The organism is Nonomuraea insulae (assembly GCF_042656245.1).
On sequence record NZ_JBHSPA010000043.1, the window covers coordinates 1 to 53,341 of the forward strand.

The following is a 53,341-nucleotide window of genomic DNA, read 5'->3' on the forward strand; positions in this document are numbered from 1 at the left end:
GGCGGCCGTCGAGGAGGGCATCGTGCCCGGCGGTGGCGTGGCGCTGCTGCAGGCCGGCGCGAAGGCGTTCGACAAGCTGGAGCTGACGGGCGACGAGGCCACCGGGGCCGCGATCGTCAAGAAGGCGCTGGAGGAGCCGCTCAAGCAGATCGCGGTCAACGCCGGTCTTGAGGGCGGCGTCGTGGTCGAGCGGGTGCGCAACCTCACCCCGGGTGAGGGCCTCAACGCCGCGACCGGCGAGTACGTCAACATGTTCGAGGCCGGCATTCTCGACCCGGCCAAGGTGACGCGCTCGGCGCTGCAGAACGCCGCTTCCATCGCGGCGCTCTTCCTCACCACCGAGGCCGTCATCGCCGAGAAGCCCGAGAAGACCCCCGCCATGCCAAGTGGGGGAGACCTGGACTTCTAGTTCGGGGGAGCCCCGGTGAGATCTGCCGGGGCTCATAACAACAGTGCTTGTATGAGCTCGTGAGCGATCCCACCCACCACAGCCTCTGGCGCCCGCTGCGCCTGCTCCAGTCCTCGATGGACGACGACATCGCCCAGATCTACACCGAAGGAGAGATCGACGGACTCAAGCCGAGCTTCGTGATGGAGTTGCTCCGGCTGCACGACCACGGCCCGATGACCATCACCGAGCTGGCGGAGTCGGTCAACCGCACACATTCGGCCCTCAGTCAGAAGGTCGCCGCCATGCGCACGGCCGGGTGGGTCGAGACCGTCGCGGGTGATGACGCGCGCAGCAAGATGGTGACGCTCACCGACAAGGCGCGGGGCGTCGTGTCGCGGCTGGCGGCGGAGTGGCGGGCCACCGAGGCCGCCATCGCCGACCTCGAAGCCGAGATCCCCTACCCGCTGTCGCGGGTCGTCACCGACATCGAACAGGCCCTGCAGCGCAAGAGTTTCCACGACCGCATCGCCGAGAAACTCGCCCAGGATCCGGAGTGGGGTTGAGGCGGGTCCGCACGCCGCTTCAGATCGATCATCCTTTACGCGCTGCCGTGGCCCGCCACCCACCGCACTCCGGCTGACGGCCCTCCAGGAAACGCCCTCTGACCCCTTCAGTGGCGAGCCGCCGTTACGCGAGCCCACGTTGCCGGGCTCGGTGGTTCAGTGTTCGCTGGCCCGATCTTCACTGGATCCGCGCATATAAGCAACCGTAGTTGACTAGTTTCAAATTAGTCAACTACGGTTGCTTGCTATCGGACTTCACAGTGAGGAGACGAGGATGAACGAACGGGCCGTGGTGGACGTCGAGGGGCTGCGCATGAGGTACGGCGGCACCGACGTACTGAATGAGGTGACCTTCCAGGTCGGGCAGGGTGAGGTGCTGGCGTTGCTGGGGCCGAACGGCGCCGGCAAGACGACCACCGTAGAGATCCTCGAAGGCTTCCGCCTGCGCTCGGCCGGCCGCGTACAGGTGCTCGGCGCCGACCCCGCGAACGCCGGCGAGGAGTGGCGGGCCAGGATCGGCGTCGTGCTGCAGTCCTGGCGCGACCACGGCAAGTGGCGGGTCCGTGAGCTGCTGGCGCACCAGGCGTCCTTCTACGCCTGCTCCGCGCGCCGGCCGTGGGACGCCGACGAGCTCATCGAGGCGGTCGGCCTGACCGAGCACGCCGGGAAGAAGATCAGGGCGTTGTCAGGCGGGCAGCGCCGCCGCCTGGACGTGGCGATCGGCATCGTGGGCCGGCCGGAGGTGCTGTTCCTCGACGAGCCGACCACGGGGTTCGATCCGGTGGCGCGGCGGGAGTTCCACGAGCTGGTACGCGGCCTCGGCGTCACGATCCTGCTCACCACGCACGACCTGGACGAGGCGGAACGGCTCGCCGACCGCATCGCCGTGCTCGACCGGGGGCGGATCGTCGCCGACGGCACCCCGTACGAGCTGGCCCGGCAGATCGCCGGCCAGGACCGGGTGCGCTGGAAGCAGAGCGGCCGGCGGCTCAGCGAATCGACGCAGGACTCCACGGCGTTCGTCCGCGAGCTGTTCGCCACGCACGGCGAGGCGGTCAGCGAGCTGGAGGTGCACCGGGCGTCGCTGGAGCAGACGTACCTGGCGCTGGTGCACGAGGCGGAGGCGGCGCGATGACCACCTGTGCCATCCGGGCCGGCTTCCAACGCGGCCTGATCGAGTTGCGGCAGTCGTTCACCAACGGCGCGGAGCTGTTCAGCCACGTGTTCTGGCCGCTGCTGATGCTGGGCGCGCTGTGGTTCATGCGGGACAGGGAGTTCGGCGCGACCGGGTTGATGCTGGGCGCGCTCGCCCTGCCGAGCATCCTGGGGATGAACATCTCCTTCGGCATGGTCAGCATGAGCCAGATCCTCACCGCCGAACGCGAGGACGGCACCCTCCTGCGTGCCAAGGCCACGCCGAACGGCATGCTCGGCTACCTCATCGGAAAGATCGTCTCGGTCTCCGGCGGGCTGCTGGCGGACCTGGCGATCTTCCTGATCCCGGGCCTGTTCATCATCGACGGGCTGGCGGTCGGTGGGCAGACGTGGCCGGTGCTGGTGCTCGGCATGGTGGCCACGCTGCCCATCGGCGCGATCCTGGGCTCGTTGTTCCCCAGCTCACGCAGCCAGGGACTGGTCCAGCTCCTGGCGATCGGTATGATCGGGATCTCGGGCGTCTTCTACCCGATCACGGCGCTGCCGGAGTGGCTGCAGTGGGTCGCCCAGGTGTTCCCGATCTACTGGCTCGGCCTGGGCATGCGTTCGGCCCTGCTGCCGGCCGACGCGGTGAGCGTCGAGATCGGGGAGTCGTGGCGGCATGTGGAGACGTTCGGCGTGCTGGGCGCGTGGGCCGTGCTCGGGCTGGTCGTGGCGCCGATCGTGCTGCGCGGGATGGCGCGCGGGGAGTCGGGCTCCAGCGTCGCCGCCCGCCGCGAGCGCGCCCTGCGGAGGGTCGGGTGAGGACCCGGCTAGGAGGACGACACCGAGAAGCTGTTGGTGACGAAGTCCATCCCTCCGCTGGAGGAGGTGATCTCGTAGCCGAACTGCACGTCGCCGAGCGTCACATCGCCCATCCAGCCGTTGCCGCGCAGCCAGTTGAGCACGGCCTTGACGTCCACGGTGCCGGAGTTGGTGTTGGAGGTCCTGACGAACGAGAAGACCTGGTTCGCGCCGTTGCTGCCACGGTAGATGTCCCAGCTGTGGCCGCCCACTGAGGCGGTGGTCTGGCGTGAGCCGAGCGGTCCGACGGCGCCGCGCTTGTTCATCCAGAGCATGATCTCGTACGCGTGCCCCGTGTCCCAGACGTCGTACGTCGTCGCGTACGATCCGCCGCTCGGCACGGTCACGTTGAACCTGCTGGTGACGCTGCCGAGGGCGCTGATGCGCTTTCCGACGTACTTCGTGGCGTTCGGGTACGACTTGACCCCTCCCGTGTTGGGATGGTTGGCCCATACGCCCCAGTTGCTGTAGGAGTTCGCCCAGATCGTCTGGGGTCCGGAACCGCCGCCCCAGATGTTGTTGTACAGCGTGTAACCACCGTTGGACCAGGTACCCCATTGGGCGCTGGAGGACCAGGTGGCCGCCAGCGCCGGCGGGGCGAGGCCGACGACGATCGCGAGCACGCATACGGGCACGACTGAACGCGCGGTCCTGCGCATCTTTGATCCCTTCCGCCAATAGCCCTTAGTTTGGATGACATCCAAACTAAGGGAACTTTGCGCCTTCCGACTCAGCCAGTCAAGTCGCCATGAAACTTTCGCCCGCCGTCTTCGGGATCCCCTGACGGCCTCAGGAGTGAGCGCAGGCCGCGGGGCAGAACTCGGCCTCGGGGTAGCGTGCGGACGGCTTGTCCAGGAGGGACTGCGGCTGCGACTTCAGGTGCTGGTCGAGGAAGGCCGCCACGTATGTACGGGTGAGCTTTGCGGCGCGCGCCGCGGGCAGGACGCCGGCGAGCGGCTTGATGCCGAGGGCGTCCGCCAGCAGCGGGGTGTCGGTGAAGGACTGGTGCTCGGTGCCCGACAGCACGATCCAGCGCTTCCATCCGGTGAGCAGCTTCCAGTCGCGGTCCCACGTGGGGGCGGGGCCTCCGGGAACGTGCTGGGCCGAACCCAGGAACATGAACGGCCGGGAGAATCCGCTCTTGGGGATCCGGGAGTAGGCGGTGCCGTCCATGTCGATCCCGGCCCGCACCCGAGGGTCTTCGAGCATGGTCGCGATGGCGCTGGACCCGCCGATCGACTGCCCCACCATGGCGATGCGGGAGCGGTCGATCCGGTCGGAATCGTCCCACTTCGAGGGCAGCTGGTCGAGCACGAACGAGACGTCGGCGGCCCGTCCCTGGACCAATCCCGCGCCGAAGCCGGGGTCGGAGTTGCTGTCGCAGGCGAGGCATTCGGCGACCCGCCCGTCGGGGAAGGTCGTGGCGTAGCTCTCGTAGGTGTGGTCGATCTCGGCAACGACGTATCCGCGGCTGGCCAGGTCCTCGGCCAGGGAGGTGAGTGTGCTCATCGGCTTGGTGAAGCCGGGAGACATCACCACCAGCGCAAGCTTCCGCCCCGCCGGTTCGGCGTCTTTGATGGCGTTCGTACGGGTCTTGCTCAGCGTGTCGTACGGCGCGCTCGCAATCCCGGAGCCTTTCAGCAGGAGTTCCGATTCCTTGGGTGTCATGTACGGCGCCCGCTGCCCGTCCCGCTGCCCGGTCGGATACCACAGGGTGAGCTTGAGCTCGCGCGCGTCGGCGTCGAGGTTCCAGGAATCGGGGCGGGAGGTGTCCTTCAGATACAGGACGGTGGTGCCTACAGGGTGGGCGCCGGTGGGGGCGGGCAGACTGGCAGGCACGGGCGGCACGGCGGACACGGCGTCGGAGCGGGGCGGCGCGGGTGGGGAGCAGGCGGACGCGGCCAGGACGGCCAGTCCCGCGGCGGCTGCCAGGAGCTGTCTCATGGAGAGGTCCATCCTCATTCGTGCAGCAAGGTCAGGGCCTTGGCCAGGGCGGGGTCGCGCCCGGCGGCCGCGTCCTCGGGGGTCAGGGGCACGTGGTGGTCGGACGGCACGCCGATCCCGTCGACGACCTCGCGGCCGGGCCCCAAGTGGTGTTGGGCGGGAAAGCTCAGCAGGGTGTTGTCGCCGAGCAGGTACGCCTGCGCCGGTCCGGAAATCGCACCGGCGGTTCTGCATCCTCGCGCGCGGTGCCGAGGACACCCGCGTGCTGATCCTGACCACCTACGACCTCGACCACTACGTGTACGCCGCGCTCGCCGCAGGAGCGAGCGGATTCCTGCTCAAGGACGTCTCACCCGAACACCTGGTGGCCGCGGTACGTCTGGTGCGCTCCGGCGACGCCCTGCTCGCGCCCACCATCACCCGCCGCCTGGTCGAGCGTTTCGCCCGCCGCGACGACGCGAAGCCCACCCTCCACCGCGATCTGCACCAGCTGACGCCCCGGGAACTGGATGTGCTGCGCCTGCTCGCCACCGGCCTGAGCAACGCCGAACTCGCTGACCGGCTGACCCTCAGCGTGGCCACGGTGAAAACTCACGTCGCCAGCATTCTGTCCAAGCTCGACCTGCGCGACCGTGTCCAAGCCGTGGTGGTCGCCTACGAGACCGGCCTGATCTCTCCCGGTGGCACCGGCTGAGCGCCTCTTCGCCGCCTCCGCCAACGCGTCCACGTCCAGGTGGAGGAACCTTGGCCTGGCCACCTACTTCCGCCAGGCCAGGCCATCCACGCGACTTGTTCCCGCCGTAGCACCGGGTCTGCCGGGCACCCGTCACTGATGCGGGATGTCGATGCCGGCCGCGCGCAGGTTCGCCTCGATCAGCGCGTTCAGCCGGGCGATCGACGGTTCCTGGTCTTCCCGGTGGTGGTTGACCAGCCCGTAGCGGGAAGCGGCGTCGGACCGGTTCTGAAACCCGGCCGGCATCGCCAGCAGCGCGCGGTCGGCCAGCAGCTTGTCGGCCAGCGCGGACGCCAGTTCCTCGATCCGCGGGTCGTCGGGGTCCCAGGACCGTGCCTCCCAGCCGCGTTTGGTCAGCTCGACGGACTCGGGATCGTCGAGCGAACGTTCGAGCTGGGTCAGGAAGTTGTCGAAGATCTCCGGGATCAGCGCCCGGGCCAGCACCAGACCCTCCCGTTGACCGGCCACGTAGTCGGAACTGAAGCCGAGATCGGCGAATCGGTCCAGGACCGCGCAGGCCCGGTCGGGCAGCAGGGCCCGGTCGCCATGGGTGAGCCGGTGCAGCGTGTCGCGGCGCGCGATCAGATCCTCGATCCGTTCGGTGAGCCGATGACGGACGTCGTCCAGGGCGGTGGCGAACCGCTCGGGATCGGCGTCGAGCAGGTCGCCGACCTCGGCCAGCGGCACGCCCGCTCCGGCCAGGGTCCGGGCCTGGACCAGCCGCAGCAGGTCGTCCGACCGGTAACGCCGGTAGCCGGAACTGTCACGTTCCGGCTCGGCGACCAGGCCGAGCCGGTGATAGTGCCGCACTGTCTTGACCGTGACGCCGACGAACGCCGCCGCCTGACCGATCGTGAGCCCGTCTGCCATCGGCTCAGCGCACCCCCGGATCGTGGGCGGCCGCGCTCTGGCGAACCGCGGCGGCCACAGCACCCGAGCCCGAGCCGTGGTCGCCGGCGACCTTCGCGCTCACCTTGAGGTAGGGGTCGAGGGCGATCACAGGGGTGAGGATAGCGCGCATCGCCTGTGATTCGGCCATGTGCACGGTCGAGAACCGGTGGGAGACCAGCACGGTGATCGCCCCCCGCCCCGTGGAGTCGCGGGTCTGCTCGGCGAACAGCTCGAAGAGGTCGTGTTCCGCCTGCTGGTCGAGCGCCGCGGTGGGTTCGTCCAGGACGAGCAGCAACGGCGTCTCGCGCATGAGGCCACGGGCCAGGGCGATGCGCTGCCACTGGCCGTGGGAGAGCTCGGCCCCGCCGAAGGTCCGTCCAAGCTGGGTGCGCAGGCCCTGAGGGATGCCGACCAGCCGGTCAGTCCATGGTCGCGATCGGGGTTGACCTTGACCTCAGGTCAGGGTGCACGCTCATCGCATGGCCGCCTCGAAGGGGCCGGTAACAACACTGTGGACAAGGAGATTCATGATGGGAACAAGCAACAGCGGCTTCTCCGGAGCAGGGCTGCGCAGACTGAGCGACGTGCTGGCACGCCACGTCGAGTCCAAGAAGATTCCCGGGCTGGTCGCCATGGTCAGCCGCGGCGGTGAGCCGCACGTCGAGGCGCTCGGCACGATGCGGCACGACGGTGGCGCGCCGATGCGCCGGGACACGATCTTCCGGATGGCGTCCACGTCCAAGCCGGTCACGATGGCGGCGGCGATGATCCTGCTCGATGAGTGCAGGCTGCGGCTGGATGACCCGGTAGATCCGTGGCTGCCCGAACTCGCCGACCGGCAGGTGCTGAAGCGGCCCGACGGCCCGTTGGAGGACACCGTGCCGGCGCGGCGGCCGATCACCGTACGGGACCTGCTGACCTCCACGTTCGGGCTTGGAGTGGATTTCGCGTTGATGGACGCCCCGATCAGGGCCGCGATCTTCGAGCAGACCGACTACAGCGTGGCCTCCGGGCCGGCGCCGGGGCCGGATGAGTGGATGCGCCGTCTCGGCACGCTGCCGCTGTCGTACCAGCCAGGAGAGCGGTGGCAGTACGACCTCAGCAACGAGGTGGTCGGCGTGCTCGTCGCCAGGGTCACCGGCCGGCCGTTGGAGACGTTCCTGCGCGAACGCGTCCTCGATCCGCTGGGGATGACGGACACCGGTTTCCACGTGCCCGCCGGCAAGATCGACCGGCTGCCGCCCCTCTACGGGCCCGACCCGCAGACCGGAGAGTTCGTCGTGTGGGACGAGGCGGCGGGCGGCCGTCTCAGCCGGCCGCAGGCGTTCCAGGGCGGCGGCGGTGGGCTGGTCTCCACCGTCGACGACTACCACGCCTACTTCCGGATGTTGCTGAACCACGGGATGCACGGCGGCGAACGGATCCTGTCCCGGTCCGCCGTCGAGCTGATGACCACCAACCGCCTCACGCCCGAGCAGACAGCCGCCCGCGACGCCATGTACAGGAACATCGTCCACCTGTCGTTCGGCGGGGGGTTGCACGGCGGCTGGGGCTTCGGGATGGCGGTACGCACCTACCGCGGCGACTACGCCCCCATCGGCCAGTTCGGCTGGGACGGCGGCACCGGCACCACGGCCTACGCGGACAGGACCAACCAGCTCACCGGAGTCCTGCTCACCCAGGTCGGGATGTCCACCCCGGATTCGGTGTGCCTCATCCATGACTTCTGGACCACGCTCTACCAGGCCATCGACGACTGAACCGGTCGGCGATCCCGCTCCAGGATTATTGTGAGGCGGATGCGGGGCAGAACACCGACTTGAGGGCCTGGTCGACGCGCATCCCCACACCGGCGCGTTCGGCGTCGTCCATGGCCACCGTCACGGAGACCGCGAACTGCAGCCGCCCGTCCGGGGAGGTGTAGGTCACGGCGACGAAGCCGGGCGCGCTCCCGCCGCGTGCGTCGAAGCCGGGTTTGCCCGCGCACGGACCCCCCTGCGGATGCGGCGGCTGGCCGGGCACCGGATCCGTGATCACGTCGCGCAGGGAGTCCGGCAGCAGCCTGCCTTGACTGAACGCGCGCTGGAAGACGCTGACGTCGCGCGCGGTGGAGACCACGCCACCGGCGCCCAGCAGGGTAGTGGCGTTGAGCGTGTCGACATCGAGCAGCTTGCCCGTCTCATCCTTCAGGTAGCCGTGCCCATGCGGGCCCTTGATCCCCGCGGCGGCCTTGACCGGCAGGTAGGTGTCCCGCATACCCAGCGGGGCGAAGATCCTCCGGTTGAACTCGGTCGCCAGCGAACGCCCGGCCACCTTCTCGATGATCATGCCGAGCAGGATGTAGTTGGTGTTGGAGTAGTTGAAGGTCCCGATCTCCGACGGCCTTTCCCGCTTGCGGGAGGCGGCCACCAGGTCCACGGGACGATAGGTGACCGTGGGGTCAAACCCGCGGATGTCGGGGCCGAGATAGTCGGGGATGCCGGAGGTGAGCTGGATCAGGTTGCGTACCGTGATCTCGTCGGCCCGTTCCACCAGATCCTTCTCCGCCGTCTCGGGGAGCACCTCGCCGAGTGTGTCGTCCAGCTTCAGCTTTCCGCTCCGCACGAGTTGCAGGGCCACGGTGGCGGTCATGTTCTTGGTCTGCGAGCCGATCCGGTAGCGCGCGGTGGAGGGGATCGTGCCGCCCTTGCCGTCGAGCAGCCGGGATCCGGCCGATCCTTTCCCGGCCCGCCTGCCGTTCACGTACACCTCGCCGATGGCGCCCACCACGTGGCCTGTCTTCACCAAGGCCACCATCGCCTTCTGCACGTCCCCTACCTTGACGGGGGCGTTGTCCGCCGTGGCGATGGCGGGCGCGGACACGCTCAGAGCCAATGCCGCGCATGCCGCCGAGACGACGCGTGCGACTGCCGATTGCCGCGAAACCATGAAGCGCTCTCCTGGACGTCCGAAGCTCCGATGTGAACCTCCAGTTCTAGGGAGCGAGGTGTTTCCTCACGGTTTCCACGGCACAGCCGATATCAGACAGGCGCCACGATCCGGGCCAGCTCGTCCGGATGAGTGAGCTGGGGATAGTGCCCCGCCCCGTCGATCGTGGTCACGGGCCTGTCCACGGTCAGCGGATCAGCCGACCCGACAACGATCTCCACAGGCACGCTGACCCGGTCCAGCAACTCGCGCAGCTCCTGACGCATGGCGTGAGAGGCCCGCATGGCGGCGATCATGCGGCGGGCGGCACCGGGCCGGGCGAGGCTGGCCGCGGCGGCGGTCGTGGCAGGGGTCGTGGCAGGGGTCGTGGCAGGGCCTTCCGTCAAGCCGATCGTGCGCGCCAGCCGGGCCGCCGGCATCCGGCGCAGCAGGAGAGCGGCGAGTCGTGAGCGCGACAACCGCGAGGCCGGGGCCTGCAGGAAGGCGGGGGCGACCAGCACCAGGCGGGACAGCCGGTCCGGGTGGGCGGCCGCGTACTGGAGGGCGGGCAGGCAGGCCAGCGAGTGCGCGACGAGCACCGGGCGGGTCTCCACCGGGCGCAGGAGGTCCGTGAGCCAGCCGCCGATCGGCCCGGGGCCCGACCTGCCGAGCCCCGGCAGGTCGGCGGCCAGCACGGGCGCGCCGAGCCGGTCGATGACGTGCTCCCAGGAGCCGGAGTCCAGGGGCAGGCCGTGCAGCAACACGTACGCGGGCCGTTCGCGATCTCCGGCGACCCACGTACGGACGCCCGCGACCGTCTGGTACCCGTACGGCCCGGGCGGTGTGGGCGTCGCGCCGAAGCGGGCCGCCACCAGGTCGTCGGCCCAGGTCGTCAGGGCAGCCTCGATGGGCGGCATGCGGAGCCCGAGCCGTTTCGCGAAGATGTCGGCGGAGGCGGTGTCGTACCGGTCGGTGGACAGGAACGGCAGCGTCTCCGGATCGACCCCGGTCAGCGCGCGGGGCAGCCGCCGCAGCAGGCCGACCGGCACGCTGAGCCGGGGCGCCCGCACCCCCATGTGGGCGGCGAGCAGCCGGTCGAGGTGGGACAGGACGGGGGTGCGGTCGTCGAGGATCCAGTACGCGTTCTCCCGCTCGTCATCGTGCTCGGCCAGAGCGGCCAGGAAGGCCGCGAGGTAGCCGACGTCGACCACGGGCACGAACACGTCGCGGCCTCCCGGGAGGGCGGGCAGGCGGCCGTGCCACAGGTCGGACACGGTGTCGGCCAGGCCCAGGTACTGCCCTGGCCCGATCACCGTGGCGGGGTTGGCGATGCTCAGGGGGATGCCGAGCTCGCGGGCGCGCGCCCGCACCGCCGCGTCCGCCTCCTTCTTGGACGCCTCGTACGCCCCCAGCCGCTCGTCGGACGGGCCGGAATCGCTCACGCGGTAGCCGCTGATGTGCACCACCCGCCGCAGATCGGGCAGCGTGGCGGCCCAGTCGAGCACGTTCAGCGCCCCGGTCACGTTCGCGGCGCGCGCCTCCTCCAGGCCGAGGCCGAACGCGAAGCGGGCCGCGCAGTTGTAGACGTCACGCACGGAAGGGAGCCGGAGGTCGAGCCGGGTGATGTCGGACTGGACGACGGTCAGCCCGTCCAGGGGAACGCCCTGGCCGGTGAGCCACGAGGTGAGCCGCTCCCCGTCCGAGCGGACCGTCGCCGCGACCGCGTGGCCCTGGCGCAGCAGCTCGGCGACCAGGGAACGCCCGATGAAGCCCGCGCCGCCGAAGACGATCGAGTCGGGTTGCATGCCATCTCCTAATAGATCGGTCTACATATTTTTTGGGCAGGCTGAAACGCGGAAGCACCGAACGTCAGCCGCCGAGCAGCAGCGCGACCCTGCGCGCCACGCGGTCGATCGGCTCCCGGCTGCGATGGGCCCTGGCCAGCAGCAGCGCGCCCTCGATCAGGGCGAGAACGGTCGTGGCGAGGTCGTCGGCGTCGGGATGCCCGTCGGCGATCAGCCGGTCGCGCAGCGCCTGCTCCCACGAGCCGTACACCTCGGCGCAGACCTCCTGGAGCGGGTCGCTGGTGGCCGCCATCTCCAGCGCGACCGTGGCCACCGGGCATCCCTTGCGCCAGAGCGAGCCTTCGAGCCGGTCTGCGAGCAGCGCGAGGAGGCCGGTGACCAGGGTGAGCGTGTCAGGCGCGGCGTCGGACAGGTCGCGCACGATCTGGTCGATCTCCCGGCCGCCCCGCTTCAGGGCCTCGGCGACCATGTGGTCCTTGCCGCCGGGGAAGTGAAAATAGAGCGATCCCCTGGGCATCCCGCTGGCGGCGATCACCTGGTTCAGCCCGGCGCCGTAGTAGCCTCCGGCCTCGATCAGGTCTCGCGTCGCGTCGAGCAGGCGACCGCGCGTCTCATCACCTTTCCGTCCCACGCCAGAAAAAGTAGACCGGTCTGCCTATTTTGGCAAATCCTCGTACCAGTGCGTGAAGTTGTCCTCGGCCCGCCACGTGCCGTCGGGCCGGAGCTCGAAGGTGAACGCGCCGCGCCCGCGCAGCCCGGCCAGCTCGCCGGTGCCGGACCCGGGCACCACCGTCCAGTGACCCTGCCCCGCGCCGGGCCGGTCGCCGAAGCCGTAGCTGGTCAGGACGAACGTTCCCGACCTGCCGGCCACCGAGCCGACGACGCGCTCGACCCCGGCGAGGATCTGTGATCCGTCCGGCTGGACGACACGTACGTGATCGGCGTGCCCCAGCCCCTCGATCCCGCCGCTGAATCGCTCCTCCATGAGCGTCGCGAACACCATGGGACCGCCCTCGACCCGCGGACCGATGTCGAGCCTGTCCATGGAGAGCACCTCCACGGAACTCGCGTGCGTCACGGCGCCCGCGGGCGGTCGCTCCTCCTCGTACGCCGTGCGCCCCTCGGTCAGTCCACCCCAGTTGACGTTCATGTCACACTCCTCAGAAACAGCTCCACGATGCGTTCGACACGTTCGCGGGACGGCATGGTCACCGGCTCTTCGACCGCCACGATCCCGTCGGGCAGCACGTAGGTGAGGATGCCGCCCACGAACAGCCGGGTGGCCGCCTCCACGTCCTCGACGCAGATCACCCCGCGGTCGCGGGCCCGTTCGAGCAGTTCGGCCACCACGGTCCGGATGCCGCCCGTGATCGTCCGCGCCCACAACCGCCCGATCTCGGGCACGCGGGGGGAGTCGGCGATGATGACCCGCGCCAGCGCGAGATACTCGCCGTCGGACACCGCCGCCAGCACCTCGGCCGCCAGATCGGTCAACGTCTCGCGCAGCTCGGGCGGCGAGCCCACGGGCCGCTCGCGCTCCAGCACCGCGTGGTCGCGGTTCAGCCTCGACAGCAGGGTTTCGAGCACGTCCACCATGAGCGGCTCTTTGCCGCGGTAGTAGACGTACAACGTCTGCTTGGACACCCCCGCCGCCTTGGCGATGGCGTCCGTGGTCGCGCCGGCGAACCCCTCGGCCAGGAAGACCCGCGTGGCCCCCTGCCGGATCTGCGCGCGCTTGGCCCGGCTGCGCGGCGACTCCTGCTGGTCCATCTATCAAACTGTACTGTTCAGTTTGATAGATGGTCAAGAATTCGGGCGGCCGCCGCGGCGGCCGCCCGAATGAGAGCTACTTCAGCCCGTACGCGCGCACGATCGTCTGCTCGATCGTGTTCCCCTTCCTGTCCTGCGCGCCGGCCCGCAACGTCACGTACCGCGCGCCCGAAGGCGCCCGCAGCTCGGCCCGCCAGCCGTCGCCGCGCCTGCTCAGCCGCTCCTCGCGCCAGGTGACGCCGTCGTCGTAGGACACGTCGAGCGTGACCTGCTTGATCGTGTCCGAGCGGGGCCCGCCGGGCAGGTGCGAGGCCACCAGCGTCAGCGGCGCGCGCCGCGCGGCCCGCCCGTCGCCGTCGGTCTCCACCTCGTAGTCGAGCTGCACCAGCGGGAGCTGCTCGGCCGCCTGGGAGGCCGAGCGGGCGGTGGGGGAGGCGCCGGTCAGCGTCGCCCAGAACTGGGCTTCCTGGCCGGCCTCACGGGTGACGGCGGTGCCGCCGATGCTGGTCAGCGCGCGGCCCGCGAACGGCAGGGCCTGGCGGGCGGTGAGCCCGTCCTTGTAGGTGACGATGACCGGCAGGTCGCCGGTGTAGCCGTCCTCGATCAGTTGCGTGACGTTGAACAGCTCGTCGTCGAGCAGGCCCGAGGTCACGTACGGGGTGGCGGTGTCGGGGTAGACGTAGGTGCCGTCGCCGGTGGTGATGACGCGGGCCCCGATGGGGTCTCCGCCGGGGCCCGCGACGGTGATCCGGCCGGGGGCCACGGCGACCTTGTCGCCGGTGATAAGGGTGAGGGTGGTGGGCGCCTGCTCTTGTTCCGCGGGCGCGGGGGTGTCGGCGTAAGCCGGCGGGGTGACTGCGAGTAACGCCAGGACGGCCGCGACGATCAAGGTACGCGGCCTGCGGGGAGGCATGTTCGCCAAGTGAGGTCCTTGACTTTCGAACGACAGGGGTGCTCGTCCGGGGCGGCGGCCTCATGAGCCGGGGTCCCTTTCTGAGGGCGTGCGCGGGGTGCGCTTGACGCCACCGGACAATGTGTCGATCTTTACTTGATCTTGTCAATCGATGAAATGTTACATTTCGTATTTCAGCCTTTTCCGCCCTTACTGACCGCCTCGTGCCAGCCTGGCCTCGTCGTCCTGATATGATGATCTGCACCACGTAAGCCTTCTCGGCCGGAGACGCCTCCGCCCCGAGGAGGCTTTTTTTGTGCCCGGATTCGGATGACCGCGGCTCACTTCTCCCAGCAGATCAGAGGACTGAACCATGACCATGCAGACCTGCCCCGCCGCGGCCGCGGGCGCCTGGAAGCTCGGCGACCTGACCGTCAACCGGATCGGATTCGGCGCCATGCGCCTGACGGGCAGCGCCGCCTTCGACTCCGGGGCCCCGGCCGACCCCGGGCGCGCGATCGGGGTGCTGCGGCGGGCGGTCGAACTCGGGGTGAACCACATCGACACGGCCGCGTACTACTTCTCGAAGCAGCTGTCGGCCAACGAGTTGATCCGCCGGGCGCTGGCCCCGTACACCGATGACCTGGTGATCGCCACGAAGGTCTGGCCGTCGCGCGACCCGTCAGGGGAGTGGCACTGGGCCGCGCCGGAGGAGCTGCGCGGTCAGGTCGAGGCGAACCTGCGCGAGCTGGGACGTGACCACCTTGACGTGGTGAACCTGCGTATCCCGCCGAGCCGCAGGACCGGCTCGATCGCCGAGCACTTCGGCGCGCTGGCCGAGCTGCGTGACGCCGGGCTCATCCGGCACCTGGGGATCTCCAACGCCACACCCGGGCACCTGGCCGAGGCTCGGAACATCGCGCCGGTCGTCTGCGTGCAGAACTCCTTCGGCATCGGCGCGCCCGCCGGTGAGCGGGAGCTGTTGCGGAGTTGCGGCGAGCGGGGGATCGCCTTCGTGCCGTTCTTCGCGATCGCCGGCGCCGGTCGCGAGGCGGGACGGGTCGCGGCCGAGGACGAAAGCGTGCTGGCCGTCGCCCGCGCCCACGGGGCGTCGCCCGCGCAGGTCCGGCTGGCCTGGACGTTGCGGCAGGGACCGCATGTGCTGGCCATTCCGGGCACCGGCGACCCCGCCCACCTCGCCGAGAACGTGGCGGCCGGCGCGTTGCGGTTGTCCGGCGAGGAGGTGGCTCTCCTCGGTTCGTAGTGACGGCTCGGCCGCTCCAGCCTGTTGCGGAACTCATATTGTATGATTATCGTATTAGATGTTACGGTTCTCATATGATACGCCGGTCAAGCATTCAGGGGGAGCTGTCATGATCCTGGTCACCGGGGCGGGGGGCCTCGTCGGACGTCCGCTGGTCGATCTGCTCGTCGAGCGGGGGGCCAAGGTGCGGGCGGTGAGCCGTGATCCGCGGCTCACCGGCCTGCCCGCCGGGGTGGAAGTCGTCACCGGCGACCCGTCACGGCCCGACACGATCGCCGACGCGCTCGACGGAGTCACCGGCGTGTTCCTCAACCCGCGCGCCCTCGGCCAGTCGCCCGACCCCGAGGTGGTCGGCGCCGCCGCCACCCGGCTGCTGGGCCTGGCCCGCGAGCGGGGCGTCACGCGGGTGGTCGCCATGTCCGCGCTCAACGTGGACCACGACGTCGCCGACCAGCCCTCGCGGCTGCGCGGCGAGTACAACAAGGAGGTGGAGGCCGCCGCCGTGGCCTCGGGCCTGGAGTGGGCGGCCCTGCGCTCCGGCTACTACGCCGCTAACGCCGCCACCTCGTGGGCTCCGCAGATCCGGGCGGGTGACGTCGTGCGCTCCCCCTATCCGGAGTCGTCGTGGGCGCCGCTGCACGAACGCGACCTCGCGGAGGTCGCCGCCCACGCCCTGCTCACCGGCGGCCTGGCCGGCAGCGGCCCGGTCCTGACCGGGCCGCGCTCGCTCACCCAGCAGGAGATGATCGCGATCATCGGGGAGACGATCGGCCGGCCGCTGCACTTCGAGGAGGTGACGCCGGAGGCGGCGCTGCAGGGCATGACACGGGCTGGCATGCCCGAGACGCTCGCGGCCGGTTTCGTACGGTTGCAGGCGCGGTCGTACCTGCAACACGGCCTGGTCACCGGCGAGGTCGAGCGCATTCTCGGCCGTCCTGGGCACACCTTCGCCGAGTGGGCGGCCGAGCACGCCCCGGACTTCCAGGTTCAGGGGTAGGCGACACAACCGGGTCCGAGATCTTGACGGTGGGCGGTGTCCTGCCGACCATCGGTGGATGCGCCTTCCCCGGGTCAAGCCCGAGCACGCTCCCCACCGGCTCGGCGACGGCACCGTCCGGCTCGGCGGCGCCCTGTACGGCATCGCCTCGGAGATCACCGACACCGACGGCTGGGCCTGGACCGCCCTGACGCTCATGGACGGCACCCGCCCACCCGCCACGATCGCCGCCGAGCTCCGCGCCGCCTTCGCGGCCCTGACCCAGGAGGACGCCGACGACATCGTGGCGACCCTGCTGTCCTCCGGCCATGTCGAGGAGGCCGCCCCGAGCCCGTGCGAGGAGCTGAGCGAACGGGAGAAGGAGCGCTACGGGCGCACCCGTGACTACTTCCGCTGGGTCGACCTCACCCCGCGCGAGCACGGCTGGGAACCCCAGCTCCGCCTCAAGTCCGCCCGGGTGCTGGTGCTCGGCCTGGGCGGCACCGGCAGCCACACGGCCTGGACGCTGGCCGCCGCCGGCGTCGGCCGGCTGCACCTGGTGGACCCCGACGCCGTGGAGTTGTCGAACCTCAACCGGCAGATCCTCTACACCGAGGCCGACATCGGCCGGCCGAAGACCGAGGTGGCGCTCGACCGGCTGCGCCGGGTCAACTCCGACATCGAGATCACCGCGGAGCGGACGGCGGTGGACGGGCCCGAGGAGCTGGCCCGGCTGATCGACGGCTGGCACGTGCTGGCGTTGTGCGCCGATCGGCCGCGCGAGCCGTACGGGATCCAGACCTGGGCGAACCGCGCCTGCGCGCGGGCCGGGATCCCGTGGGTGAGCGGCGGCTACCACGGGCCGCTGGTCAGCGTGGGTGTCTTCGGGCCTGGCGGGCCGTGCTTCGAGTGCGTACGCGCCGGCATCGCACCGCAGCCCGGCGGCGGCTACGCCTGGCCCGGCGTGACCGGCGCGTCGGCCGGGTTGTCCGGGCAGCTCGTCGCGCATGACGTGCTGGCGCAGGTGACCGGGATGACGGCGGCGGCGCCAGGCTATTTCCACGGGGTGACGCTGCTGGATCCGGACGGGCACGTGTACGCCCGGCACCCCTCCAGGGACGGTTGCGAAATCTGTTCTTGATCAGATGCCGCAAAGATCATAATCTCTCGATTGCCGTTCTCCGACCTCGATCGGTAAGGAGTGTCATGCGCAACACCCTCGTACGGCAAGACCAGCCAGGCCCGAAGATCACCATCCGCCGGCTGGAGAAGACGACCGGATCGGCTCCGACGCCGCCCAGCCACGGCACGTCCAACTGAGCCCGCGGGCGGTCCGGGTCATCCCTGGGTAGCGGCGATGATCCGGACCGCCTGCCGCACCACCTCGGCCTGCGCCGGAGCCAGCCCCTCCAGGAACGGCTCCATGACCTGCGGATCCCACCCCGGCTCGACCTCCGTCAGCACGTGCTGCACGCTGAAGCCCGCCAGCAGTTCGGCCAGCGGCCGCACCCGGGGGTCGCCCGGCTCGGCCTCGGCCAGGTCGTCGAGCCTGCGGTAGAACTCCTGCCCGCGCGCCCTCGTCTCGGGGTCGCCGGCCAGCGCGTCCAGCATCGCCAAGGTCCGCCGCTGGTCGGGCGGCGCGGCCATGCTGTCCATCAGCACGAGCAGGTCGCGGTCCCAGTCCGCCGCCTTCGAGGCGGGCATGTGCACCTCCCGCAGGAAGGCCAGCAGGCCGGGCGAGGCGGTGTCGTCGGGGCCGAGCCTCCCGTCCTCGGCCCGCTGGAGCACCTCGGCCAGGCGGGCGCGCCTGAGCCGGATCTCCCGCTCCTGCGCGGCCAGGTCGGCGTCGATCTCGGCGAGGATCTCGGGCAACTCCCTGGAGCGGTCCTCGGCGATGACGTCGCGCGCCTCGTCCAGGCTCAGCCCCAGCGCGACCAGGCGGCGGACGCGGGCCAGGGCGATGGCGTCGCGCATGCCGTATTCGCGGTAGCCGTTGGTCAGGCGGGGCGGCTCCGGCAGCACGCCCTGGTGGTGGTAGTAACGCACCGTCCGGGTGGAGACCCCCAGCAGCGCGGCCAGCTCTCCGATCCGCATGCCTCCCAGTAAAGACCCTGACGCCACGTCAACGTCAAACCGGCCGCAGGGCTTTGAGCGTGAGGTCCACCAGGGGCCCGCCGGGTTCGGGGCTGAGATAAATAAGTGGCACGGCCCCGGCGCCGGCCATTACCGTCTACAACATAGAAACAACCGGGCGGGTCCGCCCCCGAAGAAAGGCCAGTCATGCGTATTGAGCGGGAACGGTGTCGCTATCGCCGTCTTGCGGCGCTCGGCTGTGCCCTGATCGGGCAGGCTTCGGGATAATCCACGGGATTCATCCGGAGGCCGCCAGGTAAACACCAGGCGGCTTTTTCTTTTCCTGGGCTGATGGTGAAAAGGCATCACACCTGCCTTGCAAGCAGGGGTTCGGGTTTCGAGATCCCGTCGGTCCACCACGCGTCCGTGGCCCAATGGCAGAGGCACCGGTCTAAGGAACCGGACGGTGCGGGTTCGAATCCCGCCGGGCGTACGAACAACATGCAAGGCCCCGTTGGTCCAGCGGTCAGGACGCCCGGCTTTCACCCGGGAAATCGCCGGTTCGAGTCCGGTACGGGGTACTACGGCCCTATAGCTCAATGGAGAGAGCGCCGGTCTACGAAGCCGGGTCAGTTGCAGGTTCAAATCCTGCTGGGGCCACTGATTTCCCCTTTGCGCGAGCTGGGCACACGGGGAGCCCACCCGGCTGTAAACCGGACGCTTCGGCTGTGGCGGTTCGACTCCGTCCTCGCGCACGATCCGCCTCCCGCGAAGAGGCGGCCTGGCGCAGTTCGCTGGTGCGGAGGCCGGCCTGCAAAGCCGGCTCGAGCGAGTTCGACTCTCGCCTGCGTCTCCACGACGGTGTTCCACTGGGGAGTTGACAGTTCTGCCGGGATATGTGCGTAATAACGGTCGCGTCGCGTGTCGCCGCCGGGAGGACGGACGGTGGCATGGAGGCGCCGAATCAAGGGGGATAACGCCGTGGACACTCACCACTTCGGTCGTGCCTGAGCGCACGACGCCCGCGCGTTGTCCCATGTCTCCGGCGGTGTGACGAACCCGCCGACGCCGGCATGCCGTGCGGGTTTCGCCTGTCATCGACACCCCATCCCGCCAGGAGTTTCACCTCAGCATGCCCATGAACTTCAATCAGCAGATCATTGACGAATTCCGCGCCAACAAGGGCCAGGTCGGCGGCCCCTTCCAAGGAGCCAGGCTGCTCCTGCTGACCACCGTCGGCGCCAGGACAGGCGCGGAGCACACGACGCCGCTCGGCTACCTGCCCGATGGCGACCGGCTCCTCATCATCGCCTCGGCCGGTGGCTCGCCCCGCCACCCCGCCTGGTATCACAACCTGCTCGCCAACCCGCAGGTCACCGTGGAGAACGGGCTGTACACCCACCAGGCCGAGGCAGTCGTGCTCGAAGGCGAGGAACGCGACCGCCTGTTCGCCCGCGCTCTCGAGACCGACCCGGGCTGGGGCGCCTACGAGGAACGCTCGGGCCGCATCCTGCCCGTGGTGGCGCTGCTGCCCATCTACGAGGGGCCGGGCGGCGGTTCCCTGGCCGAGGCGCTGATCAGCCTGCACAACGCCTTCCGCCGCGAGCTGGCCCTGATCCGCGGGGAAGTGGCAGCCTCCGGGCCGCGCGTGGCCGCGCAGCTCCGGGTCAACTGCCTGACCGTGTGCCAGAACCTGCACGGGCACCACTCGAAGGAGGACGAGTACATGTTCCCGGCGCTGGAGCGCCGCTACCCGGAGCTGGCGCTGGTGATGGAGCGGCTGCGCACCGAGCACGAGAAGATCGCCCGGCTGCTCGACGAGCTCAAGACGCTGCTGGCCGACGGCGACGTCGCCCCGGCGGACCTGCTCAGCGAGGTCGAACGACTCACCCACGAGCTGGAGGCCCACCTCGACTACGAGGAGGAGCAGCTCGTGCCGCTGCTGACCTGACCCTCAGCGGTTGAACAGGCGGGCCCCGCCGAACAGGCAGACCAGGGCCAGGACCAGGGTGACGGCGGCGCCGAGAACGAGGGTGGCGCCGCCGTAGTGGCCGAGGAACGCCTCCCGTACGGCGTCGACGGTGTAGCGCATCGGCACCACCCGCGAGGCCACGTCCAGCCAGCCGGGCGCCAGGGTCATCGGCAGCAGCAGACCGGACAGCAGCATGAGCGGCATGCCGGTGGTGTTGGCGATGGCGGCGAACTCGGGCGGCGTGGCGACGTTCATGGCCAGTCCGTACGACAGCGCCGACAACGCTCCCGCCAGCACCCCGACGAACACCAGCCCGATCACCACCCCCGCCAGCGGCGCGCGCAGCCCGAGCACCAGGCCCAGCAGGACGAGCAGGACCGACTGGGCCAGGAGCTGCACGACGTCGCGCAGCGTGCGGCCCAGCAGCAGCGCCAGCGGATGCACGGGCGTGACCCGCATGCGGTCGATGACGCCGAGGTTGCGGTCCATGAGCAGGCCGAGGCCGACGAACGAGCCGCCGAGCAGGGCGAGCTGGACGAGCACGCCGGGCACGAGCGACTGCCAGGAGGAGCCGTCCACGCCCAGGTCGAGCCGGGTCAACAGGGGCCCGAACAGGGCCAGGAACAACAGCGGCTGCAACATCCCGAACAACAGGTTCGTCTTGGAGCGCAGGGTGGCGCGCAGGTAGCGGCCGAAGATGACGGCGGTGTCGCGAAGCAGGATCATAGGGGGTTCCCGGTCAGATGGCGATGGGCTCGCCGGCCGTGGTGCGGCCGGTGATGGCGAGGAAGGCGTCCTGGAGGCTGGCGGCGGGGTCGCCGGTGAAGCGGTCCTTGAGGGCGGCGGGTGTGCCCTCGGCCACGACCGTTCCGGCGTCCACGACCACGACGCGGTCGGCGAGCGCGTCGGCCTCGTCCAGGTAGTGGGTGGTCAGGAAGACGGTGGTGCCGTGCTCGGCGCGGATGCGGCGCACCAGATCCCACAGGTCGGCGCGGGCGGCGGGGTCGAGTCCGGTGGTGGGCTCGTCGAGGAAGAGCACCTCTGGCCGGTTGACCAGGCCGAGCGCGATCTCCAGGCGGCGGCGCTGGCCGCCGGACAACGCCGCGGTCGGCCGGTCCATGAGGTCGCTCAGCGTCAGGTCGCGGGCCAGCTCCTCGGCGCGCTCGCGGGCCTCGGTCTTGGACAGCCGGTGCAGCCTGCCCTGCGTGACGAGCTCCTCCCGTACACCGCAGGCGGAGTCCAGGCCGCCGCGCCCCGTTGGGGCCGAGGAAGCCGAGGATCTCGCCGCGTTCGACGGTCAGGTCGATGCCGCGTACGGCATGCACGGGGCCGGTCTTCAAGGTGAACGTCAGGGTCAGGCCCCGGGCGCGGATGACGGGTTCAGACATGCCGGAGAGAAAACCACACTCCATGGCAAAAGTGCAATCGACTTAAAGTTTGCACTAGACTCCAATACATGATCGAAGGACTGCGGGAGCGCAAGAAGCGGCAGACCCGGGAGCGCATCTCCGAGGTGGCCCTCGGCCTGTTCGTGGAGCGCGGCTTCGACAACGTCACGATCGCCGAGGTCGCCGAGGCGGCCGAGGTGTCGGTGAACACCGTCTACAACTACTTCCAGGCCAAGGAGGACCTGGTGCTGCCACCCGACGAGGCCTCACCGCAGCGACTGGCCGACATCGTGCGCGAGCGGGCCCCGGGCGAGTCGGCGGCCGGGGCGGTGCTGGCGCGGCTGCGCAGGGAGGTGCGCGGGCGCGAGCGCCGGGTGGGCCTGACCTCGGGGTTCGGGCGTTTCCTTGAGATGATGCGGGCCGCCCCGACGCTGAGCGCCCGGCTGGAGGACCTCAGTTACCAAATGACCGGGGCGCTGGCCGTCCTGCTGGCCGAGGAGACCGGCGCGGCGGCCGGCGACCCGCTGCCGCGGGCGGTGGCCTGGCACATCGGGTCGCTGCACGCGCTGGTGCTGGCCGAGATCGGGCGGCGCGCGGCGGCCGGGGAGCGGCCCGACGCGATCGCCGAGGCCGTGCTGGAGTTGCTGGACGTCGTGGAGAGCCTGCTCAGCGAGAAAGTGCTCGCCTATGCGGTGCGGAAGGGGTGAGGCGCCCATGTTCAGGGTGACGATCAGAGGCAAGTTCAAGGGGCTCGACGACGCGGGCCGGGCCGCCGTGGTGGCGGTGGGAGGAGCCGCGTTCACCGAGGCGGGGACGTTCACGCACGATCAGAGCGTGTCGGTGTTCACGTTCCGGTGCCAGGTGCCGGCCGGGGAGGACGACGGGGAGGACGAGGCTTCTCTGGGAGCGATGGCGGCGCTGGAGGCGTACGAGTTGCCGTATGAGATCTTGCGGATCGCGGTGACGGACATGCGCGACATCAAAATCCGCAACCGTAAGAACCCGGGCAGATAACGCCGCCTCCCATATCTGGGATATAGTCCCGAATGTGAGACAGATCGAGGACATGGAGGCCCGCCTCGCCGACCGGCTGGCGCAGTTGCGCGTCGAGCGGGGCTGGTCGCTGGATGATCTGGCAAACCGGTCGGGGTTCAGCCGCTCGACGTTGTCCCGGCTGGAGCGCGGAGAGATCAGCCCGACCGCGGCCCTGCTCGGCAAGCTGTGTGAAGTCTACGGACGGACGATGTCGCGGCTGCTGGCCGAGGTGGAGTCCGAGGCGCCGCAGGTCGTGACCTCGGCGGCGCAGCCGGTGTGGCGGGACGAGACGTCGGGCTTCGTACGCCGCTCGGTGTCGCCGCCCCATCCCGGGCTGCGCGGCGAAGTCGTGGAGGCGACACTGCGGCCGGGGGCCGACATCTCCTACGACGCGCCCGCGGTGGCCGGGCTGGAGCAGCACATCTGGGCTCTGGATGGGACGGTGGAGATCACCGCCGACGGCCGCACCCACATCCTGGAGGCCGGCGACTGCCTGCGCTTCCGGCTGTGGGGCGCCTCCCGTTTCCGCTGCCCCGGCCCCGGCCCGGTCCGGTACGCGATCTTCGTCGTCCTCCCCTGACCCGAGAGCAGAAGGAAACACATTGCGCACCATCGACCGGCTGAGCGCTCCGGAATTCGAGCCCTGTGTCAAGGAACTGGCCGAGCTGCTGGTGGACGCCGTGGACGACGGCGCCTCGCTGGGCTTCGTGACGCCGTTCGACCACGAGGCCGCCGCCGCGTGGTGGCGGGCGCAGGCCCCCGCCGTGGCCGAGGGCGGCCTCATCGTGTGGGTCTGCCGCGAGGACGGGGCCATGACCGGCACCATCAGCCTGGTACGCGCGAGCAAGCCCAACGCCCGCCATCGCGCCGAGATCATCAAGCTCATGGTCCACCGCGACGCCCGCGGCCGGGGCCTGTCACGCGCCCTGCTGGCCACGGCCGAGCGGGCGGCGATCGAGGCGGGCGCCGAACTGCTGCTCCTGGACACCGAGACCGGCAGCACGGCCGAGCACGTCTACCTCACCGGGGGCTGGACCCGCTACGGCATCGTCCCCGACTATGCCGGCTCCCCAGACGGCACCCTGCTCGACTGCAGCTTCTTCTACAAGCGACTGCGGGTCAAGCGTCGCGACGGGTGATCGCCAGAGCTGCCGCGAACAGGGAGATCACGACATAACCCGCCAGGATGGTGCTGGCCGCGGAGGGACCGAAGGCACCGGAGTCGGGAACGCCGGCCAACTGCCTCGTCAGCGATGAGATCGTCAGGGAGCTCGTCCAGTCGTTCCAGGGCGCGGGCAGGAAACGCTCGGTCGCGGTCGGCGTCAGCATGAGGCCGACCAGCGCGATGAGCGCCCCTGGTGTCGAACGCAGAATCGTGGCCAGGCCCAATCCCGTCACCGCGGCGACGGCGGAGCCGGCGCCTGTCGCCAGTATCTCGGGCAGGGCGGCCGGGTCGGAGAGCGAGGCGCCGATCGGGCGCCCACCCACTACCGCCTGTGCGGTGAAATATGTGGCGAACGCCAGGGCCTGGCCCGTGACCGCGGCCACGGCGGCCACCACGGCGGCCTTGGCCACGAGGAGAATCCACGGGCGCCGGATCGTGGTCAACGTCAGCCTGATCATGCCGGTGCCGAACTCGCCGGAGATGGCGAGCACGCCCAGCATGCCGAAGAGCACGGGGGAAATGTCGGCGCTGAAGCTGAGCCCCGTGCCGATGTGCTCACCGCCAGGCCCCCTGGTGTCGAAGTAGTTGGAGATCGAGAAGGCGGCGAAGCCGGTGAGCGCCAGGGCCGAGAGCGTGGAGGCCAGGACGTAGTAGGTGGATCGGAGCGAGCGCAGCTTGAGCCATTCCGATGCGACGGCGTTGATCATTGGGTGATCTCCATGAATGCCTCCTCCAGTGATGTCCGACGCGACGCCAGCTCGTGAACGGCACAGCCGTTCGCCAGGGCGATGTCGCCGATGTCGGCTGCGCTCAGGCCGGTTACCAGCAGTTCCTCTCCGGCGTCGGCGTCCCGCACAGGGCGTGCGTTGGCTCCAGCCCCCGCGGTCCGACCGGGTGCCGGCTCCTCTCCGGTGCCGGTGTCCTGGGCGGGGCGTATGGTTGCTCCGGCCGCTTCGAGTGCCTTGGACAGGCGGGCCGTGTGGGGTGATCGGACGAGCACGCCGCTCTGGAAGCGGGCCAGTAGTTCCGCCATCGAGGTGTCCTCGATCAGCTGACCGTGCCCGATGATGATGAGCCGGTCGGCGGTGAGGGACATCTCGGTCATCAGATGGCTCGACAGCAGGACGGTCCGCCCCTCGGCCGCCAGAGATCGCAGCAGCGTCCTGAGCCAGCGGATGCCGTCGGGGTCGAGGCCGTTGACCGGCTCGTCGAGGATGAGCACTCCTGGGTCACCGAGCAGCGCCGCCGCGATGCCGAGCCGCTGGCGCATCCCTTGGGAGAACCCGGCGATCCGCTTGCGCGCCGCGCCGGCCAGCCCGACCTCCTCAAGCACCTGGACGACCCTGCGGCGCTCGATCCCGCCCGCGTACGCCAGCGCGTGGAGGTGATCGAACGCGCTGCGCCCACCCTGCACCTCGGCGGCGTCGAGCATGGCGCCGACCGCACGCATGGGGTCGCGAAGCTCGCGCTTGCGAACGCCGTTGATCAACGCCTGGCCCGACGTGGGCGCCTGAAGGCCGAGGATCACTCGCATGGTGGTGGACTTGCCGGCGCCGTTGTGCCCGAGAAATCCCGTGACCTGTCCGGGCTTGACGTCGAACGTCAGCCCCGAGACTGCCCGCGTGGAACCGTACAGCTTCGTCAGATCCACGACCTCGATCATTTGCCCACCTTCTGGATCCGTTCGGCCGGGCAGCGGGTGCCGCGTTCGGGCAGCGCGCCCGTTGTCAGGTAGGCGAAGACGTGCTGGCGCAGGCAGGTGTTGCCTCCCCACGACGCGTGGCCGTCGCCGTGCCACAGGACATGCGCGGAGGGAATCTGCTCGGCCACGTGCTGCTGCCCGAGATAGTTGGTGTTGTTGTCGAGCTCCCCGATCGCGAAGAGGACCGGTGGGACCTCCTTCACACGCAACGGGTGCGGCGCCCAGGACGCGCCTCCATTGCGGCCCCAGCACCGCCCGAGCTCGTAACGTCCCTCGAGCCAGCCGAACCTCGGTGCGATCTCACGGAGTCTGGCCTCGATGCCCTGAAACTCCTCGTAGGTTGGCAGCTTCGGCATGAAGTCGTCGCACAGCGAGTCTCCGCCCACGGACGAGCTGCCCTGATCCGGTGCGAGCTCTGTCAGGAAGTTCGCGGCGTCGCCGTCGAGGGCCTTTCTGATGGCGGTCGCCAATAGCGGCCATCTCGCCGGGTTCATGCCTTTGACCGCGCCTGCATACAGCTGTCCCTCGTGCACCGTCCTGCCGGCCGACGCCGGCAGTGGCGCGCGGCGCGCCCTCGCGACCAGCTCGTCCCACGCCTTGCCCGCGTCCCTGCCGTGCAGGGCGCACTCAGAAAGGCGGGCGCACCAATCGCGGAAGCGGGTGAGATGTCGCTCCTGCGTCCGCGCGTAGTTACGCAACCAGGGCTCGAACTCCTGCTGGGTGTGATCGGCGGTGCCGTCGAAATACATCCGGCTCACCCGCTGCGGGAACAGCTCCAGGTAGGCCTGGGCGTAGACGGTCCCGTAAGAGTTGCCCGCGTAGACGAGCTTCTCCTGGCCGAGCGCGGCGCGTAGCGCGTCGATGTCGTGTGCCACATTCCATGACGTCAGTCCGTACCACGCGGACTTGGCCGTCTTGCGGCAGCTCGCCTGATGGGCGGCGTTCTGGGCGGCGTGGGTGTCCCAGTCCTGCTTCGTCCGCGCACTGATCAATCCGAAGATGGAGGCCGCGGGCTCCGCGCAGCTCACCGTATTGCCGCTCTGGGGCTCGGACATCCCGCGCGGATCGAAGGCGATGACGTCGAACCGGGTCCGCAGTTCCTTGAGCACGATGGGCAGTTCCGGCGGGAAGTCGAGATCGGTCGACGGTCTGAGCATCGCCGTGCTGGTGCCCGGGCCTCCGAAGTTGACGATCAGTGGCCCCATGCTCTTGCCCGTCGCGGGTAGCTCGGCCACGTGCACCGAGGTCTTCGGCCCGCCCGGATCGGCCCAGTCAATGGGAACGACCAGCTCGGCGCATCGCAAACCGTCACCGCACTCCCGCCAGGCGAGGCGATGGGTCTGCGCTGACGCCAGCGCGATGCCGCCGAGTGACGCGGCGAGGCAGGCAGCGAGGCACAGAGCGATGAGTGTGCGTCGATTCATGCCGCCAACGATCCTGCACGGCGGTGGGTGCGCACATCGGAGCCAGATCCGATCTTGCGGATCAGACCAGGGTCATACAGTGAAGGTGTACGAGAGCAGACTACGACTCTGGTCTGACGGCTCGTGCTCCGATTCGCTTGCGGTCGATTGTCGATAGCGTCGGGATGTGAATCTGCTCGCCCGGCGGCTTCCGTACAGGCTGCTCATCTTCGTCGACACCGCTGTCGCGGTGCTGCTCGCGCTGGCGTCCATGACGGAACAGCCGGGCCTGCACTGGGGCGCTGCGTCGGTGCTGATCTGCTGCCTGCCTGTGGCGGTGCGGAGGGTCTGGCCGGTGCCCGCCTACTGCGCGGCGCTCCTGGCCATCCTCCTGGCGCTCACGCTGCAGGTGAACCGGCTGATGGTGATCGCGGTGCTGGCTCTGACCATTTACACGGTATCGGCCACCCGACCAGTGCGGCGATCGGCGATCGCCTTCGTGCTGGGCATGCTCGTCGCAGGAGGCGCTCTGCTGGCCGAGGTGATGGGCGTACCACGGCATCCGGGCGGCTGGCCCGACCCGGTCTTCATCGTCGGGACGGCCTGGCTGACCGTGGGAGCGAGCTGGAGCCTCGGCACGGCGGCGCGTGCGCGCCGTGAGTTCGCCGCGCGCGAGGCCGCGAGGCAGGCCGAGCAGGCGGTGGTCGACGAGCGCCTGCGGATCGTGCGCGAGTTGCACGATGTCGTCGCCCATTCCATGAGCATGATCACCGTGAAGGCGGGGGTGGCGGCCAAGGTCCTGGACAAGCATCCGGAGGAAGGGCGCGAGGCGTTGCGGGCCATCGAGGAGATCGGGCGCAGCTCGCTCGTGGAGATGCGCCAGTTCCTCGGCGCACTGCGTTCACCCGGCGGCGCACCCGAGAGCAGACCGCTCCCCGGCCTCGCCGACCTGCCATCTCTGGCGCGCCGGGCAGCGGAAGCCGGCGTGCAGGTCGACCTCTCGGTGAGCGGGACCGTGCCCGACAGCATGGGGCTGTCGGTCTATCGCATCGTTCAGGAGGCGATCACCAACGTCGTCAGGCACGCCGCCCCCGCTCATTGCCGGGCCAGGGTGTCGGTCACCGATGGGATGTTGAAGATCTCCGTGGTCGACGACGGGCCGGGGAAACGCGTGCTGCCGGGCGAGGCCGGCGGACACGGTCTCGCCGGGATGCGTGAACGAGCCATGATGTACGGCGGCGCCTTCGAGGCCGGGCCCCTGCCCGGGGGCGGGTTCGGCGTGCACGCAACCTGGGAGATCCCTTGACCCGGCCAAGCTCCCGCAGCGCTTCACGCGAGATCTCGGCACACGACCCCACCTCGCGTGAAGCCTGCGAGACCCACGCGGTGAACGGCGCCGGCCTTCGCCGCGAGGCCGAGCCTTCAGCAGGCCGGACCCTCACAGAGCCGGACCTTCAGCAGGCCGGACCCTCACAGGGCCGAGCCCTCCGTGGGCCGGATCCTCAGCAGGCCGGACCCTCCGTGGGCCGGACCCTCCGTGGGCCGGACCCTCCGTGGGCCGGACCCTCCGTGGGCCGGACCCTCCGTGGGCCGGACCCTTACGGGGCCGAGCCCTCAGTGGTGATCTAGGTAGGGTTGGTCAACCGCAAAGAGGTCCTCGAAAGGGCCTCTGAGCTGCATCTTCTGAGGGTGCAGGTGCAAGGTTCAAACTTGCGTAGGCCGAGCCGACCGTTCTACAGGGCGTCGCATCGCGGGCCGCTGACAGGCGACTCGCGCCGGCGGTCGACGTCTCGCCCCCGGCTCCACCGTGTCATGGTCGCCGGTGGTGAAGCCGTCCAGCGACACCGCTGCGCAGCCCATGATCGTCATGCGTTGGAGCCGGCCAGTGCAGCTCGTCCGGTGTAGCGCGAAAGGGCCTTGATCTCGGTACGGCGCGCCCAGGCGATCAGCGCGCTGACCATCAGCAGGCCGATGGGCAGCCATGGCGGGGCCGCGAGAAGGAAGACGTTGGTGATGGTGGCGCCGGCCATCAGGGCGGCCACGCCGAGTGCGGCCGGCCCGCACAGCCTGGGTAGCAGGAGGCCGATCGCGGCGACGATCTCCAGGACGCCGACGGTGTATCGGAGCCACTGCCCGGCTCCGATCGTGGCGAACATCTCCACCATCGCCGGATCGCTCGTGACCTTGAGGATTCCGGCCGGGGCGAGCTGGACGGCCAGGATGACCTGCGCCACCCATGGAGCGGCCGTTCTGACGTGTGCGCGCATGCGTGTCCGGGCAGGCGAGGCGGCGGTTACGGGCTGTGTGTGACTCATGGAGTCTCCTGTCGGAGGGTTGCGGAGTCGCGGCCGCCGCGGTGCGCGGAACGGCGGGCCGGGCAAAGGCGTCCGTGGCGGGTGCGGCGAGAGGGCGCGACGAGGTCGTCAGAGGATGTCGTAGGTCAGGTGCGTCGCGGTCGATGTCGAGGTCACACTCCGCTGCACCAGCGTGCGCGGCGCCGCACCGGTGAACAGCGGCGTCCCGGCGCCCAGCATGACGGGCGCGAGGTGCAGGGTCAGCATGTCGACCAGCCCGGCGTCGATGGCCGAGCCGATCGTGGCGCCGCCGCCCATCAGGACGACGTCCAGGTCTTGGCCGCGCTGTGCCGATGCCGCTTCGGCGCGCCTACGGGCGGTGGCGACGGCGTCGGGCAGGCCGGTGGTGACGAACGTCCAGTCGAGGCCGGTGAGCCGCACCGACTGCGGGGGCGAGTTCGTCACCACGATGAACGCGGGCTTGCCGACCTCGCCGGCGCCGTAGCCGGAGTCGTCGTTCCAGCCTTTCTGCCCGTCGACCACGTCGAAGAGCCGCCGGCCGAGGATGACGGCGCCGGAGCGGGCGGTCGCCTCGCGCAGGACCCGGCGGTCGTCGGGGTCGTCGGAGAACGCCCAGGTGTGCAGAGCCTCGCCGCCGGCGCCCAGGCCGTTGTCCGGGTCGGGATCGGGCCCGGTGACGAAGCCGTCGAGGGATACCGAGATGTCAGCGATGATGCGGGTCATGCCAGCTCCTTGGGGCCGCCTGGGCCGAGGTCGCCGTTCGTGTCGTTCATGCGGCCGTCGAGTGATGTGATCATCGAGTGGATGAGCCCATTCACGGCCGGCGGGATGTCCGCTGTCATTGTGGGGCCTTCCTGCTGGGGCGTGTGACGCGGGTTCGTGCGTCGGTGACGTTGTCGAAGCGTGGATCTCCGCCCCGGATCAAGATGAAGTGCCGCCGTACGTCGGCGCTGTAGGCCAGCAGCGGTCCGGACGGCGCGAGGTCGTCGCCGCTGAGTTCCTTGTCTGCAGGGAGACGGGCGTTGAGCATGGTCAGCGCCTCGACGAAATCGTCGGCGGGGCCCGCGGCCGCCTCTAGGTAAAGCGCCTCGGCGCCGCCTATGGGTGCGTGTGAGTCGAAGACCGTGATGGCCACGTCGGGGCGTTCGGCGAGGTTACGGGAATGTCTGCTGTCCGGTGCCGACACCCAGACGAGCCGGTCCTCATCACGGGCGGCGAAGAAGACGGGTGTGGCCCACGGTCGCCCTTGGCGATCGGCGGTGGCGAGCACGAGGTAGCGGCTGTCGGTGAGCAGCCGCGAAACCACCTCCCACATTTCGGTCATCGGCCGCGGGCCCGGTGGTCGGCGGCCGCCAGGTGCAGGACGGCCGGGCCGTGGATCGTGGACGGCACGGTGAACTTCACCAGACCGTCGCTCGGCACCGTCACCTCGTCGCCTGTCAGGGAGCTCCGCTCGTCGAGGCCGTACCAGTGGGCTGTGTAGCTGCCGCCCAGAAGTTCGGCGGTGAACGTCTCGCTCGTCGCGCTCGGCTGCAGGATGAGGTACTCCTTGCCGGGGTGTGCCAGCGCGTAGCCGGTGGAGCTGAGGTCGCCGCGAGGGGGCATGCGGACGAGCTCGATCTGCTCGGCGTAGCGCCTGGTGTCGCCCATCGCCTGGCGGGCCGGCTCGAAGGCGTCCGGTGCAGGCTGGATGCCATCGATGAGGCCGAAGTCCATCAAGATCGGGTTGTGGCCGCGCAGGAACGCCTTCCATACCCACAGCGCGTCGCCCTGGCCGGGGGCGAAGTGGTCGGTGTCGCTGATCAGGACCTTCCGGCCGTCGGCGGGTGGCGGGTTGTCCAGCCATCGCGACGGCGGGCTGCCGGCGGCACCGGGATGACCGCCCTCGCGGAAGATCTCATCATCGTAGCCAGGCGAGATCCAGTCGGCGGGCCCGTCGAACAGGGGCGCGTTGACCAGGGTCTGGTCGGCCACCGGGAACTGCATGGTCATCCCGATCGGGCGCGGATCATATGCGCGCCGCCGCTCGTACTGCCGGACGAACTCGATCACCCAGTACTGCCAGCCGGTCGAGTCACCCCAATCGGTCTGCGGCGGTACGCCGAGGACGTCGGCCATCTCCGCAGTGACCGCGCCACCTCCGGATGACTCGTTGGAGACCTCGTACAGGACGTTGGGCAGATCATGCACGGTGTCGAGAACCTGCTGGAGGTAGGCCTCCTGCAGTGCCCGCACCGCGGGGTCGAGCGGCAGGACCTGGTGGTCGAGGATCGAGGTGATCCCGATGCCGTTGACGTTGTTGGCGGCATGGAACGGGTGGCCCTCGACGTTGTCCGGCGCCGGGCTGAGGTGCAGCGCCCAGCCGTCGAACAGCATCACGGCCACGTACATGCCGCGCTCGCCGGCCGCTATGACCCGCTCGCGCAGCCGCCGGAAATACGCCGGGTCGAACTGGTCCAGGTCGAACTTCGGCTCGCCGTCCTTGGCCGCTCCCCGCCCCGTGCGCGGCCATGGCTGTGGGCTCATGTTCAGGTGGTACGCGCCGCCCGCGGCCTGCGACAGGAACTGTTCCCAACGCCACAACCGGATGAAGTTGTGCCCGTGAGCGGCGAGGAAATCCAGATAGGCGTCGTAGTCCAGCTTCTCGGGCGAAGGGGGTGCCGTCGCACCGGGCCCCATGCCGTCGTGGAAGTTGTTCCAGATGTGCGAGCCGGTGAGATAAACCGCCCGACCGTCCGTACGTACGCGGAAATAGCGCGGGTTGTCCGCGGACACCTCCAGCGGGCCGGGCATGCGATCACGATATGTAGATATATCCGACATGGCGTCTCCTTTCGAGCTGCGACTGCGTCAGTGGGCGACCGGGTAGCGCAAATGCGTGACGCCCTTGCCCTCGACGACCGTCGGCGTGCCCAGCTCAAGCGGTGCCTTCACGAGCCCGGCGAAGAACGGGATGCCCTCTCCCAGCAACACCGGTACGAGGTCCACTGCGATCACGTCGACCAGTCCGAGGGCGAGGCACTGCTGCGTGATGCTGGGGGTGGCGATGGCGACGTCGCGGCCACCGGCAAGATCCTTGGCCTGCCGCACCGCGCCGGCCACGCCGTCGGTCACGAAGGTGAACGGCGTGTCCCCGCGCGGCCAGCCGTCCGGCACACTGTGGGTGACGATGAAGACGTGCACACCCATCGGGTGTCTGCCTCCCCACGCATTGGTCAGCTCGAACAGCCTGCGGCCACAGACCAGCGAGCCCAGCGCGCCGGGTGGGAACACCTCGGCACGGTCCGTCCCGACCCTGGCCTGCCCGGCGTCGTACCAGGCGAACACGTGGTCCACCTCGTCGTTCGGACCCGCGACGAAGCCGTCGAGAGACATGGACATGCTGGCGATGACGGATCCCATCGCGTTGCTCCCTGGTCGTCGAGTTCGGGGTACGTGGAAAAGACTGCCTTCGGCCCCTGGGGAGAACATCGGCCAGGTGGCCGAGACCGGGACCCTCCGGTGGCCGATTCCGGCGCTTCGATGGCAGACTGAGCCGCACCATGACGCCTGCCGCGCCCCCTGACCTGCCCATCCAACCTGCCAGTTTCGTGGGCAGGCGCTCCGAGCTGGCCGCGGTGCGGGCCCTGCTGGACGCCGAGCGGCTGGTGACGCTGACCGGTACCGGCGGCGTCGGCAAGACCCGGCTCGCCGCGCAGATCGCCGCCGCCGAGGTCGCGCGCCGGCCGGATGGTGTCTGGTGGGTCGAGCTGGCGGCCGTCAGCGACCAGGCGCGACTCGCCGAACTGGTCGCGGCGAGGCTCGGCGTGCTCGTCGAACCCGTACAGGGCCCCGTACCGTCGATGACCGCGCAATTACGCGGCCGCCGCGCGCTGATCTGCCTGGACAACTGCGAGCACATCATCGACGGCGCCGCCGAGCTGACCAGCGCGCTGCTGTCCTCATGCCCCGAGGTGTCGGTGCTGATCACCAGCCGCGAGCCACTGGCGGTGCCGGGCGAGGTGGTCTGGCGGGTGCCGCCACTGGCCCCGGACGAGGCGTTGCGGCTGTTCGTCGAGAGGGGCCGGCAGGTCCGGCAGCTGTTCGGCCTGGACCAGGCGGGCGAGGCCGCCGCGCGGGTGTTGTGCTCCCGGCTCGACGGCATCCCGCTCGCCATCGAGCTCGCGGCCGCATGGTTGGGCTCACTCACCCCGCAACAGATCGAGCATGGCCTGGACGACCGGTTCGGCCTGCTCGTCCGCAGCCCGCGTGGCGTCGCCGCGCGCCAGCAGACCCTGGCGGCGTCCATCGCCTGGAGCCACGACCTGCTCGACGAGCCGGACCGTGCGGTGTTCCGCCGCCTCGCGGTGTTTCCTGCCGGGTTCGACCTGGATGCCGTACGAACGGTCTGTACGGGCGGGGTGGTCGCTCGCGGCGACATCCTGGGCAGCATCGGCCGGTTGGTGGACAAGTCGCTGATCGTCGCGGAGCCCCGCGGCAGCGCGTCCCGCTACCTGCTGCTGGAGACCATCCGCGAGTACGCCACCGACCGGTTGCGGGAAGCGGGGGAGAGCGACCTCATCCGCGACCAGCACCTCGGCCACTTCCTCGCCTTCGCCGCAGGTGGGCCCGAGCGGACCGCCGACCTCGACGGCTGGCGCGCCCGGCTGGAGGGTGAGTACGACAACCTGCGCGCCGCCTTGGAGTGGGGGCTGGCCGCCGCCGATCCCGGCAGAGGACGCCGCCTCGCCGCCGAACTGTCGTGGTTGTGGCATCTGCACCAGCACGGGCACGAGGGCATCGCCTTCCTGCGGCGCGCCCTCGACCGGGCGCCGACGGACCGCTCGCGGCTTCAGGCACGGCTGCTCAGCGGGTTGGCGCTGGTCGCCGACACCACGAGCCCACTCGACCTCGAATACGACGTGGCACTGCAGGCGCTCGAACTGGCCACTGCGCACGGTGACGAGAGCCTGCGCAGCCAGTGCCTCACGCTGGCCGCGGTCGGCCGGTTCTACACCGACTTCGGCGCCGCCTGGGACCTCACCGTCGAGGCGATCCGCTCCGCCGAAATCGCGGGCGACCAGTTGTTCAGGCATGCCCAGCTGGCGCTGCAGGGCATGATCCGGCAGATGCAGGACCGGCACGACGAGGCCCGGCCGCTGCTGGAAACGGCACTTGACGGCCTGCGCCACCGTCACCGCGGCATCGCGTCGACCGCGCTGGCGTACCTGTCGAGCGGAGCGCTCGCGAGCGGCCGCCTGGCCGAGGCCCGCCGCCTCGCCGAGCAGTCGCTCGAACTCGCCGAGCCGCTCGGCGACTACCTGCGCGTCGGCATGGCGCGCAGTGCCCTGGCGGCGGCACACACCGCGTCTGGAGACGTGAACGCGGCACTCGAGGCAATGCGGCCACTGCTGCTGCTCATGGAGAACGCCGAGGCAGCGGCCTTCGTACCGGGCATGGGTTCGGCACTGGCACACGTGCGGATGGCGAGCGGCGATCTCGAAGGGGCGCTGCGCTGGTTCGAGCACGATGTGCGGCAGACCGAGCACGTCGCGCCGACCTACCTCGCAGCGCAGGCGCACGCGGGCTACGCAGAAGCGTTACGACTCGCCGGCCGGTTCGACGACGCCCGCGACGAGCTCGACCGGGCGGCGGCCATCGCCGGCAAGCTCGGCATGCCCCGCGTCCTCGCGGACGTGCTGCAGCAACAAGCCCACCTCATCGGTGACCCTGGCCTGCACCACGAGGCGCTGACCATTCGCGTCGCCCACGGGCTACGCACGTTCTGGGTGGACAGCCTGGACGCCATCGCCGCGCGCCTGGCCCAGCCGAACGCGGTGCGGACGCTGGCCGCGAGCACCACGGCACGCGCCGCCATGGGATATCCCCGGCGCGTCGCCGAACGGAGCGAGTACGACGAGCTGGTCGCCCGGCTCCGGCATACGCTCGGTGACGAGTTCGCGACCGCGTGGGCGGCGGGCGCGGAGTTGTCCCTCGATGACGCGGTCGCCTACGTCCGCCGTAGCCGGGGTGCCCGCGACCGGCCGGCCGCCGGCTGGGACAGCCTCACCCCGACCGAGTTGAGCGTCGCACGGCTGGCCGCCGCGGGCCTCAACAACCCGCAGATCGGAGCGCGGCTCTTCATGAGCCGGGGCACCGTCAAGACCCACCTCTCCCATGTCTACGCCAAGCTCGGTGTCGCCAACCGCACCGAACTCGCCGCGCTCGCGACAAGTCCGTCCGCCGGAGTGTCGTCTTCAGTTCAGTCAACAGTTCAGTCAACAGTTCAGTCAACAGGGCTTCACAGAGACGCGACTCGAGGGAGGTGATCCTGAGTGACAGTGGCGCATCGACGCGTGAGGGCGCCGGGGTCCGTCACGATATGCGTACGGTCAACAGTCGCGGACGTGTTGTGGGAGATCTCTTGATTCGAGTGCTCGTCGCCGATGACCAGGCGCTGCTGCGGGGCAGCTTCCGCCTGCTGATCGACTCGGAGGACGATCTCACCGTGGTCGGGGAAGCGGCCGACGGGCGCCAGGCGGTGACACTCACGCGGAGGGAGTCACCTGATGTGGTGCTCATGGACGTCAGGATGCCGGAGATGGACGGCATCACCGCGACCCAGCAGATCTCCGGGGACACGAAGGTTCTCATCCTGACCACGTTCGACCTCGACGAGTACGTCTATTCGGCGCTGCGGGCGGGCGCCAGTGGCTTCCTGCTCAAGGACGCGCCCCCCGACGATCTCCTGAAGGCGATCCGGGTGGTCGCCTCGGGCGAGACGCTGCTCGCGCCGAGCGTCACCACACGATTGATCGCGGAGTTCGTACGCCGGCCGGCACAGCAGGTCTTCCACGGGCTCGACACGTTGACGGATCGGGAGCGCGAGGTGCTCACACTCATCGCCCACGGCCTGTCCAACGCCGAGCTCAGCGCTCAGCTCCAACTGAGTCCCGGGACCGTGAAGACGCATATCAGCCGCCTGCTGGCCAAGCTGCGGGCCCGGGACCGCGCCCAACTCGTCATCGCCGCCTACGAAGCCGGCCTGGTCACGCCGCGTTAGGGACGCGGCCGGAGTTCCGTGCCTCACCGCGACCCCCGGTCGGCGACGAAACGTGAAGATCGAGTACCGCTACCGCGGCTCCGACCAGCCCTACCCGAACGGCGTTCCCGCCGACAAGGTACAGCGTGGCCGGCATGTCCACGACGGGCTACGCGGGCCGGATGGGCCTGGCGTTCAGGTGTGTTCGGCGCGGCGGACGAGGGCGGCGATCCGGGCGCTGAGCTCGGGCCAGGTGTGGGGCGGGAAGTTGTGTCCCATACCCTCGACCAGCAGGAACTCGGCGCCAGGGACGGCCTCGGCGGTGGCCCGCCCGCCTCCGGCGTCGGCGGCGGTGTCGGCGGCACCGTGGATCACCAGGGTGAGCACGTCAAGCCGGCCGAGTTTCTCGGTACGGTCACCCGACCCGATGACCGAGGCCGCCTGCCGGAGCATGCTGGACAGGGACCAGCCCCGGTCCCAGGCGCGCTCGGCCACCGCGCGGACCGCCTCCAGGTCGCTTTCGACGGCGTTCGCCCTGGCCCCGCCGACCATCCGCTCGACGTACAGCTCGCGGGTGGTCGGCGGCGGGCCGGTCATGGCCTGCGCCCCTTCGGGACGGGGCGGGGGAACCATGCGGTCGCCGGTGGTGGACATGATGGACGTCAGCGTCCTGACCCGGCCGGGGTACTCGATCGCCACGGTCTGGGCGATCATCCCGCCGAGGGAGGCGCCGACGACGTGCGCGCTCGCCAGATCGAGGGCGTCGAGCAGGCCGATGGTGTCGGCGGCCAGGTCGGCGAGCGTGTAGGTGACCGTCGACAGGTCGCCGGCCAGGGCGGCCGGGATGTCCGGCACGGGTGCCTCGTCGAAGTGCGTGGAGTGGCCGCTGTCGCGGTTGTCGAAGCGGATGAGATGCAGGCCGCGCTGGACGAGCGCGGCGCAGAGCCCGTCGGGCCAGTTGATCAGCTGCCCTCCGGCTCCCATGATCATCAGTACGGGCGGCGCGCCGGGGTCGCCCAGACGTTCATAGGCCACCTCGATTCCCGACGGGCCGACGTTCAGCGCCTTCTTCTCGGTCACCGTCAGATCATCTCCTTCCGGAAGGGCCGGGGCCTCGACATGTGGCAGGTCCGCGCTGACATGTGTTCGCCTGCGCCGCCGTGGGTGTGGCGGCCGACGACATTCTTCCCGGCGTTCGCTGCGGCCCGTCAGCGACGGCGGATGATCACAACGTCTGGGTGAGCTCGTCCAGGTCGGCCAGGCGCTTGGCCGGGGCCAGGCGGGTGGCCGTGGCGACGAGCAGCAGTTCGGTGACGGCGATCTCGTGCGCCAGCGGCGCGATCGGCCCGGCGGCCTCGCGCGGCAACCGGATCAGCAGCTCCGCCTCGGCGGCCAGCGGCGACCCCCACGCGTCGGTGACCAGCACCAGGCGCGTGCCCCTGCCGCGCGCGGCGTGCACGAAGCGGGCGGTGTCGGGGGAGTAGCGGCGGAAGTCGTACGCCACGACCACGTCCGCCGGTGTCAGGTCGAGCACGGTACGGGCGCGGGCGGGCGCTGATTCCGGCACGCGGTGCGCGCGGGGGCGCAGGCTGGCGAGCTGGCGGATCAGGTACTCGGCGGCCAGCTCGCTCAGAGGGCCGCCCAGCGCCCACACGGTTCCGGCCCCGGCCAGCAGTTCCGCGGCCTTGTGGTAGATCGGCTCCGGTACGCCGGTCAGGGTGCCGTCGAGCCCCGCGCGCAGATCCTCGGCGGCCTGCCACACCTCCGACCCGGCCCGCACCCCCTCGCCCTCGCCCTCGCCCTCGCCCGAAGCCTCGGCCTTGGCACGCGCTGCCGCGCCCGGATGGGCTCCGCCGAGCACGCCTGGGCGGGCATCGCCACCCGGATGGTCGCCGATGCCGGGTCCGGTGCTGACGCCGGGGTCGCCGGCCGAGATGTTGTCCGCGCCGCCTTTGTCCTTCGGTGACCGGCTGTCCTTCGGTGACCGGCTGTCCATCGGTGACCGGCTGTCCTTCGGTGACCGGCGTCCGCCCGCACCGCGCCTTCCGGCCGGAGCAGTGTCAGTGGAGGAAGGGGCGGCGGTGGCCGACGCGGTTGCGGGCAAGCCGGTGCCCGCCGTGGCGGTGGTCTCCGAGCCGGTGTCTGACGAGCCGGTGGCGGGCGAGCCGGTGCCTGACGGGTCGGTGGCGGGCGAATCGACGGCGGGCGAATCGGCCGCAGGTGGGTGCGTAGCGGGTGAGGGGGTGGCGGGTGGGCGGGTGACGTATTCGAGGAGGCGGGATCGGTCGCGGGCGCCGTCCCGTACCGCTGACTGGAAGTCGGCGAAGCCGGCGTAGCCCAGGCGGTCGAACAGGCGGGAGGCCGTCGGCGGGCTGACGCCGGCGCGCTCGGCGAGGCCGCGCAGGGAGCCCAGGGCCGCGAACGGATAGTCGTCGAGCAGGACCCGCACGATCGCCCGCTCCCCAGGCGGCAGGTCGGGGTAGGCGGCGCCGAGACGGGCGGCTATCGGGTCGTTCTCCACATGACAAATGTTACACCACCCCTCGTTTCCCGACATATACGGAACAAGTGTTACGGTGCGGGCATGACAACCTGGCATGGTTTGATCGACAGCGACTACCGGCGCTGGTTGCCGGTCACCCCCGACACCCCGTCCATCTCCCTCGGCGAGGGCAACACCCCGCTGCTGCGCTCGGAGCACCTGTCCGGCCTCACCGGCTGCGAGGTCTGGCTGAAGGTCGAGGGCGCCAACCCGACGGGATCGTTCAAGGACCGCGGCATGACCGTGGCGATCAGCCGCGCGGCGCAGGCCGGCGCGGAGGCGGTCATCTGCGCCTCCACCGGCAACACCAGCGCCTCGGCCGCCGCCTACGCCGCCCGCGCCGGGGTGACGGCCGCCGTGCTGGTGCCCAAGGGCCGCGTCGCGCTGGGCAAGCTGAGCCAGGCCGTACGGTACGGCGCCGAGATCGTCGAGATCGACGGCACCTTCGACGACTGCCTGCGCGTGGCCCGCGAATTGGCCGCCCACCACCCGATCGCCCTGGTCAACTCGGTGGGCAACGAGCTGCGCCTGGCCGGGCAGCGTACCGTCGCCTATGAGATCGTGGACGCCCTCGGCCAGGCTCCCGACCTGCACTGCCTGCCGGTCGGCAACGGCGGGAACATCACCGCCACCTGGGGCGGCTACCGCAACTACCGCGAGGCGGACCTGTCCGGAGGGCTGCCGCGCCTGTGGGGGTTCCAGGCGGCGGGCGCGGCTCCGCTCGTACACGGGAAGCCCGTGGCCGATCCCCGTACGGCGGCCAGCGCCATCAACATCGGCCACCCCGCCACCTGGGAGGGGGCCATCTCCGCCAGGGACGAGTCCGGCGGGCTGATCGCCGCGGTGACCGATGAGCAGATCTTCGCCGCGTACCGGATGCTGGCCCGCCGCGACGGTGTCTTCGCCGAGCCCGCCTCGGCCGCCGGGGTGGCCGGGCTGTTGGACCGGCACGCCAGGGGCGAGCTGGAGCCCGGTCTGCGCATTGTGATCACGCTGAGCGGCAACGGCCTGAAGGACCTCGACGCCTCCCTGCGCGACGGCTACACCCCCACCGAGACCTCCGCGGCCACCGGCGACGTGGCTCGCGCCCTGCGCCTGGCGGCCTGAGCACGCACCTACCTGCGAGAACCACTAAAAGTAACCATATAGCAACGTTATGTGATTCACGTCACGGGCACGAATTTCGCAACAAAGCCGACGAGGCGGCCGATAGGGCGATTTCCCCCTATCGGCCGGATGACGCCTGACCGGCAACCCCTCCTTTCCCTCGCGAAAGGACACCCCATGCCCGTGACCGCCCTGCGGCGCGCCGGCGCGGCCGCCCTCCTGCTCACCGCCGGAGCCGCCGCGCCCGCGTACGCACCCGACACCGCCCCCTGCGACCGCCACATCAAACCGGAGCACACCTACCACGCCCAGCAGCACACCTTCACCACCGACGACCTCGGCCGCCCCATCGACGCCCTGGCCAGGACCCTCATCGACAAGGACGCCCCGCGCGGCGAGTGCGAGGGCACGGTCGGCGACTGGGGCGGGAGCGGCGACTGGCAGGGCGGCCATCTCATCGCCGCCTCCTTCCACGGCGTCAGCCTGCGTTACAACCTGGTCCCCATGCGGGGCAGGCAGATCAACCAGGGCCTGATGAAACGCGTCGAGAACGGCGCACGCACCTGCCTCGACGGAGAGGGCACGGTGGCCGACTACCGCGTACGCCTCCACTATCCCGACCGCACGACGCTCACACCCGACCGCCTCCACGTCACCCTCTCGCCGAAGATCTCGGGCGTGTCCCGGCAGATCTCGCTCACCCTGCCGAACCATGCCGTGCCCGCCAAGGAGCTCGCATCCTGGCAGGAGCGGATCACCAAGGCGTTCCGGGCAGCTCACTGCGGAAGCGACGCTTTGTAGAAGGGGTATCGATCGGTCGCAGATGATAGGTCCGAATGTTGTGGGATCCCTCCATGCCGGGCGTGACCGTTGTGGTGTGGGATCGAACCCATGGAGAATGTGGGGAAGCAGCGCGGGTTCCCGACGGGCGACCTGGCGAGAGTGGCCGTGTTCGCGGCGCTGATCGCGGTGCTCGGCCTGCCCGGTTCGCTGAACGTCTTCGGCAACCTGGTCCCGATCACCCTGCAGACGCTGGGCGTCATGCTGGCGGGGGCCATCCTCGGCACGTGGCGGGCCGCGCTGGCCGTCGCGGTGCTGCTCGTCCTGGTGGCGGCCGGTCTGCCGCTGCTGGCGGGCGGGCGGGGCGGGCTCGGCGTGTTCACCGGGCCGTCGGCCGGGTTCCTGATCGGCTGGCTGCCCGGCGCGGCCGTGACCGGCTGGCTCGTCGAGCGGGCGGGACGCGACCCGGGCATCGTACGGCTGATCGTGGCCTGCCTGGCGGGCGGCGTCGTCGTGGTCTACCTGTTCGGCATCCCCGTGCAGGCTCTGGTCACCGGAGCGCCGATCGGCGCGACGGCCCTGCTCGCCGCGGCCTTCCTGCCCGGTGACCTGATCAAGGCGGTGCTGGCCTCCATCGTGGCCAGAGGCACACAGCGGGCCTACCCGGACGCGGTGCCCACCGTGCACCAGGAACGGCTGCGTACCGGCGGGGGGCGTTGACCCCTCGATGCCCGTCGCGCACTACGTCATGTCGCACGCCGCCGAGCGCCCTTCCCGGCTCGCAGTGTGCGGCCCCGAGGCCGAACTCACCTACGCGGAGTTCGCCGAGAAGATCCACGGTGCCGCCCGGCACCTGCTGCGCCTGGGCGTCGGGCCCGGCGCGGTGCTCGCGATCGGGGTGGCCGACCCGGTCGAGCTGCTCACCGCCGTGCTGGCGGCCGACCTGGCGGGGGCCACCCCGCTGGTGGGCGAGCACGCCTGGGACGAGGAGCGGTGGGCCCAGGTCGCCGGCGCCGGCGTGGCCAGGATCGACGCGCCTCTGCCGTATGTCGCGGGTCCGCCCGTTTCGCGGGAGGCCCGGCCGGAGGATCTCGCGTGGGCGTGTTTCAGCTCCGGCAGCACCGGCCGGCCCCGTGCGATCGTGCGCGGCCGCGCGTCCTGGACGGAGTCGTACAAGCACCTCAACGACCTGACCGGCATCGGTCCTGACGATGTGGTGCTGGTGCCCGGTCCGCTGGTCTCCTCCCTGTACGCCTTCGCCGCCCTGCACACCCTGGCGACCGGTGCGACGGCCGTGCTCCCCGGCCGGTGGCCCGGCGGGTCGCTGGCCGCTCACCTGGAGCGGGCGAGCGTCGTGCACGTGGTGCCGCACAGGCTGCCTGACGTGCTGAAGAGCCCGGGGTCGCTGCGTACGGCGGTGGTCGGCGGCGCGGCGCTCGACCAGGACGCGCGGGCGGCGGCGGACGGGGCCGGGGTGCGCGTCGTGGCGTACTACGGCGCGACCGAGTTGTCGTTCGTGGCGGTGGACGTGGACGGAGGCGGGCTGCGGCCCTTTCCCGGGGTGGAGATCGAGGTCCGCGCCGAGGCCGGGGGGATGCTCGGTGAGGTGTGGGCGCGCTCGCCGTGGGTGTCGGAGGGTTACCTGGGTGAGGTGGCCGGGCCGTTGCGGCGCGACGGCGATGGCTGGGTGAGCGTGGGCGACGTCGCGGAGCCGTACCGGGAAGGAGAGGTGCTGCGGTTGCGCGGGCGCGGTGACGGCGCGATCCAGACCGGCGGCGCCACCGTCGTGCCCGAGGACGTCGAGGAGGTGCTCAGGAAGGTGCCCGGTGTGGGCGACGTCGTGGTGATCGGATCGCCGCATCCGTCCCTGGGCGCCGTGGTGACGGCGATCGTCGAGGCCGATCACGGCTCCCCGCCGCCGCGGCGCGCGCTGCTGGAGGCGATGGCCAGGACCCGGCTGGATGCGGCGCAGCGTCCCCGCCGCTGGTACGTGGTGCGGGAGATGCCGCGCAACCAGACGGGCAAACCGGCGCGCGCCCTGGTGGCGGCCCTGCTGAGTGCCGGCGATCCCGGCCTCCGGCGGCTGGCCTGACATGCGCGACACAGGCGCCTTCACGCCCGTGATCGTCGCGGCCAGGCGCACCCCCATCGGCACCGCCGGGCACGCCTACAAAGAGGTGAGCGTCGATCGGCTGGCAGCGCCCGTCATCGCGGCCGTCGCGGCGGACATGGCGGGGCGGCGGGTCGATGACGTGGTGCTGGGCAACTGCATGGGGCCAGGCGGCAACGTGGCCAGGGTGTCGGCGCTGGCCGCGGGGCTGGGGCACGAGGTGCCGGGGCTGACGGTGGATCGGCAGTGCGGCAGCGGGCTGGCCGCGATTCTGGTGGCCGGGCAGGCCGTCCGCGCGGGCGAGGCGGACCTGGTGATCGCCGGAGGGGCGGAGAGCGCCTCGACCGCGCCGCTGCGGACGTCGCGGGGCGCCGCGAAGGCGTACGAGCGGGCGCCCTTCACCCCCCACGGTCACCCCGACCCGGACATGGGCCCGGCGGCGGAGGCGCTGGCGGCGGCCCGCGGGATCGGCCGGGACCGGCAGGACGCCTACGCCTGCCGCAGCCACGCCCGCGCCCTGGCGGCCCGGGAGGCGGGGCGGTTCGCCGGGGAGATCGTGCCGGTCGGCGGGCGGTCCGACGACCAGCGGCCGCGCCCGCTGCGGGCGGCGTCGCTGGCCCGGCTGCCTGCCGCGTTCGTGGCGGACGGTACAGTGACGGCCGGAAATTCCTCGCCGGTCAGTGACGGCGCCGCGGCCGTGGCCCTCGTACCCGAGCGGCTGCGTGCGGGCCTGCCGGGGATGCGGCTGGTGGCCGGGTCCGTCGTCGGGTGCGATCCCGAGCTGCCCGGCTGGGGGCCGGTGCCCGCGGTACGGCGGGTGCTGGCGCGTACGGGGGTGGATGTGGAGCGGGTCGCGGCGGTGGAGATCGTGGAGGCGTTCGCGGCGCAGGTGCTGGCCGTCACCGACGCGCTCGGGCTGGATCCGCTGGGCGCCGACGCGGAGCGGGTGTGCCCGGACGGCGGGGCGCTGGCGCTGGGGCATCCGTGGGGGGCGACGGGGGCGGTGGTGGTGACGAGGCTGTTCAGCAGGCTGGTACGCCAGGCGGCGCCGCCGGGGACGCTGGGCCTGGCGGCGGCCGCGGTGGGCGGCGGGCTGGGCGTGGCCGCCCTGTTCGAGGTGGTCGGGTAATGATCGAGTTCGCCGACGTGCACGTACGGCTGGGCTCCAGGGACGTGTTGTGCGGCATCACCGCCTCCCTGTCCGAGCAGCGCGTGGGCGTGGTCGGGGCCAACGGTTCGGGCAAGAGCACGCTGGCCCGCCTGATCAACGGCCTGGCCCTGCCGACCTCCGGCACCGTCACCGTGCTCGGCCTGGACACCCGCCGCCACGCCGCCAAGATCAGGCGCGGGGTGGGGTTCCTGTTCACCGATCCGGACGCGCAGATCGTGATGCCCACGGTGGCCGAGGACGTGGCCTTCTCGCTGCGCCGCAAGGGCCTGACGCGGGGGGAGGTGGACCGGCGGGTGCACGAGGTCCTGGACAGGTACGGCCTGGCCGGCCACGCCGACCACCCCGCCCACCACCTGTCGGGCGGCCAGAAGCAACTCCTGGCGCTGTGCTCGGTGATGGTGCTGGAGCCGGACATCCTCATCATGGACGAGCCGACGACGCTGCTGGACCTGCGCCACTCCCGCCAGGTCGCCGACCTGCTGCGCGAGATGCCGCAGCAGGTGCTGGCGGTCACCCACGACCTGCCGCTGCTGGCCGGCTTCGACCGGGTGCTGGTGCTCGACCAGGGCCGCGTCGTGGCCGACGGCCCGCCGGACGACGCCATCGGCCACTACAGGAAGCTGATGGCGTGAACGGCCTGACCGGCGCCTACGCCCCCGGCTCCTCGCCGCTGCACCGGCTGCCCGCCGGGGTCAAGCTGGCCGGGCTCGCCCTGGTGTGCACGGGGCTGGTGCTGGTGGGCTCGCCGCTGGTCCTGGCCGGTGGGGCGGTCGTGGTCGCGGGACTGTACGCGTTGTCGCGGGTGGGTGTGGCGGCGGCGTGGGCGCAGGTCAGGCCGGTGCGCTGGTTCGCGGTGGCGTTGTTCGGGATGCAGTGGCTGGTCGTCGACCTGGAGGGGGCGCTGACCTCGACGCTGCGGGTGGTGCTGGCCGTGGCGCTGGCCGGGCTGGTGACGGTCACCACCCGCACCTCGGCGATGATGGCGACGCTGGAGCGCTGCCTGTCGCCGGCCCGGTTCGTGGGGCTGGACCCGTTCCGGCTGTCGTTGTTGTTGTCGCTGACCGTGCGCAGCGTGCCGGTGATCGCCTCGCTGGCCCAGCGGGTGCGCGAGGCGCAGCGGGCCAGGGGCGTGGAGCGTAGCCTGCGGGCCTTCGCCGTGCCGCTGGTGGTCAGCTCGCTGCGGCATGCCGACGCCCTGGGGGAGGCGCTGAGCGCCCGCGGCCTGGACGACTGACCGACTACTTCAGGCTTGACTTATATAAGCGAAACCCGAAATACTCGGGTGGTGCACGCATTCGACGTCCTCGGCGATCCCGTCCGGCGCCGGATCCTGGAGCTGCTGGCCACCGGCGAGCAGAGCTCCGGCGAGGTCACCGCGGTCATCCAGCAGGAGTTCGGGATCTCCCAGCCGGCCGTCTCACAACACCTGCGGGTGCTGCGCGACAACGGGTTCGCCACCGTGCGGGCCGAGGGCACCCGGCGGCTGTACGCCGTCGAGCCCGGGCCGCTGCAGGAGGTCGATCTCTGGCTGGAACGCTTTCGCGGGTTCTGGAACCAGCGCCTGGACGCCCTGGCGACGGAACTGGCCCGTGGCAAACGAGAACGCCGTACGAAAGGTGAGAAAGAGGACCCCTGATGACATTCATCGACGATATCCAGCAGGCCCACCGCGAACTGCTCGACGGCACGCGCAAGACCGTCGTGCTGCGGCGACACTACGACGCCGACCCGGAGGACGTCTGGCAGGCGTGCACCGACCCCGACCGGCTCACCCGCTGGTTCCTGCCCGTCTCAGGCGACCTCCGTCTCGGCGGCACCTACCAGCTCGAAGGCAACGCCGGCGGTGAGATCCTGCGCTGCGAGCCGCCCAGCCTGCTGAAGGTCACCTGGCTGTTCGGCCCTGACCCCGGCTTCTCCGAGGTCGAGGTACGCCTGTCCGCCAAGGACGACGGCACCCTGTTCGAGCTGACCCACACGGCCGAGGTGCCGCCGGAGATGTGGGGACAGTTCGGCCCCGGCGCGGTCGGCGTGGGCTGGGACCTGACCCTGCTGGGCCTGGGCCTGCACCTGGCGGGCGGCGAGAAGGTCGAGGAGGCCACCTTCCACCTGACCGCGGAGGGGCGCGCCTCCATCATCGCCAGCAGCCAGGCGTGGGGCCGGGCCCACGAGTCCGCGGGCGGCCGGCCCGATGAGGTCGCCGCCGCCGTCGCCGCGACCACCGCTTTCTACGCTCCCGAGGAGGAGACTCCCGCATGAAGATCACCACGTTCCTGATGTTCCAGAACGGCGAAGCCGAGGAGGCGATGAACTTCTACGTGTCGTTGTTCGCCGACGCCAAAGTGGTCGCCGTCGAGCACTTCGGCCCCGGAGAACCCGGGGCCGAGGGCAGCGTCAAACACGCCACGTTCACGCTGGCGGGCCAGGAGTACAGGTGCATCGACAGCCCGCCCGTGCACGCCTTCACCTTCACGCCGTCGATGTCGCTGTTCGTCGACTGCGACAACGAGGAGGAGCTCGAGCGCCTGTATGCCGCGCTGGGCGAGGGCAGGCAGGCGCTGATGCCGCTGGACGACTACGGGTTCAGCACCAGGTTCGGCTGGGTCAACGACCGGTTCGGCGTCTCCTGGCAGCTCAACCTGCCCTGATCACCAGGTGACGGGGAGCTCGTGCATCCCGTACACGGCGGCCTGGTCCTTGAAGCTGAGCTGGTCCGCGGGGACGGCCAGCCGCAGCTCGGGCAGACGCCGGAACAGGGTGCCGAAGACGATCTCCAGCTCCATCCTGGCGAGGTTCTGGCCAAGGCACTGGTGGGCGCCGTAGCCGAAGGTGAGGTGGTTGCGGGCGCCGCGGTCGATGTCGAACCGCTCGGCGTCCTCGAACACCTCCGGGTCGCGGTTGCCGGTGTTGGCCAGCATGAGCACGCCGGAACCCGCGGGGATCACCGTGCCGCCGAGCTCCACGTCCTCCAGCGCCACCCGGGCCATGGCGAACTCGGCGATGGTGAAGTAACGCAGCAGCTCCTCGACCGCGTTGACCGTCTTGTCCGGGTCGGCCCGCAGCGCCTCCAGCGCCTCGGGCTCCTGCAGCAGCAGGTACGTGCCGAGCGAGATCATGTTCGCGGTGGTCTCGTGGCCGGCGATCAGCAGCAGGAACGCCAGTCCGATCAGCGCGGGATGGTCGACCTCGCCGTTCTCGCGCTGCTTGGCGATCTGGCGGCCGAGCAGGTCGTCGGCGTGCTCCTGCTCCTTGGCGGTGATCAGCTTGTCCAGGTAGATGGCCAGCTCCATGACGGCGTGCTGCCGCTCCTGCTCGGTGGCGGCGCGGTTGAGGAGCTGTGCGGAGTGGACCTGGAAGAAGTCGTGGTCGGCGTACGGGACACCGAGCATCTCGCAGATCACCAGGGAGGGCACCGGCAGGGCCAGGTCGCGTACCAGGTCGGCCGGGCGTGGCCCGTCGATCATGGCGTCGAGGTGCTCGTCCACGATCTGCTGGATGCGGGGCCGCAGCGCCGCCATGCGCCGGACGGTGAACTCGCTGATCACCGCGCGGCGGGCCGGGCCGTGCTCGGGCGGATCCATGTTCAGCATCAGTTTGGGCAGCGGCGAGGAGGCGGGGTCCATCGCGTCCTCGGTCAGCCGCGGCGCGTTGGGGTGGCCCCGGTCGGCGGTGAAGCGCGGGTCGGTCAGGATCGTGCGGATGTCCTCGTAGCGGGCGGCCACCCAGGCGTCGCCGCCCGCCGGCAGTGTGACCTTGGCGACCGGCTGCTCGCGCAGGAGCCGCAGGTGTTGCTCGGGCGGCGCGAACGGGCAGCCTCGGGTGGTCTGGAGCGTCGCGGCGGACTCAGTGGTCAAGATTCTCCTCAGTGACGTGACGGTTGGGCAGCAGGGTGTCGACGACCTCGCGCAGGGGGCCGGCGAGTTCCTGCTCGGTGGCGGAGGCGAGAGGGTCCAGCGCCGTTGCGGAGCGCAGGGTCGCGATGCCGATGGTCAGGGCCAGGACGAGCTGGGCGCGCACCAGCAGCCGGTCGTCCCCGGGGTCTCCGGAGGAGGCGGCCAGGTTTTCCCCGTAGGTGCGCAGCAGCCCGACCCGCATCCGTTCGGTGCGCTCGTCGCCGGAGGAGCGCAGCAGGAGCAACAGGACGTCGTTGGGGCGCCCTTCGGAGATGGCGCTGATGACGTGCCTGATGGCGTCGGGGATCCGACTGGGGCCCGACACCGTGCCGGCGGCGCGGCTCAGCTCGTCGGCGGCCTCCTCCAGGCACGCCTCGAACAGGCCTTCCTTGGACTGGAAGTAGCGGTTGATGAGGGCCACGTTGACGCCGGCGTCGTCGGCGATCTCGCGCACGGTGGTCACGGCGTAGCCGTCGTGCGCGAAGCGCCGCAGGGCCGCGTCGAGCAGGTGCCGGCGGGTCTTGGCCGCGTCCCGGCGGCGCGGCGCGGCCGATGTCGTCGCTGGCATGGCTGGTGTCCTCTCGATCTCACCGCAGGATAGCCGCCACCGCCGCGATATGTAAATCCGTGTTGACTTGAGCTGCCGGGGCTGAGCGTCTCCGCTCAGCCGCCGGTCTCCCGCTCGCGCAGGAGTTCCTCCACCGCGGTCCTGATCTCCTGCTCGGCGGGCTCCTTGACCACCCCGAACCCCGCCAGCATCCGCACCACCGGCGCGTCGTCCAGCGACAGGATGCCGAGCAGGAGGTGCTCGGTGCCCACGAAGTCGTGCCCCAGGCGCAGCCCCTCGCGCGTGGCCAGGTCCAGAGCCTTCTTGCTCTGCGCCCCGAACGGCATGACCTGCGGGGCCTGCTCACTGCCGGGACCGAGTTCGGCCAGGACGGCCTCCCTGACGGCTTCGAGCGAGGCGCCGAGCGTCACCATGGTCGTGGCGGCCAGCGCCTCGGGCTGGTGCAGCAGGCCCAGCACCATGTGGCCGACCTCGATGTGGTCGTGCCCGGCCGCGCGCGCCTCCTCCTGCGCCCTGACCACCGCGATGCGCGCCTTGGCGGTGAAACGGGAGTAGGTGCGGATGTCGGCGACCAGGGAGCCGCCGCCTTCCTTGGGCACGAACCGCTTCTGCGCGGCCTGCTTGCTGACGCCCATGCTGTGGCCGATGTCGGTCCAGGAGGCGCCGGAGCGTCTGGCCTGGTCGACGAAGTGGCCGATGAGGTGGTCGGCCACCTCGCCGATGTGCTCGCCGAGGGTGACGGCGTCGGACAACTGGCCGAGGGGGTCACCGTCGGGGTGGCGGCTCTTGATCGCGGTGATGAGGTCGTCGAGACGTACGGTCTTCTCCATGCGTCAACCATAGGTTGACGCTACCTCGCCGTCAACCCTGGGTTGACGATTTGAGCTTGTCGGCACATCCCCGCGACACTCGCATTCGTGGGAGCCTTGGAGCCATGGGGGCAGCGGAAGACGAACAGTCCCTGGCCGCGTTCCTGGGGACGGTGAACGTCGGCGACGTCCTCGCCGGGACCGTCACGGAGGCCACGCGATCGGGAACGACTGTGCTTCTCGACGCTTTCACCGGCGATCCGGTCGGCGTTATCGGCCCGCTCGATATGTCTTGGGGCTCGAGTGCCGACAGCCTTGAAGTCGGCGGTCGAGTCTGTGCCGAGGTGGTCGCCGTGGATTTCCGATCGAAACAGGTTCGGCTCTCACGGTCTGCGACGCAGAATCCGCAGCTATGGGCCTTCCTGCAGGCACTGCGTCCGGGGCAGCGGCCGTCCGGTGCGGTGGCGGCCATCAAAAGCTTCGGCGTCTTCGTTGATCTGGACGACGGACCCGACCATCCCGTCTTTCCCGGTGTCGGCTTCATCAGCATGCCCGAGCTGTCCAGGCGCAGGTTCGATGACCCCTGCGAGGTCGTCTCCGTGGGCGAGCGCATCACCTGCGAATTCCTCGTCTTCGACACCTGCAACGGCGAGGCCCGCCTGTCGCTGCGCGCCACCCAGCCCGACCCGTTCGAGCAGTTCGCGCGCCGCGCTCACGTCGGGCAGATATTGCACGGCTCGGTCACCAAAGTGGTGCCCTTCGGCGTCTTCGTCCGCGTGGCAGAGGGCATCGAAGGCCTGGTCCACCTCAGTGAACTCGCCACCACGACTGTTGAGGCATCGGGCGACGTGGTTCAGATCGGCGACGAGGTCACCGTGATCATCATTGAGATCGACCTGCGGCGACGTCGGCTCGCCCTGTCACGCCGCCGAACCCCCGAGCACCATCCGGTGGTAGTGCTGGGGCCGCTACTCCGCAAGGCCCAGCTTCCGACGCGTTCGTGATGGCCGCTCTCCTTCCGGGCCACGGCCCTCACGGCCCCACCCTGCAGAGGCATGCGCACGCTCCGGGGCGGAGACCGGTCTCCTGCTGGGGAGGGGGCTCGCGTGGTGCGATCTGGGCCCTCCCGCAGATCGGTCGCCGGGTCAGGCAGCAGTGCCCGACCTCGGCGTCCAGTGCGACATCAGCGACGTGCGTGCCCCTGCCGTACCTCAGCCTTGAGGGTTTCCGGCGCGTAGGCCAGGGCGCGGACCTGTCAGCCGCGGCTCAACAGCTGACGCGCGGTGGCGCCGATGACCAGGGCCGCGCTCATGACGTCACCACCGGGGTGGTCTGGGCCAGCGCGATCCGCCAGGTGCCGTCGTCTTTGACCAGCACGAATGTCAGCGCTCCCGTGCGGCCGTCGTTGATGTGCTTGATCAGGCTGGCCAGCGCCACGTCCGGTCGCAGGAACGTGACGTCGAGCAGCTCGTTCTTGGTCAGCACGTCCTTCAGCGGGGTCCGCAGCGCCTTGGCCATGACCTCCCTGACCTTGTCGCGGCCGCGCAGCCGGATCCCGGTGAAATTGACCAGGGCCACCTCCTCGGTCAGCAGCCCGGTGAAACCGGCCACGTCGCTCTGCAGATCTTCGGCGTCGCGGACGACCTGCTCGATCGCCTCGATATCGGGGCTCATGTCGCATCTCCTCAATTCGCGGAGCGATTCGCTCCGCCTTGAGACTATGCCGGAGCGAATCGCTCCGCAACTGGTAGGGTGTGTGGCGATGACCACACGCAAAGACATCGCAGAACGCAACGACCGCACGTTGCTCCAGGCCGCCCGCGACGTGCTCGCCGAAGATGGCGCGCACGCGTCCGTCGCCGCCATCGCGACCCGGGCAGGCGTCGGCATCGGCAGCCTCTACCGCCGTTACAAGACCAAGGAAGAGCTGTTCCAGCGGCTCAGCCTGCTCTCCCTCGAACACTGGAACGAAGCGGCCGAGCAGGGCCTGGCCGATCCCGACCCGTGGGCAGGACTGGCGGCTTTCATCAACGGCTGCGTCGCGTTTGGGCAGGGCTCGCTGGGGCCCGTCGCCGGCACCATCGAGGTGACCCAGGAGATGAGCGCCAAAGCCCGCCGCGGCGACGAACTGCTCGACGAGCTGGTACGGCGAGCGCACCAGGCCGACGTACTCCGCAGGGACGTGGCCGCGGTCGACATCTCGCTGCTCATCGAGCAGTTCGGCCGCTCCCCGGTGGTCGATCAGCTTCGCAAGCAGGGCAGGGGCGATCTGCTGCCCGCCGCTGCCGAGGCTCGCCGGCGGCTGATCGCGATAGCGCTCGACGGGTTGCGGCCGGGACATAGCCCGTTGCCCGGTTCGCCGCCGGGCGAGGAGCTCTTCACCGGCCGCTGGTCAGGCGAGTAGATGGACCCGTCCGATGCCCGGCCTGGCACCTCCGCCCGGCCCCCGGGCAGGAAACGTCCGGCGAGGCGTGGGAGAAGGCCCGCACGAAGATCTGCCGAGACCTGAGCCTGTCCGCCGAGCTCGGCGTCGACACCGCACGGTGGGTGGCCGGGCTGGACGAACTCGACGAACCCGAGAGCGTGACCAGCTGCACGCCGCCGTGGACGCCCGCATCCCCGTCGTGGACCTACCCGAAGCGCTCCTGGAAGCCCGTCGAGTTGGATCATCTGGACCCAGCTTGGTGCTTGCAGGCCGGCCTGGATCACGCCGTCGCCGTGCTCCGTGTAGCTGTCGGTGACGATTTCCCGCCAGCCGCAGGCCCGGGCACTGCTCGGATCGGTGTCCAGGCTGATGCGCGGGAGGGGCCGGTTGGTCGGCGCAGACTTCGTGCGGAGGCAGCGGCCTGCTTCCGGGCCAGGGCTCAGCGCGGCGATGGCAGGACGGACAGCTCGCAGGCGTAAGCGTCGGCTGGTGCGCTCAGCGCCCAGACGATCATCGCTGCCAGCGTCCGCGGCTGGATGCACGACTCCGGATCGTACGGGCGGCCGAAGGTGGTCCTGACCTCTGCCAGCAGGTCGGTCGCCGTCGCCGCGGGATAGACCGTGGTGACGCGTATCCCATGGGCCGCCTCCTCCTCGCGCAGTGAATCGGCCAGCTCCCGCAGCGCCGCTTTGCTGGCGACGAACGCCGACCAGCGGGGGACACCGGTCATTCCTGGCGAGGCGTTGACGAAAATCACATGGCCCCTGGAGCGCCGCAAGGCGGGCAGCGTCAGCCGTACCAGCTCGGCGGCGGAGGCCACGTTCACCGCCATCGTGCGCCGCCATGTCTCGGGGCCGGCGTCGGCGACGGCTTCGATGGGCGAGATGCCCGCGCAATACACCAGCGCCTGTAAATCCTCAAGGTCGCCTGCATCCTCCAGCGCTCCCACGGCGGCGGCCAGCGTCCCTGGTTCGGCCAGATCCGCCTCGACCCCCCGCACGTCCAGCCGCCCGACGTCGCGTCCCACGGCAGTCACCCGATGCCCGGCCTCTATGAGCGCGGCGACCAGCGCCGTCCCGATCCCTCCGGTAGCCCCGGTCACCAGCACATTTCCCATGACAACTCCCTTTCCGCCCGCAGCTGATCATCGCCAGGAAGCGGCATGCACTTCTTGTCGTACGCCGATCCTGCACGACGATCATGGTGACAATAGCTTCAAGCGGCTCTTCGCCAGTGATCGCCGAACAAGGGGTGAAGTGTCGGTCATCTCCGCTACGGTCGCTTGGCATGATCATCAGTGGCAGGACGGTCGTGCTGGCTGGGCGGTTCAGCCGGCTTTCGAAGGATGAGGCCAAGCGCGCCCTGGAGGCGTTGGGCGCGAAGGTGACCGCGTCGGTTTCGGCGAAGACGGACCTGGTCTTCGCCGGAGCGAAGTCGGGGGCCAAGGCGGGTCCAGCGGCGGTGCGCGGTGTTCCGATCCACGATGAGGACGCGCTGGTGGCCGTGCTCGACGGCCGGGAGCCCGGCACCGCGCCGCCGTCCCCGCCGTTCACCGGGGTCCCGGATGAGCGGATGGGACCTGATGAGGCCTTCGACGCTCTGAAGAACGCCGACTGGTCCGCGCTCTGCCCGGAGCGCGACACCGTGCCACTGCGGGACGCCCTGCGGGCTCTGGAGCGTGCTCACGGGGTCACCGGCGCGCATCGCCTCGCCACCGCCCGGTTGCGCGAG

59 protein-coding genes, 6 tRNA genes and 1 pseudogene (1 of these 66 cut by a window edge) are annotated in these 53,341 nt (G+C 70.5%); 36 read left to right on the forward strand and 30 right to left on the reverse strand.

Annotated elements, in window-relative coordinates:
• The 4 genes from ACFPZ3_RS33890 to ACFPZ3_RS33905 all read left to right on the forward strand — a co-directional run.
• On the forward strand, positions 1-409 hold a 409-nt coding region (locus ACFPZ3_RS33890; protein WP_379518385.1), incomplete at its 5' end, for a TCP-1/cpn60 chaperonin family protein.
• Between the two features lie 59 nt (positions 410-468).
• Positions 469-954, forward strand: coding sequence for a MarR family winged helix-turn-helix transcriptional regulator (locus tag ACFPZ3_RS33895; RefSeq protein ID WP_379518386.1), 486 nt, complete (start codon positions 469-471; stop codon positions 952-954).
• Between the two features lie 274 nt (positions 955-1,228).
• The gene (locus ACFPZ3_RS33900; RefSeq protein WP_379518387.1) at positions 1,229-2,089 is read left to right on the forward strand and encodes an ABC transporter ATP-binding protein; all 861 of its coding nucleotides are present in this window, start codon (positions 1,229-1,231) and stop codon (positions 2,087-2,089) included.
• Positions 2,086-2,913, forward strand: a complete 828-nt coding sequence (locus ACFPZ3_RS33905) for an ABC transporter permease (RefSeq protein WP_379518388.1) — start codon at positions 2,086-2,088, stop codon at positions 2,911-2,913. The genes ACFPZ3_RS33900 and ACFPZ3_RS33905 overlap by 4 nt, the downstream gene beginning before the upstream one ends.
• A gap of 8 nt (positions 2,914-2,921) precedes the next feature.
• Here the strand turns inward: ACFPZ3_RS33905 and ACFPZ3_RS33910 are convergent, their stop codons facing one another.
• The 3 genes from ACFPZ3_RS33910 to ACFPZ3_RS33920 form a co-directional block, all read right to left on the reverse strand.
• A complete protein-coding gene (locus ACFPZ3_RS33910) occupies positions 2,922-3,611 on the reverse strand; it encodes a glycoside hydrolase family 12 protein (protein ID WP_379518389.1) in 690 nt (229 codons plus the stop codon).
• Positions 3,612-3,741: 130 nt separating this feature from the next.
• Positions 3,742-4,896, reverse strand: coding sequence for an alpha/beta hydrolase family protein (locus tag ACFPZ3_RS33915; protein WP_379518390.1), 1,155 nt, complete (start codon positions 4,894-4,896; stop codon positions 3,742-3,744).
• 14 nt (positions 4,897-4,910) lie between these two features.
• Positions 4,911-5,042, reverse strand: a complete 132-nt coding sequence (locus ACFPZ3_RS33920) for a hypothetical protein (RefSeq protein ID WP_379518466.1) — start codon at positions 5,040-5,042, stop codon at positions 4,911-4,913.
• A gap of 92 nt (positions 5,043-5,134) precedes the next feature.
• Between ACFPZ3_RS33920 and ACFPZ3_RS33925 the strand changes: the two are divergent.
• Positions 5,135-5,590: pseudogene (locus ACFPZ3_RS33925) on the forward strand (LuxR C-terminal-related transcriptional regulator); the annotation flags it as partial.
• A 132-nt stretch (positions 5,591-5,722) separates the two neighbouring features.
• Here ACFPZ3_RS33925 and ACFPZ3_RS33930 read toward each other — a convergent pair.
• On the reverse strand, positions 5,723-6,499 hold the full coding sequence (locus tag ACFPZ3_RS33930) for a MerR family transcriptional regulator (RefSeq protein ID WP_379518391.1): 777 nt from the start codon (positions 6,497-6,499) through the stop codon (positions 5,723-5,725).
• A 4-nt stretch (positions 6,500-6,503) separates the two neighbouring features.
• Entirely contained in the window at positions 6,504-6,935 is a 432-nt protein-coding gene (locus ACFPZ3_RS33935; RefSeq protein ID WP_379518463.1) for an ATP-binding cassette domain-containing protein, read from the reverse strand.
• Between the two features lie 112 nt (positions 6,936-7,047).
• Between ACFPZ3_RS33935 and ACFPZ3_RS33940 the strand changes: the two genes are divergently transcribed.
• The gene (locus ACFPZ3_RS33940) at positions 7,048-8,280 is read left to right on the forward strand and encodes a serine hydrolase domain-containing protein (protein WP_379518392.1); all 1,233 of its coding nucleotides are present in this window, start codon (positions 7,048-7,050) and stop codon (positions 8,278-8,280) included.
• A gap of 25 nt (positions 8,281-8,305) precedes the next feature.
• Here ACFPZ3_RS33940 and ACFPZ3_RS33945 read toward each other — a convergent pair whose 3' ends face one another.
• The 6 genes from ACFPZ3_RS33945 to ACFPZ3_RS33970 form a co-directional block, all read right to left on the reverse strand.
• Complete coding sequence (locus ACFPZ3_RS33945; RefSeq protein ID WP_379518393.1) at positions 8,306-9,382, reverse strand: serine hydrolase domain-containing protein; 1,077 nt, start codon at positions 9,380-9,382, stop codon at positions 8,306-8,308.
• A gap of 158 nt (positions 9,383-9,540) precedes the next feature.
• Positions 9,541-11,232, reverse strand: a complete 1,692-nt coding sequence (locus tag ACFPZ3_RS33950; protein WP_379518394.1) for an alpha/beta fold hydrolase — start codon at positions 11,230-11,232, stop codon at positions 9,541-9,543.
• Between the two features lie 64 nt (positions 11,233-11,296).
• Entirely contained in the window at positions 11,297-11,863 is a 567-nt protein-coding gene (locus ACFPZ3_RS33955) for a TetR/AcrR family transcriptional regulator (RefSeq protein ID WP_379518395.1), read from the reverse strand.
• Positions 11,864-11,887: 24 nt separating this feature from the next.
• On the reverse strand, positions 11,888-12,382 hold the full coding sequence (locus tag ACFPZ3_RS33960) for a DUF3224 domain-containing protein (RefSeq protein ID WP_379518396.1): 495 nt from the start codon (positions 12,380-12,382) through the stop codon (positions 11,888-11,890).
• Positions 12,379-13,002: a TetR/AcrR family transcriptional regulator gene (locus ACFPZ3_RS33965; RefSeq protein ID WP_379518397.1), complete on the reverse strand. Its 624-nt coding sequence runs from the start codon at positions 13,000-13,002 to the stop codon at positions 12,379-12,381. The genes ACFPZ3_RS33960 and ACFPZ3_RS33965 overlap by 4 nt, the downstream gene beginning before the upstream one ends.
• 76 nt (positions 13,003-13,078) lie before the next feature.
• Positions 13,079-13,924 (reverse strand): molybdopterin-binding protein, encoded by an 846-nt coding sequence (locus ACFPZ3_RS33970; RefSeq protein WP_379518398.1) that lies wholly within the window; start codon positions 13,922-13,924, stop codon positions 13,079-13,081.
• 343 nt (positions 13,925-14,267) lie between these two features.
• On the opposite strand from ACFPZ3_RS33970, the gene ACFPZ3_RS33975 reads away from it, so the two are divergent.
• The 3 genes from ACFPZ3_RS33975 to ACFPZ3_RS33985 all read left to right on the forward strand — a co-directional run bounded on the left by ACFPZ3_RS33975 (position 14,268) and on the right by ACFPZ3_RS33985 (position 17,275).
• Complete coding sequence (locus ACFPZ3_RS33975; RefSeq protein ID WP_379518399.1) at positions 14,268-15,158, forward strand: aldo/keto reductase; 891 nt, start codon at positions 14,268-14,270, stop codon at positions 15,156-15,158.
• Positions 15,159-15,267: 109 nt separating this feature from the next.
• Positions 15,268-16,155 carry an NAD(P)H-binding protein gene (locus tag ACFPZ3_RS33980; RefSeq protein ID WP_379518400.1) on the forward strand — a complete coding sequence of 296 codons (888 nt, stop codon included), beginning with the start codon at positions 15,268-15,270 and terminating at the stop codon, positions 16,153-16,155.
• Positions 16,156-16,213: 58 nt separating this feature from the next.
• Positions 16,214-17,275, forward strand: coding sequence for a HesA/MoeB/ThiF family protein (locus ACFPZ3_RS33985; protein ID WP_379518401.1), 1,062 nt, complete (start codon positions 16,214-16,216; stop codon positions 17,273-17,275).
• 197 nt (positions 17,276-17,472) lie between these two features.
• On the opposite strand, the gene ACFPZ3_RS33990 is transcribed toward ACFPZ3_RS33985, so the two are convergent.
• Positions 17,473-18,228: a MerR family transcriptional regulator gene (locus ACFPZ3_RS33990; RefSeq protein WP_379518402.1), complete on the reverse strand. Its 756-nt coding sequence runs from the start codon at positions 18,226-18,228 to the stop codon at positions 17,473-17,475.
• A gap of 324 nt (positions 18,229-18,552) precedes the next feature.
• Here ACFPZ3_RS33990 and ACFPZ3_RS33995 point away from each other — a divergent pair.
• The 7 genes from ACFPZ3_RS33995 to ACFPZ3_RS34025 all read left to right on the forward strand — a co-directional run bounded on the left by ACFPZ3_RS33995 (position 18,553) and on the right by ACFPZ3_RS34025 (position 20,158).
• Positions 18,553-18,626: transfer RNA gene (locus ACFPZ3_RS33995), tRNA-Ala, on the forward strand.
• 1 nt (position 18,627) lies between these two features.
• Positions 18,628-18,700: transfer RNA gene (locus tag ACFPZ3_RS34000), tRNA-Leu, on the forward strand.
• Between the two features lie 15 nt (positions 18,701-18,715).
• Positions 18,716-18,788: transfer RNA gene (locus tag ACFPZ3_RS34005), tRNA-Glu, on the forward strand.
• A gap of 4 nt (positions 18,789-18,792) precedes the next feature.
• Positions 18,793-18,867: transfer RNA gene (locus ACFPZ3_RS34010), tRNA-Arg, on the forward strand.
• Positions 18,868-18,881: 14 nt separating this feature from the next.
• Positions 18,882-18,962, forward strand: a tRNA-Tyr gene (locus ACFPZ3_RS34015).
• A 28-nt stretch (positions 18,963-18,990) separates the two neighbouring features.
• Positions 18,991-19,063 (forward strand) — tRNA-Cys (locus ACFPZ3_RS34020).
• Positions 19,064-19,339: 276 nt separating this feature from the next.
• On the forward strand, positions 19,340-20,158 hold the full coding sequence (locus ACFPZ3_RS34025; RefSeq protein WP_379518403.1) for a nitroreductase/quinone reductase family protein: 819 nt from the start codon (positions 19,340-19,342) through the stop codon (positions 20,156-20,158).
• A gap of 3 nt (positions 20,159-20,161) precedes the next feature.
• Here ACFPZ3_RS34025 and ACFPZ3_RS34030 read toward each other — a convergent pair whose 3' ends face one another.
• Together ACFPZ3_RS34030 and ACFPZ3_RS34035 are read right to left on the reverse strand one after the other, a co-directional pair.
• Positions 20,162-20,905, reverse strand: coding sequence for an ABC transporter permease (locus ACFPZ3_RS34030; RefSeq protein WP_379518404.1), 744 nt, complete (start codon positions 20,903-20,905; stop codon positions 20,162-20,164).
• A 13-nt stretch (positions 20,906-20,918) separates the two neighbouring features.
• Positions 20,919-21,422 (reverse strand): ATP-binding cassette domain-containing protein, encoded by a 504-nt coding sequence (locus ACFPZ3_RS34035; RefSeq protein ID WP_379518464.1) that lies wholly within the window; start codon positions 21,420-21,422, stop codon positions 20,919-20,921.
• A gap of 213 nt (positions 21,423-21,635) precedes the next feature.
• On the opposite strand from ACFPZ3_RS34035, the gene ACFPZ3_RS34040 reads away from it, so the two are divergent.
• From ACFPZ3_RS34040 to ACFPZ3_RS34055, 4 genes are read left to right on the forward strand one after another with little or no spacing between them, the layout of a single operon-like run.
• On the forward strand, positions 21,636-22,274 hold the full coding sequence (locus ACFPZ3_RS34040) for a TetR/AcrR family transcriptional regulator (RefSeq protein WP_379518405.1): 639 nt from the start codon (positions 21,636-21,638) through the stop codon (positions 22,272-22,274).
• A 7-nt stretch (positions 22,275-22,281) separates the two neighbouring features.
• Complete coding sequence (locus tag ACFPZ3_RS34045) at positions 22,282-22,581, forward strand: DUF6204 family protein (RefSeq protein WP_379518406.1); 300 nt, start codon at positions 22,282-22,284, stop codon at positions 22,579-22,581.
• Between the two features lie 34 nt (positions 22,582-22,615).
• Positions 22,616-23,182, forward strand: a complete 567-nt coding sequence (locus ACFPZ3_RS34050; RefSeq protein ID WP_379518407.1) for a helix-turn-helix domain-containing protein — start codon at positions 22,616-22,618, stop codon at positions 23,180-23,182.
• 22 nt (positions 23,183-23,204) lie between these two features.
• A complete protein-coding gene (locus ACFPZ3_RS34055; RefSeq protein WP_379518408.1) occupies positions 23,205-23,741 on the forward strand; it encodes a GNAT family N-acetyltransferase in 537 nt (178 codons plus the stop codon).
• Here the strand turns inward: ACFPZ3_RS34055 and ACFPZ3_RS34060 are convergent.
• Genes ACFPZ3_RS34060 through ACFPZ3_RS34070 form a run of 3 tightly spaced genes read right to left on the reverse strand, consistent with a single transcriptional unit; the run spans position 23,722 to position 26,893 of the window.
• Positions 23,722-24,474, reverse strand: a complete 753-nt coding sequence (locus ACFPZ3_RS34060; RefSeq protein ID WP_379518409.1) for a hypothetical protein — start codon at positions 24,472-24,474, stop codon at positions 23,722-23,724. The two genes, ACFPZ3_RS34055 and ACFPZ3_RS34060, sit on opposite strands and share 20 nt — an antisense overlap.
• Positions 24,471-25,430, reverse strand: a complete 960-nt coding sequence (locus ACFPZ3_RS34065; protein ID WP_379518410.1) for an ABC transporter ATP-binding protein — start codon at positions 25,428-25,430, stop codon at positions 24,471-24,473. Before ACFPZ3_RS34065 ends, ACFPZ3_RS34060 begins: the two co-directional genes overlap by 4 nt.
• The gene (locus ACFPZ3_RS34070; RefSeq protein WP_379518411.1) at positions 25,427-26,893 is read right to left on the reverse strand and encodes an alpha/beta fold hydrolase; all 1,467 of its coding nucleotides are present in this window, start codon (positions 26,891-26,893) and stop codon (positions 25,427-25,429) included. Before ACFPZ3_RS34070 ends, ACFPZ3_RS34065 begins: the two co-directional genes overlap by 4 nt.
• Positions 26,894-27,059: 166 nt before the next feature.
• Here ACFPZ3_RS34070 and ACFPZ3_RS34075 point away from each other — a divergent pair, with 166 nt between their 5' ends.
• Positions 27,060-28,178 (forward strand): sensor histidine kinase, encoded by a 1,119-nt coding sequence (locus tag ACFPZ3_RS34075; protein ID WP_379518412.1) that lies wholly within the window; start codon positions 27,060-27,062, stop codon positions 28,176-28,178.
• 559 nt (positions 28,179-28,737) lie between these two features.
• On the opposite strand, the gene ACFPZ3_RS34080 is transcribed toward ACFPZ3_RS34075, so the two are convergent.
• From ACFPZ3_RS34080 to ACFPZ3_RS34105, 6 genes are all read right to left on the reverse strand, one after another.
• Entirely contained in the window at positions 28,738-29,187 is a 450-nt protein-coding gene (locus tag ACFPZ3_RS34080; protein WP_379518413.1) for a DoxX family protein, read from the reverse strand.
• A gap of 108 nt (positions 29,188-29,295) precedes the next feature.
• On the reverse strand, positions 29,296-29,910 hold the full coding sequence (locus ACFPZ3_RS34085) for a dihydrofolate reductase family protein (RefSeq protein ID WP_379518414.1): 615 nt from the start codon (positions 29,908-29,910) through the stop codon (positions 29,296-29,298).
• Positions 29,907-30,029, reverse strand: a complete 123-nt coding sequence (locus ACFPZ3_RS34090) for a hypothetical protein (RefSeq protein WP_379518415.1) — start codon at positions 30,027-30,029, stop codon at positions 29,907-29,909. The genes ACFPZ3_RS34085 and ACFPZ3_RS34090 overlap by 4 nt, the downstream gene beginning before the upstream one ends.
• Entirely contained in the window at positions 30,026-30,511 is a 486-nt protein-coding gene (locus tag ACFPZ3_RS34095; protein WP_379518416.1) for a pyridoxamine 5'-phosphate oxidase family protein, read from the reverse strand. Before ACFPZ3_RS34095 ends, ACFPZ3_RS34090 begins: the two co-directional genes overlap by 4 nt.
• On the reverse strand, positions 30,508-31,980 hold the full coding sequence (locus ACFPZ3_RS34100; RefSeq protein ID WP_379518417.1) for a hypothetical protein: 1,473 nt from the start codon (positions 31,978-31,980) through the stop codon (positions 30,508-30,510). The genes ACFPZ3_RS34095 and ACFPZ3_RS34100 overlap by 4 nt, the downstream gene beginning before the upstream one ends.
• Before the next feature lie 57 nt (positions 31,981-32,037).
• Entirely contained in the window at positions 32,038-32,589 is a 552-nt protein-coding gene (locus ACFPZ3_RS34105; RefSeq protein WP_379518418.1) for a dihydrofolate reductase family protein, read from the reverse strand.
• A gap of 140 nt (positions 32,590-32,729) precedes the next feature.
• Between ACFPZ3_RS34105 and ACFPZ3_RS34110 the strand changes: the two genes are divergently transcribed.
• Both ACFPZ3_RS34110 and ACFPZ3_RS34115 read left to right on the forward strand, forming a co-directional pair.
• The gene (locus tag ACFPZ3_RS34110; protein ID WP_379518419.1) at positions 32,730-35,495 is read left to right on the forward strand and encodes a helix-turn-helix transcriptional regulator; all 2,766 of its coding nucleotides are present in this window, start codon (positions 32,730-32,732) and stop codon (positions 35,493-35,495) included.
• A 95-nt stretch (positions 35,496-35,590) separates the two neighbouring features.
• The gene (locus ACFPZ3_RS34115) at positions 35,591-36,229 is read left to right on the forward strand and encodes a response regulator (protein WP_379518420.1); all 639 of its coding nucleotides are present in this window, start codon (positions 35,591-35,593) and stop codon (positions 36,227-36,229) included.
• Between the two features lie 174 nt (positions 36,230-36,403).
• On the opposite strand, the gene ACFPZ3_RS34120 is transcribed toward ACFPZ3_RS34115, so the two are convergent.
• Both ACFPZ3_RS34120 and ACFPZ3_RS34125 read right to left on the reverse strand, forming a co-directional pair.
• Entirely contained in the window at positions 36,404-37,288 is an 885-nt protein-coding gene (locus tag ACFPZ3_RS34120; protein ID WP_379518421.1) for an alpha/beta fold hydrolase, read from the reverse strand.
• Positions 37,289-37,433: 145 nt separating this feature from the next.
• Positions 37,434-38,729, reverse strand: a complete 1,296-nt coding sequence (locus ACFPZ3_RS34125) for a MurR/RpiR family transcriptional regulator (RefSeq protein ID WP_379518422.1) — start codon at positions 38,727-38,729, stop codon at positions 37,434-37,436.
• Positions 38,730-38,792: 63 nt separating this feature from the next.
• Between ACFPZ3_RS34125 and thrC the strand changes: the two genes are divergently transcribed.
• The 10 genes from thrC (at position 38,793) to ACFPZ3_RS34175 (ending at position 46,563) form a co-directional block, all read left to right on the forward strand.
• Positions 38,793-39,857, forward strand: coding sequence for a threonine synthase (gene thrC, locus ACFPZ3_RS34130; RefSeq protein ID WP_379518423.1), 1,065 nt, complete (start codon positions 38,793-38,795; stop codon positions 39,855-39,857).
• 177 nt (positions 39,858-40,034) lie between these two features.
• Positions 40,035-40,658, forward strand: coding sequence for a DNA/RNA non-specific endonuclease (locus ACFPZ3_RS34135; RefSeq protein ID WP_379518424.1), 624 nt, complete (start codon positions 40,035-40,037; stop codon positions 40,656-40,658).
• Positions 40,659-40,748: 90 nt separating this feature from the next.
• Positions 40,749-41,357, forward strand: a complete 609-nt coding sequence (locus ACFPZ3_RS34140; RefSeq protein ID WP_379518425.1) for a biotin transporter BioY — start codon at positions 40,749-40,751, stop codon at positions 41,355-41,357.
• 7 nt (positions 41,358-41,364) lie between these two features.
• Positions 41,365-42,729 (forward strand): class I adenylate-forming enzyme family protein, encoded by a 1,365-nt coding sequence (locus ACFPZ3_RS34145; RefSeq protein ID WP_379518426.1) that lies wholly within the window; start codon positions 41,365-41,367, stop codon positions 42,727-42,729.
• Position 42,730: 1 nt separating this feature from the next.
• Positions 42,731-43,876, forward strand: coding sequence for a thiolase family protein (locus ACFPZ3_RS34150; protein WP_379518427.1), 1,146 nt, complete (start codon positions 42,731-42,733; stop codon positions 43,874-43,876).
• On the forward strand, positions 43,876-44,550 hold the full coding sequence (locus ACFPZ3_RS34155; protein ID WP_379518428.1) for an energy-coupling factor ABC transporter ATP-binding protein: 675 nt from the start codon (positions 43,876-43,878) through the stop codon (positions 44,548-44,550). Before ACFPZ3_RS34150 ends, ACFPZ3_RS34155 begins: the two co-directional genes overlap by 1 nt.
• Positions 44,547-45,152, forward strand: a complete 606-nt coding sequence (locus ACFPZ3_RS34160; protein WP_379518429.1) for an energy-coupling factor transporter transmembrane component T family protein — start codon at positions 44,547-44,549, stop codon at positions 45,150-45,152. Before ACFPZ3_RS34155 ends, ACFPZ3_RS34160 begins: the two co-directional genes overlap by 4 nt.
• Before the next feature lie 51 nt (positions 45,153-45,203).
• Positions 45,204-45,554 carry an ArsR/SmtB family transcription factor gene (locus ACFPZ3_RS34165; RefSeq protein ID WP_379518430.1) on the forward strand — a complete coding sequence of 117 codons (351 nt, stop codon included), beginning with the start codon at positions 45,204-45,206 and terminating at the stop codon, positions 45,552-45,554.
• On the forward strand, positions 45,554-46,174 hold the full coding sequence (locus ACFPZ3_RS34170; protein WP_379518431.1) for an SRPBCC family protein: 621 nt from the start codon (positions 45,554-45,556) through the stop codon (positions 46,172-46,174). The genes ACFPZ3_RS34165 and ACFPZ3_RS34170 overlap by 1 nt, the downstream gene beginning before the upstream one ends.
• Positions 46,171-46,563, forward strand: a complete 393-nt coding sequence (locus ACFPZ3_RS34175; RefSeq protein ID WP_379518432.1) for a VOC family protein — start codon at positions 46,171-46,173, stop codon at positions 46,561-46,563. The genes ACFPZ3_RS34170 and ACFPZ3_RS34175 overlap by 4 nt, the downstream gene beginning before the upstream one ends.
• Here ACFPZ3_RS34175 and ACFPZ3_RS34180 read toward each other — a convergent pair whose 3' ends face one another.
• The 3 genes from ACFPZ3_RS34180 to ACFPZ3_RS34190 form a co-directional block, all read right to left on the reverse strand.
• Positions 46,564-47,769, reverse strand: a complete 1,206-nt coding sequence (locus tag ACFPZ3_RS34180; protein WP_379518433.1) for a cytochrome P450 — start codon at positions 47,767-47,769, stop codon at positions 46,564-46,566.
• Entirely contained in the window at positions 47,759-48,376 is a 618-nt protein-coding gene (locus tag ACFPZ3_RS34185; protein WP_379518434.1) for a TetR/AcrR family transcriptional regulator, read from the reverse strand. Before ACFPZ3_RS34185 ends, ACFPZ3_RS34180 begins: the two co-directional genes overlap by 11 nt.
• A gap of 95 nt (positions 48,377-48,471) precedes the next feature.
• Positions 48,472-49,206, reverse strand: coding sequence for a Clp protease N-terminal domain-containing protein (locus tag ACFPZ3_RS34190; RefSeq protein WP_379518435.1), 735 nt, complete (start codon positions 49,204-49,206; stop codon positions 48,472-48,474).
• Between the two features lie 104 nt (positions 49,207-49,310).
• Here ACFPZ3_RS34190 and ACFPZ3_RS34195 point away from each other — a divergent pair, with 104 nt between their 5' ends.
• On the forward strand, positions 49,311-50,189 hold the full coding sequence (locus ACFPZ3_RS34195; protein ID WP_379518436.1) for a S1 RNA-binding domain-containing protein: 879 nt from the start codon (positions 49,311-49,313) through the stop codon (positions 50,187-50,189).
• Positions 50,190-50,493: 304 nt separating this feature from the next.
• Here the strand turns inward: ACFPZ3_RS34195 and ACFPZ3_RS34200 are convergent, their stop codons facing one another.
• On the reverse strand, positions 50,494-50,859 hold the full coding sequence (locus ACFPZ3_RS34200) for an SgcJ/EcaC family oxidoreductase (RefSeq protein WP_379518437.1): 366 nt from the start codon (positions 50,857-50,859) through the stop codon (positions 50,494-50,496).
• 88 nt (positions 50,860-50,947) lie between these two features.
• On the opposite strand from ACFPZ3_RS34200, the gene ACFPZ3_RS34205 reads away from it, so the two are divergent.
• On the forward strand, positions 50,948-51,589 hold the full coding sequence (locus tag ACFPZ3_RS34205; protein ID WP_379518438.1) for a TetR/AcrR family transcriptional regulator: 642 nt from the start codon (positions 50,948-50,950) through the stop codon (positions 51,587-51,589).
• A 460-nt stretch (positions 51,590-52,049) separates the two neighbouring features.
• Here the strand turns inward: ACFPZ3_RS34205 and ACFPZ3_RS34210 are convergent, their stop codons facing one another.
• The gene (locus ACFPZ3_RS34210) at positions 52,050-52,727 is read right to left on the reverse strand and encodes an SDR family NAD(P)-dependent oxidoreductase (RefSeq protein WP_379518439.1); all 678 of its coding nucleotides are present in this window, start codon (positions 52,725-52,727) and stop codon (positions 52,050-52,052) included.
• A gap of 170 nt (positions 52,728-52,897) precedes the next feature.
• Between ACFPZ3_RS34210 and ACFPZ3_RS34215 the strand changes: the two genes are divergently transcribed.
• Positions 52,898-53,341 carry the beginning of a WD40 repeat domain-containing protein gene (locus tag ACFPZ3_RS34215; protein ID WP_379518440.1) on the forward strand. Its footprint extends 2,574 nt past the window's final position, so 444 of the gene's 3,018 nt are visible here — the first part of the coding sequence; the start codon lies at positions 52,898-52,900; its stop codon lies beyond the right edge, outside the window.

What these genes read in the sequence shown, in the direction of transcription:
- ACFPZ3_RS33985 (WP_379518401.1), top strand. Translation starts at nt 16,214, where the DNA reads ATGCGCCTTCCCCGGGTCAAGCCCGAGCACGCTCCCCACCGGCTCGGC.
- ACFPZ3_RS34195 (WP_379518436.1), top strand. Translation starts at nt 49,311, where the DNA reads ATGGGGGCAGCGGAAGACGAACAGTCCCTGGCCGCGTTCCTGGGGACG.
- ACFPZ3_RS34190 (WP_379518435.1), bottom strand. Translation starts at nt 49,206, where the DNA reads ATGGAGAAGACCGTACGTCTCGACGACCTCATCACCGCGATCAAGAGC.
- ACFPZ3_RS33930 (WP_379518391.1), bottom strand. Translation starts at nt 6,499, where the DNA reads ATGGCAGACGGGCTCACGATCGGTCAGGCGGCGGCGTTCGTCGGCGTC.
- ACFPZ3_RS34030 (WP_379518404.1), bottom strand. Translation starts at nt 20,905, where the DNA reads ATGATCCTGCTTCGCGACACCGCCGTCATCTTCGGCCGCTACCTGCGC.
- ACFPZ3_RS33980 (WP_379518400.1), top strand. Translation starts at nt 15,268, where the DNA reads ATGATCCTGGTCACCGGGGCGGGGGGCCTCGTCGGACGTCCGCTGGTC.
- ACFPZ3_RS34045 (WP_379518406.1), top strand. Translation starts at nt 22,282, where the DNA reads ATGTTCAGGGTGACGATCAGAGGCAAGTTCAAGGGGCTCGACGACGCG.
- ACFPZ3_RS34210 (WP_379518439.1), bottom strand. Translation starts at nt 52,727, where the DNA reads ATGGGAAATGTGCTGGTGACCGGGGCTACCGGAGGGATCGGGACGGCG.
- ACFPZ3_RS34080 (WP_379518413.1), bottom strand. Translation starts at nt 29,187, where the DNA reads ATGAGTCACACACAGCCCGTAACCGCCGCCTCGCCTGCCCGGACACGC.
- ACFPZ3_RS34175 (WP_379518432.1), top strand. Translation starts at nt 46,171, where the DNA reads ATGAAGATCACCACGTTCCTGATGTTCCAGAACGGCGAAGCCGAGGAG.
- thrC (WP_379518423.1), top strand. Translation starts at nt 38,793, where the DNA reads ATGACAACCTGGCATGGTTTGATCGACAGCGACTACCGGCGCTGGTTG.
- ACFPZ3_RS34135 (WP_379518424.1), top strand. Translation starts at nt 40,035, where the DNA reads ATGCCCGTGACCGCCCTGCGGCGCGCCGGCGCGGCCGCCCTCCTGCTC.
- ACFPZ3_RS33900 (WP_379518387.1), top strand. Translation starts at nt 1,229, where the DNA reads ATGAACGAACGGGCCGTGGTGGACGTCGAGGGGCTGCGCATGAGGTAC.
- ACFPZ3_RS34100 (WP_379518417.1), bottom strand. Translation starts at nt 31,980, where the DNA reads ATGCCCGGCCCGCTGGAGGTGTCCGCGGACAACCCGCGCTATTTCCGC.
- ACFPZ3_RS33940 (WP_379518392.1), top strand. Translation starts at nt 7,048, where the DNA reads ATGATGGGAACAAGCAACAGCGGCTTCTCCGGAGCAGGGCTGCGCAGA.
- ACFPZ3_RS33965 (WP_379518397.1), bottom strand. Translation starts at nt 13,002, where the DNA reads ATGGACCAGCAGGAGTCGCCGCGCAGCCGGGCCAAGCGCGCGCAGATC.
- ACFPZ3_RS34145 (WP_379518426.1), top strand. Translation starts at nt 41,365, where the DNA reads ATGCCCGTCGCGCACTACGTCATGTCGCACGCCGCCGAGCGCCCTTCC.
- ACFPZ3_RS34085 (WP_379518414.1), bottom strand. Translation starts at nt 29,910, where the DNA reads ATGACCCGCATCATCGCTGACATCTCGGTATCCCTCGACGGCTTCGTC.
- ACFPZ3_RS33905 (WP_379518388.1), top strand. Translation starts at nt 2,086, where the DNA reads ATGACCACCTGTGCCATCCGGGCCGGCTTCCAACGCGGCCTGATCGAG.
- ACFPZ3_RS33915 (WP_379518390.1), bottom strand. Translation starts at nt 4,896, where the DNA reads ATGAGACAGCTCCTGGCAGCCGCCGCGGGACTGGCCGTCCTGGCCGCG.
- ACFPZ3_RS34110 (WP_379518419.1), top strand. Translation starts at nt 32,730, where the DNA reads ATGACGCCTGCCGCGCCCCCTGACCTGCCCATCCAACCTGCCAGTTTC.
- ACFPZ3_RS33950 (WP_379518394.1), bottom strand. Translation starts at nt 11,232, where the DNA reads ATGCAACCCGACTCGATCGTCTTCGGCGGCGCGGGCTTCATCGGGCGT.
- ACFPZ3_RS34105 (WP_379518418.1), bottom strand. Translation starts at nt 32,589, where the DNA reads ATGGGATCCGTCATCGCCAGCATGTCCATGTCTCTCGACGGCTTCGTC.
- ACFPZ3_RS33990 (WP_379518402.1), bottom strand. Translation starts at nt 18,228, where the DNA reads ATGCGGATCGGAGAGCTGGCCGCGCTGCTGGGGGTCTCCACCCGGACG.
- ACFPZ3_RS34060 (WP_379518409.1), bottom strand. Translation starts at nt 24,474, where the DNA reads ATGATCAACGCCGTCGCATCGGAATGGCTCAAGCTGCGCTCGCTCCGA.
- ACFPZ3_RS34185 (WP_379518434.1), bottom strand. Translation starts at nt 48,376, where the DNA reads ATGCCAGCGACGACATCGGCCGCGCCGCGCCGCCGGGACGCGGCCAAG.
- ACFPZ3_RS34205 (WP_379518438.1), top strand. Translation starts at nt 50,948, where the DNA reads ATGACCACACGCAAAGACATCGCAGAACGCAACGACCGCACGTTGCTC.
- ACFPZ3_RS34170 (WP_379518431.1), top strand. Translation starts at nt 45,554, where the DNA reads ATGACATTCATCGACGATATCCAGCAGGCCCACCGCGAACTGCTCGAC.
- ACFPZ3_RS34150 (WP_379518427.1), top strand. Translation starts at nt 42,731, where the DNA reads ATGCGCGACACAGGCGCCTTCACGCCCGTGATCGTCGCGGCCAGGCGC.
- ACFPZ3_RS33975 (WP_379518399.1), top strand. Translation starts at nt 14,268, where the DNA reads ATGACCATGCAGACCTGCCCCGCCGCGGCCGCGGGCGCCTGGAAGCTC.
- ACFPZ3_RS34065 (WP_379518410.1), bottom strand. Translation starts at nt 25,430, where the DNA reads ATGATCGAGGTCGTGGATCTGACGAAGCTGTACGGTTCCACGCGGGCA.
- ACFPZ3_RS33960 (WP_379518396.1), bottom strand. Translation starts at nt 12,382, where the DNA reads ATGAACGTCAACTGGGGTGGACTGACCGAGGGGCGCACGGCGTACGAG.
- ACFPZ3_RS34025 (WP_379518403.1), top strand. Translation starts at nt 19,340, where the DNA reads ATGCCCATGAACTTCAATCAGCAGATCATTGACGAATTCCGCGCCAAC.
- ACFPZ3_RS34040 (WP_379518405.1), top strand. Translation starts at nt 21,636, where the DNA reads ATGATCGAAGGACTGCGGGAGCGCAAGAAGCGGCAGACCCGGGAGCGC.
- ACFPZ3_RS34200 (WP_379518437.1), bottom strand. Translation starts at nt 50,859, where the DNA reads ATGAGCCCCGATATCGAGGCGATCGAGCAGGTCGTCCGCGACGCCGAA.
- ACFPZ3_RS34095 (WP_379518416.1), bottom strand. Translation starts at nt 30,511, where the DNA reads ATGACCGAAATGTGGGAGGTGGTTTCGCGGCTGCTCACCGACAGCCGC.
- ACFPZ3_RS33910 (WP_379518389.1), bottom strand. Translation starts at nt 3,611, where the DNA reads ATGCGCAGGACCGCGCGTTCAGTCGTGCCCGTATGCGTGCTCGCGATC.
- ACFPZ3_RS34070 (WP_379518411.1), bottom strand. Translation starts at nt 26,893, where the DNA reads ATGAATCGACGCACACTCATCGCTCTGTGCCTCGCTGCCTGCCTCGCC.
- ACFPZ3_RS34155 (WP_379518428.1), top strand. Translation starts at nt 43,876, where the DNA reads ATGATCGAGTTCGCCGACGTGCACGTACGGCTGGGCTCCAGGGACGTG.
- ACFPZ3_RS34090 (WP_379518415.1), bottom strand. Translation starts at nt 30,029, where the DNA reads ATGACAGCGGACATCCCGCCGGCCGTGAATGGGCTCATCCACTCGATG.
- ACFPZ3_RS34140 (WP_379518425.1), top strand. Translation starts at nt 40,749, where the DNA reads ATGGAGAATGTGGGGAAGCAGCGCGGGTTCCCGACGGGCGACCTGGCG.